Consider the following 57,671-nt stretch of genomic DNA (forward strand, 5'->3'; position numbering starts at 1 on the left):
CCGGTGAACCTTTCCGGTCACAGCACTAGGCCCGGTCGCCACCCCCGTCCCCGCGCCACCCCCGTCCCCATTCCCCATCCCCGTCCCACCCGCTCGAACCGCCTCGGCATGCGAAAGGAGAGATACACCGTGGCCGGCGAGATCCCGCAGGCTCAGCCGCCCCCCGAGGTCCCCTCACGCGTCCTGTGGTGGCGATTCAGACGCAACCCGCTGCGTCGCCCCACCGATCTGCTGCAGGGGTGGATCGGCCTTGGTCTGCTGCTGGCCACGGTGGTGGGCACGCCCACCGCCACGCTGCTGGCCGGCCACGCCGCGTACCGCAACCTGCAGCAGACCGCCGAGCACGACTCCCGGACCCGGCACCGCACGACCGCGGTCCTCGAACACGACGCCCCCCGCCATCCGGAACCGGGATCGGACGAGGCGAAGAACGCCGTGTACCCGGTCGCGGTCCGCTACACCGACCTGGACGGCCGCGCACGCGCCGCGAAGGCCGACGCCGAACCCGGACTGCCCGCGGGTAGCAGGATCCATGTCTGGGTCGACGGCGACGGCACGCTCACCGAACCACCCATGACGGCACATCAGATCCGTGACCGCGCCATCGGCTGGGCCCTCCTCACCGCCATGGCCACCGCTCTCACCGGCGGCGGAGCGTACGCCGCCCTCCGCCACAGGCTGGAACGGCGCAACCTCGCCGACTGGGACACGGCATGGGCCGAGACGGCCCCCCGCTGGACCACCTCCATGTGATCCCCGGCCGTGTCCTGGGCCGGTGCGTGGCGGGAACGTGGAGAGGGGGCGTTGCGGGCCGCTCGTGGAGGCCCGCAACGCCCCCTGGCCTCGTACCTGAGGCGTACTCAGGAGTTATGCAGGAGTCGGGGGTTGACTGAATCGTCGCCAGGTCCGAGAACGTGGCCGTCAGTCAGGTGGCTTGGCGCGTGTGAGCCCGAACATGAGTCTCCTCAAGGGTTGCCCGTGGGGGGGCGCTCGGGCGGGGCGATGCACGGGGTCCCGGGACAGACCCCATGTGCCCGGGCGGGCGGCACGTCCTCACGCTAGAAGCCGGAGCGGGTCCTTCCCAATGAGGGAACCCCCTAAGGGAGGTGGGCAGGGTTAACCCTCGATCCCCGCGCGTAAACCAGCCCTTGGGCGTCCGGGTGGAGATCAGCCGGAGCCGCGCCCGGCCGCCAGGCGCACGATGTCCACCCGCGAGCGGATCCCCAACTTGCGGTAGACGCGGGTCAGCGTCGCCTCCACCGTCTTGACGCTGATGAACAGGCGTGCGGCGATCTCACGGTTCATCGCACCCTCCATGACCAGCGCGACGACCTGCCGTTCCGTCGCGGCGAGGGAGTCGAGCGCGGCGGCGGCCAGTGGAGGCCGCGCCGGGCCCGTGACCACGGCCGTCTCCACCTGGCGCAGCCACGGCATCGCGCGGCAGCGGCGGAAGAGACGGGCCGCCTCGTCGTACGACGCCGGTCCCGGCCGCCGGGTGCGCAGATCCGCCAGCGCGTACGCCGCCCGTGCCTCCTCCAGGCCGTAGCCCAGCTTCGCCAGCCGGGCCTGAGCGGACGTCAACCGGCGTGCGGCCGCGTCCGGTTCCCCGCGGGCCGAGCGGACCAGCGCCTCCGCCCGGTCCAGCACCGCGAGCACGCTCTCCCGTCCGAGCCGCAGCGCACCGGTGCGCGTGGCGTCGATGACCTCCTGCGCCTCGGCCGGCTCTCCGATGCCCACCAGGGACTCGGCGAGGTCCCCGTGCCAGCGTCCGCGGGCCGGGTCGGTGATCCCGAGGCCTGCCTCCAACTCCCGTACCCTGCGCAGGGACCGCACCGCCCCCGCCGCGTCCCCGGCCACCAGCCGGGCGTGCCCCAGGGCGGCCAGCGCCCGGGACAGGTACAGCACATCACCGTCCTCCTCGGCGCGGGCCACAGCCTCCCGGGCCAGCGCCAGCGCCCGGTCCACCTCCCCGCCCGCGGCCTCGGCGAGCGAGGTGAGCACGGCGCTCGCGGCCTCCCCGATCCCGGTGTCCCGCGCCAGCCCGAGGCTTTCGTGTGCCAGGGCCAGCGCCCGCCCGCAGTGTCCGGCCCGCAGTTCGGTCTCGGCGAGCCCGCGCAGGAAGTGCATCTCGGCCTCGACGATCCCGCGCCGCCGCGCCTCGCGCAGCAGCGCACTGATCGTCTTGCGTGCCTCGGTCAGCTGATCGCTCATGATCAGCCAGCGGAACCGCGCGGCGCCCGCGCCGTTGTGGTCGCACGCCACCCGAGGGTCCTGCGGCTCGTCCAGGGCCCGTTCGATCGTCGCGGGCGCGTCCGGGTGCCCCATCAGCGTCTCGGTCTGGGCCTGGAAGGCCAGCGCCAGCAGTTCGCCGCGCCGCTCGCCCGCGCGTGCCGCCAGGTCGGCGGCGAGCGCGCCCTCTCTTCGGGCCTGCTCGAAGTCGCCCTGCACGATCAGCGCCCGCCAGGCGAGCCGGTAGTGCACCCGGGTGAGCAGCCGCGGATCGTCGCCCGCGTCCGCCAGCGCCTGTGGGAAGGCCGCGTCGACCCCGGCCATGGCGTGCCCGGCCGCGTCGATCACGACCATCCACGCCCGCACCCGGTCCGCCGGGTCCATCGCATGCGCCAGTACTTCGTGGGCGACATCCCGGGCGAGGTCGGTCTCCCCGGCGGTCAGCGCGTCCTCGGCGGCCTGCAGCCGCCGCTCGTGCGGACCCGGTACGGCGTTCACGGGAGTGTGCCGGGCCGCGAGCAGCCCGAGCCCCGCCGCCACCGACGGGGCGCCCCGGTCCCGGGCCACGGCCGCGGCCTCGCCGAGCTGCGCGGCCACCCGTGGGTCCGTTCCGGTCGACGCCAGCGCGAGATGCCGGGCCCGCTCGATCGGGTCCGAGGCCGCCGTCGACAGTGCGGCGTGCACGGCACGCCGCTCCTGTGCGCTCGCCTCGGCGTACAGCGCGGCCGATATCAGCGGGTGCGCGAACCGGATGCCGGGCGCGTCCGGCTTTGCCACCAGCAGCCCCAGCGCGGCGGCCTGCGCGGTCTCCGCCTCCGCGTTCTCCCGGCCCGCCGCGAGCAGCAGGGCCAGGGTGGGGCGTGCCCCGGCGCTCGCCACGAGCAGGGTGCGGCGCGCATCCTCGGACAGCGCCTCCAGTCGGCCACGGACCAGCGTGCGCAGCGAGGTCGGCACGGGCAGCGGCTCGCCGGGACTCGGCGGAGTCGGGCTCTCGGCGAGGGCACGGCCGAGCTCCAGCGCGAACAGCGGGTTGCCGCCGCTGGTGCGGTGGATGTCGCGGACGGTGGAGCGGGGCAGTCCGGTGTGGCCGCGATGGTCGAGGAGTTCGGCGACCTGTCCGCGCGAGAGCGGGTTGACGCTGACCGGCAGCGTGTCCGGCGGGGACGATCGCAGATAGCGATCGTGCTCCCGGGCCTGCGGCTCGGTGTGCGTGCGCACCGCGCACAGCATCTGCACGGGTGTGCCGCCGAGGCGCCGTGCGGCGAAGCCGAGGAGTTCGGTGCTGGCCGGATCCAGCCACTGGAGGTCGTCGGCGACGATCAGCACCGGGCCGCGGGCGGCGAGCGCACGGAGGGCCGACAGCACCGCGAGCCGCAGCGCGAGTCCGTCCCGCTGCAGCGTGGACTCCCCGCGGCCGGTGAGCGCGGACTCCAGGGCGGTGCGCTGCGGGGCGGGCAGCCGGTCGGCGACCTGGTCCACGACCAGACCGAGGAGGTCGGCCAGGGCCAGGAAGGGAAGATGGGATTCGGACTCGGTCGCCGAGCAGCGCAACACGGTGCGTACCGCTTTGCCGTATTCCGCGGTCAGTGCGCGCAGGACGGTCGACTTTCCTATTCCGGCCGGGCCGTGCACCAGCACACTGCCTCCGCCGGCGAGTTGCTCGCGCGCCCCCGCCAGCAGTTCCTCGCGGCCGATGACCAGGTCGGAGCGGAGCCGCACAGGCTCCTTGACGTCCCGTCGCACGGTCACCACGCCTTCCGAGTGTCGTGTCCTGCGCAATATTAGGCACCTGGTCTTCGGAATTCGGCCAGACCGTGTGGTGAAGGTAATAACACTCGGTCGTTACACGGGAATTCCCGGGAGCGCCGAGTGAATGGCAGGACAGGACGGCAATCCGGAGGAGTGCGGATAGGGGGTGTGTGGTGATCCGCCGGAAGCGGTGCGGGGGAGGGGTGGCAGAGAGACGAAAGACGGCCGGCCGACGAGGGGCCTACGGCAGGATCCCGGCCCGCCGCGCGGCGACCACCGCCTCCCATCTCGTGTGAGCGCCCAACTTCCGCATCGCCGACCGCAGATACGCCTTCACGGTCTCCGGGCGCAGCCCCAGCCGCTCCGCGGTCGCCGCGTTCGTCGCGCCCCCCGCCACACACGACAGGACGTCCACCTCCCGCGGCGCCAGCCCCACCGCCTGTGCCGGGGCCCCGGGGGCGGTCGCACCGGCCAAACGGCCGCACACCTGGAGGAGTTCGGCCCGCACCACCGGGTCCTCCACCCGTTGTGCCAGCGCCCTTAGCGTGCCATGGGCCTCGCGGACCTGCTCCCAGGCCGCACCGGACGGCCCCGCGGGCTCCCGCACTGCCGACAGCAGGGCCTGTGCCTCGTCCCGGACGACCAGCGACTGCTCCACGTCCCGCGCCGCATCCACGGCCGCGCTCAGCGTGCGGTCGCCCAGCGGCTGGGCCGTGCGCAGCGCGCCGTACAGCACGGCGCGGACCCGCCGGCGTACGACCACCGGCACCGCGAGCACGGACTTGATGCCCTCCGTCGCCACCGCCGCGTCGTACTCGTGGCTGATGCGCTGCGATGCCGAGTAGTCCGTCACCGCGCAGGGCCGGGCCAGTACGGCCGCCTTGCCGCCCAGCCCGTTGCCGGTGACGACGGCCAGCGCGCTGAACGCCGTCGTCGCGGTGCCGCTGAGTTCGCTGATCCGGATCTGCGGCCGCCCCGGCTCCACGAGGCCGCCGAAGGCGACCGGCAGCCCCGTCACGCGCCGCAGCCGCACCAGCGCGCCGCGCACCTCCACCGTCTCGGCTGCGTCAGCTGCCACGTGCTCGCCCCTTCATCGCGGCGCACCCCCGTTCGGGGGTGGTGAGATCTGCATCACGGATTACACGATGTGAGGCAGCTGTCCGGCAAGGAGGAGGACACATGACGGCGAACACCGATCCCGCGGCCGCGTTCCGGATCGCGCGGGACTTCCTGCTCGCGCACCGGGAGGACTACGCCACGGCGTACGCGGGCTTCCAGTGGCCGCGTCCGGAGCACTTCAACTGGGCGCTCGACTGGTTCGACGTCATCGCGGACGGCAACGACCGCACAGCGCTCCACATCGTCGAGGAGGACGGCCGCGAGACCCGTCTGTCCTTCGCGGAACTGTCCGCACGCTCGAACCGGGCCGCGAACTGGCTGCGCGAGCGCGGAGTACGCGCCGAGGACCGCATTCTCGTCATGCTCGGCAACCAGGCCGAGCTGTGGGTGACGGCGCTGGCCGCGATGAAGCTGCGCGCCGTGGTCATCCCGGCCACCCCGCTGCTCGGCCCCGCCGACCTGCGCGACCGGGTAGACCGCGGCCGGGTCCGGCATGTGATCGTGCGCGCCGAGGACATCGGCAAGTTCGACGAGGTGCCCGGTGACTACACCCGGATCGCGGTCGGCGGTGCGGGCGGCGACTGGCAGCCGTTCGAGGACATGGAGGCCGCCTCCGCGCTGTTCGCGCCCGACGGCCCCACACTGGCCGACGACCCGCTGATGCTGTACTTCACCTCCGGCACCACCGCACACCCCAAGCTGGTCGAGCACACCCATGTCTCCTACCCCGTCGGCCATCTGGCGACCATGTACTGGGTCGGCCTCAAGCCCGGGGACGTGCACCTCAACATCTCCTCGCCGGGCTGGGCCAAGCACGCCTGGTCGAACCTGTTCGCCCCGTGGAACGCCGAGGCGACCGTTTTCATCCACAACTACACGCGCTTCGACGCGAGTCGGCTGATGGCCGAGATGGACCGGGCCGGCGTGACCACCTTCTGCGCCCCGCCGACCGTGTGGCGCATGCTCATCCAGGCCGACCTCACCCAGCTGCGCACCCCGCCCCGTGAGGCCGTCGCGGCCGGTGAGCCGCTCAACCCCGAGGTGATCGAGCAGGTGCGGCGCGCCTGGGGCGTGACCATCCGGGACGGCTTCGGCCAGACCGAGACGGCCGTGCAGGTTTCCAACAGCCCAGGGCAGCCGCTGAAGACCGGCTCGATGGGCCGTCCCAGCCCGGGCTACCGTATCGAGCTGCTGGATCCGGTGACCGGCGCACCCGGCGTGGGCGAGGGCGAGATCGCCCTGGACCTCTCGGCCCGGCCCGTCGGCCTGATGACCGGCTACCACGGCGACGCCGACCGCACCGCCGCGGCCATGGCGGGCGGCTACTACCGCACGGGCGACATCGGTTCGCGGGACGAGGACGGATACATCACTTACGTCGGGCGGGCCGACGACGTCTTCAAGGCCTCCGACTACAAGATCTCGCCCTTCGAGCTGGAGAGCGTGCTGCTCGAACACGAGGCGGTGGCCGAGGCGGCCGTCGTGCCCGCGCCGGACGAGCTGCGGCTGGCCGTTCCGAAGGCGTACATCGTGCTTGCCGCGGGCTGGGAGCCCGGCCCTGACACCGCGAAGGTCCTCTTCGAGCACTCCCGGGAGACTCTCGCCCCCTACAAGCGCATCCGCCGACTGGAGTTCGGCGACCTGCCCAAGACCGTCTCCGGCAAGATCCGCCGGATCGCACTGCGCGAGGCCACGGCCGCCGGGTCCACGGCGGAGTACCGCGAGGAGGACTTCCGGTGACGGCACTGTCGTACGCCCACGGAACCAGCACCACACCGCTGCTGGGCGACACCATCGGCGCCAACCTCGACCGGGCGGTCGCCGCGTATCCGGACCGCGACGCCCTGGTGGACGTGGAGTCCGGACGCCGCTGGACGTACGCCGAGTTCGGCGCCGCCGTCGACGAGGTGGCGCGCGGACTGCTCGCCAAGGGCGTGTGCAAGGGCGACCGGGTGGGCATCTGGGCGGTCAACTGCCCCGAGTGGGTGCTGATCCAGTACGCCACCGCCCGCATCGGGGCGATCATGGTGAACATCAACCCCGCCTACCGTGCACACGAGTTGGCGTATGTGCTGAAGCAGGCCGGGGTCTCGCTGCTGGTCGCCTCCCTCAGCCATCGGACGAGCGACTACCGCGCTCTCGTCGACGAGGTGCGCGGCGGCTGCCCCGAGTTGCGCGAGACGGTCTACATAGGCGACCCGTCCTGGACCGCACTCACGGCGGGCGCGGTCTCGGTACCGCAGGATCAACTCATCGCCCTGGCCGCAGAGGTGAGCTGTGACGAGCCGATCAACATCCAGTACACCTCGGGCACCACGGGATTCCCGAAGGGCGCCACCCTCTCCCACCACAACATCCTCAACAACGGCTACTGGGTGGGCCGTACGGTCGGTTACACCGAGCAGGACCGGGTTTGTCTGCCGGTGCCGTTTTATCATTGCTTCGGCATGGTAATGGGCAATCTCGGTATCACTTCCCACGGGGCGTGCATCGTCATCCCGGCGCCGTCCTTCGATCCGGCGGCCACGCTGCGGGCGGTTCAGCAGGAGCGCTGTACGTCCCTGTACGGCGTACCGACGATGTTCATCGCCGAGTTGAGCCTCCCCGACTTCGCGACCTACGACCTGTCGTCGCTGCGGACCGGCATCATGGCGGGCTCGCCGTGCCCGGTCGAGGTGATGAAGCGCGTGGTCGCCGAGATGCACATGGAGGAGGTGTCCATCTGCTATGGCATGACGGAGACCTCGCCGGTGTCGCTGCAGACACGCAGGGACGACGACCTGGAGCACCGCACCGCCACGGTCGGCCGGGTCCTGCCGCACATCGAGGTCAAGATCGTCGACCCGGCAACCGGTGTCACCCTGCCACGCGGCTCGGCGGGTGAGCTGTGCACGCGCGGCTACAGCGTGACGCTCGGCTACTGGAACGAGCCCGAGAAGACCGCGGAGGCCGTCGATCCCGGCCGCTGGATGCACACCGGCGATCTGGCGATGATGCGCGAGGACGGCTACGTCGAGATCGTCGGCCGCATCAAGGACATGATCATTCGCGGGGGCGAGAACGTCTACCCGCGCGAGATCGAGGAGTTCCTGTACGCGCACCCGAAGATCGCCGACGTCCAGGTCGTCGGCGTTCCCCACGAGCGGTACGGCGAGGAGGTCCTCGCCTGTGTGATCCCGCGCGACCCGGCCGACGTGCCGACGCTGGAGGAACTGCGGGCCTTCTGCGCGGAGCGGCTCGCGCACTACAAGATCCCCAGCAGGGTTCAGATCCTCGGATCCTTCCCGATGACCGTGTCGGGAAAGGTGCGCAAGATCGAACTGCGGGAGAGGTACGCGGACCGGAGGCCGTCTCCCGTGGTGGGTCCTGACTCCAGGGAATAGCCTGGACCAGCGGGCGCTCCTCATGGGCCGTCCGCTGGTCTGTGCGGGCGTCAGGGGCGGCGGTAAGCCGCCCCGCGCCCCGGCCCGCGTGCCGGAGCGGCGAGGCTCGTGGGAGGCATGATGACCGGGCACACGACAGAGCAGGTCGGGAGCTGGCCGCGACTGCGGGTGGCGGACTGGGCCGAGACCCGCGACACCCTGCAGATGTGGACCCAGATCGTCGGCAAGATCCGGCTGGCCCACGCACCCATGGTCAACCACTGGTGGCAGGTGACCCTTTACGTCAGCCCACGGGGACTGAACACCTCCGCGATCCCGTACCGCACCGGCGCGTTCGATATCGAGTTCGACTTCATTGACCATCGGCTGCGCATACGCGTCAGCGACGGAAGCCTGCGTGAACTGGCGCTGGAGCCCAAATCGGTGTCCCGGTTCTACGCCGAGATCATGCTCGCACTGGCGGAGCTGGGCATCCAGACCCGCATACACGCCCGGCCGAACGAGGTGGCCCCGGCCATCCCGTTCGCGGAGGACTTCCGGCACGCCTCCTACGACCCGCGCTCGGCCCGGCTGTTCTGGGGCCAACTGTTGCAGGCAAACCGGGCGTTGGGGGAGTTCCGGTCCCAGTTCGTCGGCAAGATCAGCCCCGTGCACCTCTTCTGGGGGGCGATGGACCTGGCCTGCACCCGCTTCTCCGGGCGCCCCGCGCCGCCCCATCCCAGCGGCGGCATCCCCAACTGCCCGGACTGGGTGACAACGGAGGCGTACTCCCTCGAGTTGGCCAGTTGCGGATTCTGGCCCGGCGGTGGTGAGGAGGGCGCGTTCTACGCCTACGCCTATCCCGAACCCGCCGGCTTCGCCGACCGTCCGGTCCGCCCCGCCGCGGCGTCGTACCAGCGGGATCTCGGTGAGTTCGTACTGCCCTACGAGGCGGTTGCCGCCGCCGCCGACCCAGACCGGGTGCTGAGTGAATTCCTGCACGACACCTATGAGGCGGTCGCCGAGTTGGGCGGCTGGGACCGGGAGGCGTTGGAGGCGGCCCACATCGCCGACCACCGACACCTCGCCTAGTGCCCCGGCAGGCAACGTTCGCCCGTCAAGGAGCGGCGTCATGGGGACACCTCCCGCTCGAGCGAAGCCGAGAGTGGGGGAGCGTGCTCTGGGGGTCCCCCTGCTCGAAGAGCTTGGAGGAGCGTGCCGGGCGTCGCGACGGGGCGAAGGTTGCCTGCCGGGCCACCAGGTCTAATCCGTCCGGGCGGTGGCGAGGTGGGCGACCACGGATACGACACCGTCGAGGCCCTGGCAGAGGCCCACGACCACCCCGACGAGACGTGGTTGTGATACACGACCCCGCAGGGTGACGATCCCGTCCTGGACCTCGACTGTGACGGTGCCCTGCTCCAGGCCGAGGATGCGCCCGAGGACGTCCCGCTCGACGTCGCTGCGGATCTCGGCGTCGGAGCGGATGAAGGTGTTCAGCAGGTCGCCGCGGGTGACGATGCCGGTGAGGAGCCCTTTGTCGTCTACCACCGGCAGCTGCTTGACGTGTCGTGTGCGGAGTTCCCGTGCGGCCCGGGGGATCGTCCAGTGGGCGCGGGCGGTGAAGGCGGGGCTGCTCATGAGTGCGCCCGCGGTCCGGGCCCGGGCCTTGCCCCAGGCGCGCTCGTCGTCCCCTTCCTGCCCCTGCGGATCGGGCAGGCCGGTCTCGTGCCGCAGTACGTCGGACGCGGACACGACACCGATGGGGGCGCCGTCGTCATCGATGACCGGGGCCGCGGCGATGTCGTTCGTATCCAGCAGGGTGGCGACCTCGTGGATCGGGGTGTCGGGGCCGAGGGTGACGACCTCCTCGGTCATCACGTCACCGACCGTGCGGCGGTGCAGCATGGCATCGGCCTCCTCCGCTTCGCGGCGGGGCCCGCGCCGGCCTCCGCCGCCCTCTCTTCTCTCCATGACAGCACCGCGCCGCCTCGGCGACCAGTGACATTCGGCCTGGCGGGGAGGGCCGACGGTCCCACGTCCAGGGGGCTGCCGGGCCTGCGCTTACGACTCGGTATGGCGCGGGCGCGGCCCGTAGTGGCCGAGGAACATCTCGACCCCGCCGGTGATCAGGCGCTCGGTGAGGCCGTCGTCGATGGCCGTGCCATAGGCGCTGAACACCAGGTGCGGGAAGAGCAGGAGTGAGTACAGCTGGACGATGGCCGCCTCGATGTCGGGGATGTCGAGGCGCCCCTGGTCCACCAGCCGCTGCAGAGCCCCCGCGACGGCGGGGTGATGGCTCTCCGGTCCCGCGTGCTGCCAGACGGCGCCCAGCTCGGGGAAGCGGTGCAGTTCGCGGGCGACGACGGTGCGCAGGGCGAGAACGTCGGGGTTGGCGCGGAGGCCGTGGACCCAGGCGCGGGCGGCGGCGGTGAGCGTCTCCCGCAGGTCGTCGGAAGCTGAGAGCCGGTCGATCGCGGTGACCAGCGCGCCCTCGAGCGGGCCGTCGAGTGAGTCCTTGACGACCCCGATGAACAGGGCTTCCTTGCTGCCGAAGTGGTTGTAGACGGTCACCTTGGACACGCCCGCGACCGCGGCGATCGCGTCCACGCTCACGTCGAAGCCCTCGCGCAGGAACAGCTCCCTGGCTGCCTTGACGATGGCCTGTCGCTTGGCCTCGGCCCGGGGCCCGGCGGGCGCCCGCTTGCCCGCGGGCGTGGCGTTCATGGAGGGCATGGCGTCATCCTACCCGGCATCTGAACTGAACAGTTGAGTTCATATGAACTGATCCGTACAGTTCAGTTGATGGAAGAGCGGGGGAGCCGCACTTCCGCACCCCCTGCGGAGGAATCGCCATGAGCCACACCCATCCGACGGACCATGCCACCGGGCACGCGGCCGAGCCGCCCGGGGCGGCCGACCCCCGCCGCTGGCCGGTACTGGCGCTGCTCTGCGTCGCCCAGTTCATGCTGATCCTGGATGTCACCGTCGTGAACGTCGCCCTGCCCGACATGGCCGCCGAGCTCGGCCTCGGCCGTGAGGCGCTCACCTGGGTGGTCACCTCGTACACCCTGTGCTTCGGCGGACTGATGCTGCTCGGCGGCCGTCTCGCGGACCTGCTGGGCGCCCACCGCACGGTGCTCGCCGGGCTCGCCGTGTTCACCGCCGCCTCGCTCGTCACCGGCCTCGCCACGGGCGCGCCCATGCTGCTGACCGGCCGTGTCTTCCAGGGGCTGGGGGCCGCACTGCTGTCGCCGGCAGCCCTGTCGGTCGTCACGACCAGCTTCCACGGCACGGAACGCAACAAGGCCCTCGGTGTGTGGGCGGCGCTCGGCGGCACCGGATCGGCCGCCGGAGTCCTGGTCGGTGGCGCGCTGACCGACGGACCCGGCTGGCCGTGGGTGTTCTACGTCAACGTACCCATCGGTGTCATCGCTCTCGCGGTCCTGCCCTCGCTGCTCCCGCGCCGCACGCCGCAACCCACGCGGCTCGACCTGCCGGGCGCCCTGCTCGTCACCGCGGGTACCGGGTCGCTCATCTACGGCCTGGTGAAGGCGGGAGACGCGGGCTGGGGGAGCGCGACCGCGCTGCTGCCGCTGCTCGGTGCCTTCGTCCTGTATGCGGCCTTCGCCGCCGTGGAGCGGGCGAGCCGGGTCCCGCTGATGGACCTGCGGATGCTCACCCGGCGCCCGGTGGTCGCGGGCGCGTTTCTGATGCTGGGTGCCACTGCGCTGCTCATCGGTTTCTTCTTCCTGGGTTCGGTCTACCTTCAGCACGTCCGCGGCTTCAGCGCCCTGAAGACAGGTCTCTTCTTCCTGCCCGTGGCCGCGGTGACCGGTATCGGCGCGCACCTCGGCTCGCGTCTGGTCGGCCGGATCGGCAGCCGGGTGACCGCAGTCGGCGGCATGGCGCTCGCGGCAGCCGCCATGGTTCCCCTGGCCTGGCTGTCGGCGGACGGCAGCGTGTACGCGCGGCTGCTGCCCGGCATGGTCGTCGCCTCGCTCGGCGTCGGCGCGGTCTTCGTCACGGCCACCACCACCGCGCTCGCCCTGGTCGCCCCCGAGGAGGCCGGGCTGGCCTCCGGAGTCGTCAACACCTTCCACGAGGTGGGCGGTTCGGTCGGCGTCGCCGTGCTGTCGACCGTCGCCGCCTCCGGAATCGAGGCCGGAGCGGTCACAGGCTTCAGGGACGCCTTCGTTCTCGCTGCCATCGTGGCCGCGGCGAGCGCGCTGGTCTCGCTCGTCCTCGTACCGCACAGCAAGCCGCACAGCACCGGCGGCCCCCATGTGCACTGAGAGCGTGAGCAGTTCGCCACCGGGCGCCCTCGGCCGTCGGCAGCAACCCTCGACGTGACGTCCCCCGGAAGGGGCAGCCATCGTGCGCCCCCGCCGGGCCGATGCCAGGATTGCCCGTAGCCGGCAGCTTGCTGCATGGACCACCGGTGCTGTGCATTTCCCCACTGACCTGACCGAGATGTGGAGAAAACCATGATCAGTAGGCGGCGTGTCCTGCAAGCAGGTGTCGCAGGCGGAACGTCATTTTTACTCGTCTCCGGTCATTCGACTTCGACTCCGCGGGCCCTGCCCGTGGAAGCCGGGGTGCTCGATCCCGCGGCGATAGAGAAGTACGCCGCCGAACTCGTGATACCTGCGGTCATGCCGCCGGACCGCGGGGCGGACCCGGACTCCTACACGATCGCCGTCCGCCAGTTCCGTCAGCAGATGCTCCCCCCGGGCGGACCGGCCACGACGGTGTGGGGATACGGGTCGCCCGGACATCCGGAGACGTTCTACTCCCCCTCCTGCACCGTCGAGGCCACGTGCAACCAGGCAGTCCAGGTGAGGTGGGTCAACCAGCTGGTCGACGCCAACGGCAGGCATCTGCCGCATTTGCTGCCGGTCGATCCCACCCTGCACTGGGCGAACCCGCCGGGCGGAGTCTCGGGGAGGGACTCACAGCCCACGTTCACCTCGACGCCCGGGCCGTACACGGGGCCTGTGCCCATGGTGACCCACCTGCACGGAGGGGCGAACGGCGAAGCGAGCGACGGGTACGCCGAGGCGTGGTACCTGCCCGACGCGCGCGGTATCCCCCGCGACTACGCGCGCGTCGGATCCTTCTACGAAGAGTTCGCGAAGAAGTCCGAGAAGCGGCACGGTGTGCCGTGGGGGCCGGGGGAGGCCGTCTTCCACTACGCCAACCCCGGCCGGGCCACCACGCTGTGGTTCCATGACCACACCCTGGGCCTGACCCGGCTGAACGTGTACGCCGGCATGGCGGGCTTCTACCTGCTGCGCGGTGGGACGTCCGAGCTCGAGGACGGCGTGCTGCCCGGACCCGCGCCGCGGCTCGGGGACCCGCCGGGCAAGCGCTACTACGAGATCCCGATCGTCATCCAGGACCGTTCGTTCCGCGCCGACGGGAGCCTGTTCTACCCGTCGAGCCGGGCGCAGTTCGACGGGTTCAAGGGGCCCTATGTGCCCGGCAGCGACATCGCGCCGATCTGGAACCCGGAGTACTTCGGTACCACGATGGTCTCCAACGGCAGGACGTGGCCGGTGCTACGGGTGGAACCGCGCCGCTACCGGTTCCGGTTCCTCAACGGCTGCAACGCACGCTCCCTGATCCTGAAGACCGTCACCGACCCGGTGGCGCACAGGCCGGCACCGGCGGCGCTTGCCTGGTGGCAGTTGGGAAGCGAGGGAGGCTTCCTGCCCAAGGTCGTTCGACGCGAGGACGTGCTGCTCGCGCCGGCCGAACGCGCCGATGTCATCGTCGACTTCACCTCCTTCCCGGTCGGCACCGAGCTGTACCTGATCAACGAGGGGCCGGACGCCGTGTATACGGGGGGAACGCCCGGGAAGGACTTCGCCGCGGCGAACGCCAAGACCACCGGGCAGGTCATCAAGTTCGTGGTCGGGCCGCTCACCACGGCGGACACGTCGACGCCTCCCGCACAGCTCACACTGCCTCACTTCGAGCCGCTGGGACCGGCCTCCCGTACCCGCCGGGTCAGTCTCAACGAGGTGGCCTCCACCCGTCTGCCGCACGTGAGCGCCCGCCAGGTGCTGCTCGGCACCTTCGACGCACAGGGCAAGCCGAAGCCACTGGGGTGGGGCGACCCCGTCACGGAGAACCCCGCGCAGGGGGCGACGGAGATCTGGGAGATCGTCAACCTGACGAGTGACGCCCACCCCATTCACATCCACGAGATCCAGTTCCAGGTCGTCGACCGGCAAGCGGTCCCGGCGGGAACCCGCCGGCCGCCGGAAGCGTGGGAACGCGGTTTCAAGGACACGGTGTTCGCCTATCCGCACGAAATCACCCGCGTCAAAGTCCACTTCGGTCGGGCAGGCCGGTTCATGTGGCACTGCCACATGCTGGAACACGAGGACAACGAGATGATGCGGCCCTTGCTCGTCGGCCCCGCCTGACATCTGGCGGGCGCGTCTTCGGCCGAGTTCAGGCTCGGGCCCATGCCGTGGGACGAGGAGGGGGCCGCACACCAAGGATGTGCAGCCCCGCCCCGCGGCCTGTGGATCAGAGGCGTCCGCTGTAGTCGGGTGTGGACGCGGTTTGTTGCGGAACCCGTTCTGGCACAGCGTGAGGAAACAGGAAGCCATGGAATCCCACACGGAAACCGTGCCGCGTAGCGGCACGGCAACCCGTGGGACGGCCAGAATCCTCGGGCTTCAGCCCGAGGAGCATGTCAAACCCTGACCTCCTGGCTGCCGACGTCCGCCCTGCAACTGGCGATCGGCGGGCTGCTGCTGATCTTCGGCCTGGTGCGGTGTCACCACCGGGCGGGTTCCGGGCCGGTCCAGCCGGCGGTCCCGACACATGCTTCGTTGCCCTCAGGGTCGGCCAGCACCCAGTGCCCCGGAGCGTGGGCGTCGCTCACCAGGCGGCCACCGGCGGCAATGGCGGCCGCTATGCGCGCTTCCGCCTGGTCATACGGCACCCAGACATCGACGTGAACCCGGTTGCGCTGAGGGCGCGGTGCGTCCATCTCCTGGAAGTAGAACGGCGCCCCGCGACGCTGCGGGTCGATCAAGTCCTCGGGGCTGTTCGCGCGATCGGCATAGCCGAGCAGCGCACGCCAGAACCGCACCACTTCGGGACCGGCAAGAGCATCGACCGTGACCTGGACGGTCTGCACGGCGGACGGGTCCGCCGGGAGTCCGAGCGTGCTCGCCGCGGCCGAGATCTGCCGGGCCAGCTCGACGTCCCGCTCGCTCAGCCCGTAGAAGTCGCTGGTGAGGGTGATCAGACGCACGGTCACGCCGTCGTGTCGCACATCGATGTCCGGGTGGCCGGCATCGACACCGGGCAGCTCGCTGATCGCCTGTACCAGCTTCGCGCCGACGGTCAACGATCCCGTGCGGAAGTACGTGCACGCTCCCTCACCGAGGACTCGCCAGTCCTCCAGGCCGGCGGTCTCATGGAACTGCTGCGGCCTGACACGCTCGATCTTGCTCTCTGCGTAGGTCATGCGAGAAAACCTAGCGGGTGGTACTGACAACACAGTGCCGGCCCGAGGATGACGGTCCACCCCCCACGGACCGCCACCTTCGGGCCGAACCCCGCGGGGCCCGCCGCCCCCGTGCCGGCGGGCCCCGTACGCCGAGAATGTGCCCGCGTCCGGGGGGAGTTGAAGCCTCGCCGCTCGTGTTCAGAGGTTGATTTGAGGGTTGCGTAGACGGCATACGCACGCTGCCGTACACGTACCGCGGCCGAACCCATCGGCGTCGGGCCGCACGTCCTGCCGCCGACTATCCGTCAGGACTCCGATGATGCCAGGGATTTCATTCCTTGCGCAGGGCGCGGACCGCCGTTCGCGGGTGACCTCGTGGCCCGGGTGGAGAAGCCACGGCATGCCCACGCATCTGTGCTGATCGCCGGGGAGGAGTCCGTTAAGGTCGTCTCGGAGCGACCGGGGCACACCGATGCCGCGATGACCCTGAGCGGCCACAGCCCTTTCTTCTCCGAGTCGCAGGAACGGACCAGGGCGGCGGTGGGCCGGGCGTTCGGTGCACTGGCGAGGGGATGTGCCCCGGATGTGCCCTCTCAACCAGGGACTGAGTGAACGCGCAGGTCACAGACGATGCCATGGGGGCACAGTGCGATTGAGAGTGGAATTCACGACCGAGCCCTTCGACCTCGGCGAGGCGCCCGGACACGCGCTGGCGGCCCGCGAAGTCATCGAGACGGCGGACCTGGACGCGGTGGACGTCGGACCCTTCGGCAACACCGCGGAAGGAGGCGCCGACGCGGTCCTCACGGCCGTGGACACCCTGCTGCGCAAGAGCCTGGCAAGCGGCGCCACCCGGATCTCGCTGCAGGTCAACGTGATCGGAGAGGACAAGTGACCGGCGCGCGGAACGAGCCGTTCATCGCGGCTGTGAAGCCACTGGTCGACGCCATGGGCGGCTTGATGCTCCCGCCCGACGAGGCCGGCCCCGACGACGTCGTGCTGTCCTGGGAGGGCGCCGACGTGGTCGCCGTACGCCTGCCGCAACTGGCCGAATCCCTCGACCACATCCTGGCCGCCATGGAACGCAAGAAGGGCAAGCCGCTCGCCGACCTGGACCGCAAGTCCAAGCAGGAGGTCGTACGGACACTGGAGGCGCGGGGTGCCTTCTCCGTACGGCACGGCGTGGAGATTGTGGCGAGCGCGCTCGGGGTCAGCCGCTTCACCGTTTACAACTACCTCAATCGCGAGAAAGAGGCCTGATCAGGTCCTGGTCCCGAGTGACCCGCCGCCGCCCGCACCCGGGCGGCGGCTCTTGTCATCCGAATGGCATCCGAATGCCATCCGAATTTTCAACAGACTGTTGACGCCGTGTTTCCGGCAGCGTTAGCTATCCGCAACCCGCACAGCACGAAGGCCGCCGACCCTGCCACGGAGGCTCCCGTGACCTCGACTTCCACACCCCCGGGCCTGGCCCGGTTCAATGATCTGGACGAGCCGGAGGCCTTCGCCGCCCTCCACGAGACGTGCGCCTCCACGGCGTGGGTACGACGGTTGCTGGTTGCCCGCCCCTACGCCACCAGCACCGACCTCTACGCCGCGAGCGATGCCGCCATGGCCGAGCTGATCACGGCCGACCTGGAGGAGGCGATGGCCGGGCACCCGCCGATCGGCCGCCCCAAGCCCGGAGACCCGGCCTCGGCCCGCGAGCAGCGCGGCATGGCCGGTGCCTCCGCCGAGCTCAAGGCGGAGATGCTCGAACTCAACCTGGCGTACCAGGAGAAGTTCGGGCATGTCTTCCTGATCTGCGCGACCGGCGGGACCGGCGAACAGATGCGCGACGCGGTCAGGGAACGGATCGGCAACGCGCCGGAGCGGGAACGGGAGATCGTCCGCACCGAACTGGGCAAGATCAACCGCATCCGACTGGCCCGACTCGTCGAAGAGGACGCCCGAGCATGAGCACCAGCACCACCGCCTCCGTGTCCACCCACGTCCTGGACACCAGCGCCGGCCGCCCCGCCGGGGGTATCGCCGTCCGGCTCGCCGCCCGCAGCGGGCGTGACGCGGACTGGCAGGCACTCGGCGGCTCCACCACCGACGCCGACGGGCGGTGCAAGGACCTCCCGGCCCTGCCGGAAGGAACGACCCACGTACGGCTCGACTTCGCCGTGGAGCCGTACTTCGAGAAGAACCGAGCCGATGCGCAGCAGGACGCCCCCGCGAATCGGGACAGCGGTGCCCGAGGAGCGTTCTTCCCGGAGGTGGCGGTCACGTTCGCCGTGGCAGCGGGGGAGCACCACCACGTACCGCTGCTGCTCAACCCGTTCGGCTACTCCGTTTACCGAGGGAGCTAGCAGACACATGGCAGCCCATTCCCGCTCTGCCCGCCCTGTGATCCTGGGACAGAACCAGTACGGCAAGGCCGAGAACCGAGTCGTGAAGATCACGAGGGACGGCGCCACCCACCACATCAAGGACCTGAACGTATCGGTGTCGCTCTCCGGTGACATGGAGGAGGTCCACTACTCCGGCTCCAACGCCAACGTCCTGCCGACCGACACCACCAAGAACACGGTGTACGCGTTCGCCAAGGAGCACGGCATCGAGTCCGCCGAGCAGTTCGGCATCCACCTCGCCCGGCACTTCGTCACCTCGCAGGAGCCGATCCACAGGGCCCGCATCCGCATCGAGGAATACGCCTGGGCACGGATCGAGACCTCCGACGCCGATTCCAGGCCCATCGGCGCCGACGAGGCGAAGCACTCCTTCGTCCGCAAGGGCCAGGAGACCCGCCTGACCCAGATCACGTATGACGGATCGTCATGGGAGGTCATCTCCGGTCTCAAGGACCTCGTAGTGATGAACTCGACCAACTCCGAGTTCTGGGGGTACATCAAGGACAAGTACACGACACTCCCCGAGGCGCACGACCGCATCCTGGCCACCCAGGTCTCCGCCCGCTGGCGGTTCAACTGGGGTGACGACGACCAGGAGATGCCCCACTGGGACACGGCCTACGAGCAGACCAAGAAGCACATGCTCCAGGCGTTCGCGGAGACCTACTCCCTTTCGCTGCAGCAGACGCTGTACCAGATGGGCGCGCGCATCATCGACAACCGCACTGAGATCGACGAGGTCCGCTTCTCGCTCCCGAACAAGCACCACTTCCTGGTGGATCTGCAGCCGTTCGGGCTGAAGAACGCCACCGCCGACGGAGCTGTGTACTACGCCGCCGACCGCCCCTACGGTCTGATCGAGGCCACCATCCTCCGGGACGGCTGCGAGGCGAGGATCCCCGTCGACCTCACCAACCTGTAACGACCTGGGGAGCAATAGGGAGTGGGTGAAGGAGCGGCGTCCGGTGCGGTCGATCGCAAGGCGCCGGAAGGTCCTCGTAGCGGAGCTACCAGGACTTTTCGGCAACGCCGTGAGCGGCCGTGCCGGACGCCGCGACGCTGCTCCCTGTTGCTCCCCAGTTCGTAAGCGTCCGTGGGTGCCCCCGACCGTCGGGGGCACCCACCCCGTCGGCACCCGGGCGGGTCCCGGACCCGGCTTCCGGGCCGCGGCACTCGAACTCCCAGGGTCCTGCCGTGCCCTCTCCACAGAGCGAAAAGGACCAACCATGGCAGCAACCCGGCGCATCGTCATCGAGAACTGCTCGATCGCGACCGTGGACGTCGCGGACACCGAGTACGCATCGGGGTACCTCGTCGTCGCCGGCAACCGCATCGAGGCGGTCGGTGCGGGCAAGGCCCCCGAGGGCCTGGAGAACGTCGTGCGCCGCATCGACGCCTCCGACCACCTGGTGACCCCCGGCCTGGTCAACACCCACCATCACTTCTACCAGTGGATCACCCGGGGTCTGGCCACGGACCACAACCTCTTCGACTGGCTCGTCGCGCTGTACCCGACCTGGGCGCGCATCGACGAGGAGATGGTGTACGCGGCCGCGCAGGGTTCCCTGGCGATGATGGCCCGCGGCGGCGTCACCACCGCCATGGACCACCACTACGTCTACCCGAAGGGAACCGGCGACCTGTCCGGCGCCATCATCCGCGCCGCCCGCGAGACGGGAGTCCGCTTCACCCTCGCCCGCGGCTCCATGGACCGCGGCGCATCGGACGGCGGTCTGCCGCCGGACTTCGCCGTGGAGACCCTGCAGGGCGCACTGGCCGCCACCGAGGCCACCATCGACGAGCACCACGACGCCTCCTTCGACGCCATGACCCAGGTGGCCGTTGCCCCTTGCTCCCCGTTCTCCGTCTCGACCGAACTCCTCAAACAGGCCGCCGAGTTGGCGCGGGTAAAAGGCGTACGGCTGCACACCCACGGCTCGGAGACGGTGCAGGAGGAGAAGTTCTGCCGCGAGCTGTTCGGCATGGGCCCGACGGACTACTTCGCGTCCACCGGCTGGCTCGGCGAGGACGTGTGGATGGCGCACTGCGTCCACATGAACGACTCCGACATCGCCGCCTTCGCCCGTACCGGGACGGGCGTCGCCCACTGCCCGTCGTCCAACGCCCGCCTGGCGGCCGGTATCGCCCGCGTACCCGACATGCTCGCCGCCGGCGTCCCGGTCGGCCTCGGCGTCGACGGCACCGCGTCCAACGAGTCCGGCGAACTCCACACCGAACTGCGCAACGCCCTCCTCATCAACCGCCTGGGCGCCCATCGCGAGACTGCCCTGAACGCCCGTCAGGCGCTACGTCTCGGCACCCACGGCGGTGCCCAAGTCCTGGGCAGGGCAAACGAGATCGGCTCCCTGGAACCGGGCAAGCTGGCCGACCTGGTGCTGTGGAGGCTGGACACGCTGGCCCACGCCGCGATCGCCGATCCGGTGACCGCGCTGGTCTTCGGCGCGGCGGCCCCGGTCACGCTCTCGCTCGTAGGCGGTGAGCCGGTCGTGGAGAACGGCAGGCTGGTGCATGTCGACGAGGACGCGATCGCCCGCTCCACGCGGGCAGAGGCGCGACGCCTCGCGCGGATCGCCGCACGGGACCTGAGCAGATGAAGGACCCCGGCCGGGAGGGACAGCTCCCGGCCGGACGTGCCGCCTACCGGAGAACCGCCGTGCCGTTCGCAAACGGCGGCACCTTCCACGAGTACGGCTGCGGTCGGTGCCATGCGGCGGGCCTCACCGTGAGGTGACCATGCTGTCCTCAGGTCCGGTCGGCATGTCCCGTAGTTTGCCGACGGGGGACAGAATGATCGGGATCAGCATCACCGCGGAGATCAGGCCCGCGATCCACAGAGCACCATGGAGTCCCGCCACTGCCGCCAGCAGACCGCCGACAGGACCTCCCAGCGCGCCGCCGCCGTAGAGCAGCATGCGCATGGCAGCCGTCATCCGTCCCATCAGGTGCTGGGGAGTGATGGTCTGGCGCAGGCTCACGATGAGCACGTTCGAGACGCTGCTGCCGAAGTACTCCATGAAGAACGAGGCCACGAACAGGACCACGACCAGCCAGCGAGGACCGGCGGCAGCCGGAATCAGCAAGGGGCCGAGGAAGATGATCGAGACCGACACCCGATAGGTGGTTCCCACGCTCAACCGGCGCACCACCATGCCGGACACCAGTGCGCCGAGCAGGCCTCCCACGGCGGCCGCGCCCATGATGAAGCCGACCGCGGCGGCGGACAGCTCTCTGTCGCGGACGGCGTACAGCAGGAACAGCGACTGCACCATGGTGAGCAGGAAGTTGCAGGAGCAGCCGACGAGCCCGATGGCACGCAGCCACCGGTTGCCGAACACCCAGCGCAGGCCCTCGGCGAGTTCGGCGCGCAGGTGTCGTCTTGACCGGGGGGCCTTTGGGGTGGGCTCGGGTGTCCTGATGGCGATCAGGGACAGTACCGAGGCGGCGTACGTGAAGGCGTTGGCGGTCATGGCGAAGGGCGCCGAGAACGCGCTCACCAGTGTGCCGGCCACACCTGGACCGGCGATGTCCGCCGACGAGAGCGTGGCATTGAGCTTGGTGTTGGCCTCCAGCAGGCTGCGCCGGTCCTTCACCAGTACGGGAACGTACGACATCCAGCTGACGTCGAAGAGCACCGAAGCCACCCCCACGCCGAGGGCCAGCGCGTACAGCAGCGGGAGCGTCAGCAGGTCGAAGTGGTAGAGGACGGGTACCAGGCCGATCAGCACCATCCTGGCCAGGTTGGCACCCAACATCACCGGGCGCTTGCGTATCCGGTCCACCCAGACACCGAAGACGAGGGCGAGTCCGAGGAACGGCACCAGCTGGGCGAACCGCAGCAGGCCGAGTTGCTCGGCCCCCACTTCGAAGACCAGCACGGCGGTGAGCGGGAGCGCGAGATTGGTGACCTGGGTGCCGTAGAGGGAAAACGCCTCGCCCGCCCAGAACACCAGGAAGTCCCGGTTGCGCCAGAGCGAGGGTGGCGGGCCCTCCGGCTCGGCTCCGGCGACCGCTCCGGAGTGGGTGGTGTGCTCCGTCATGCCGAAGTCACCTCTCGTAGGGCCTGGTTGACGATATGGCCGATCGCGGTCAGCCCTTCGCCTTGCCATATGGAGTGGTGATCGCCGAGCACCGTGTACTCGGTCAACCGACTCAGATGAGGACTCCAGTCCAGCAGCCGGTCGTCCGACTCCGCGGCCTTGATGACGACCGCGGGCCCGTGGTGAACCCCCTCCAAGGGGTGCTGCCGCAAGGCTGAGACATGCGTGCGGAAGAGGGCGTAGCGCTCCAGCAGGAACTCCGCGTCGAACTCCTCGGGAACGACGCCTTCGCGCTCCACCGCGGTGAACAGCTCCAGCGGTTGTGCCCCTGGCGGCAGACCCGACGCAGCCTTGTCGACGCCGGGCGCCCGGTCGCTCGTGACGCCGAGGAAGTCGTACAGGAAGTAGCGCGCCAGGGTCTCCTCGGGCGGCAGCGGCGCCGACTGCGGTACCGCCGCGTCGACGATGACGAGCAGTGGCACCTCCTCCGCCGCGGCGGACAGCAGCCGGGCCATCTCGTAGGCGACGACTCCGCCGAGCGACCAGCCGAGCAACCGGTAGGGGCCGTGTGGGCGGGTTGCCCTGAGGGTGGCCGTGTGCAGTTCGGCCAGCTTCCGGATAGACCCGGCGGGCTCCAAGACGCCGTCGAAACCGGGCGCTTCGAAGCCGAACACCGGACGATCCGCGTCAAGTTCGCCGGTCAGACCTGCGTAGCAGTACGGCGATCCGGAGACCGGATGGACGCAGTGGAGAGGGGACAGGCTGCCCGTCGCCCGGAGAGGTACGAGACTGTCGGCGGAGGGCTCGATCACTGTGCCGACGCTCCTTTCGCGGTCGGTGCCGGCTGTGCGAGCCGCTGGTCGATGACGGAGGCGAGGGCGCTGACAGTGCGGTTGTCGTACAGCAGACGTACGGACAGTTTCGCCACTGACCTGAACGTATGTGCCTTGGCCGCGATCGTCGCGGGGCTCGGCGTGCCCTGCGACTGGGGGAAGACGGCTCGCCGCATCAGCCGGGCGAGGGGGGTGCGGCCGTCGGGGCCGAGCGCCGTGCACTTTCGGCCGACGACGATCAGGCCCCCGCGAGGCCCGTCCAGAAACCGGCCCCTCCGGCGCGACAGCGAAGCACGCGCCGCGCCGGAGGCGCACTGACGGGAGTCCCGGGACGGCAGTACCGCCCGCGAGGGGTCAAGCACGCGCAGCCCCCGCCTTCTTGGCCTCCGTCAGCGCGTCGATGGCCGTGGCGACCGTGGCGACCGTGGCGCCGTTGTACAGCAGACGGACGTTGACCTTGACGCCGAAGTGCTTGTTGAGCCGACTCACGACACGCATCGCCTGCAGCGAGTTGCCCCCTAGCTCGAAGAAGTTGCTGTCAGAGCCGACCTGCGGAATGGACAGCACAGCATCGAACACCTCGGCCACCTTCTTCTCGGTCGCGGTCACCGGGGCGACGAAGCTCGCTGCGCCGTCGGCCGCAGACACAGGAGCCGGGAGCGCGGCGCGGTTGATCTTGCGTGCCGGAGTCAGCGGGAACTCCGACAGCTCCACCCAAGCCGTCGGCACCATGTACTCGGGCATCGTGCGGCCCAGGTGCTCGCGGAGTTCGGCGACGGTCGGCGGGGTGTCGCCGAGCACGGTGTAGTAGGAGACGAGCTGCTTCTCTCCGCCGTCCTCGCGCAACAGGACCAGGGCCATGCGCACCTTCGGATGGTTCAGCAGCCCGGACTCGATCTCACCGAGTTCGATGCGGAGCCCCCGCAGCTTCACCTGGTTGTCCAGCCGGCCGATGAAGTCGATCTGCAAATCGCGCGTCCAGCGCACCAGGTCACCCGTGCGGTAGACCCGGCCCTCACCCAGGAAGGGGTCGGGGACGAACTTCTCCTCCGTCAACTCCGGCAGATTGAGATAGCCGCGCGCCAGGCCCTCGTCGCCGCCGATCAGCAATTCGCCCGGGACTCCTACCGGTACCAGGTTGAACTCCTTGTCGACCACGTAGTGCAGTCGGCCGAATTCGGGCCGGCCGATGGGAGGCGACGACTGCCACTCCTTGTGCTCGCACAGGTACTCGGTGGTCGCCACCGAAGCCTCCGTGGGGCCGTAGAGGTTCACGAACTTCCGGCCCGGCAGATTCCACTTGTTGACCAGCTCCGCAGGCAGCGCCTCCGCGCCACCCATTATGTACTTCAGATCCGGGTACGGCCCCGGTTCGACCACGGACAGGATCGCAGGCGACAGACCGGCGTACGTGACCCGCTGCCCACGCATCAGAGCGGCCAGGGACTCCGGCGAGGAGGCGTCCTCCGGCGCCACCAGCACCAGCGTCGAGCCACTGATCAGACCAGCGAAGATCTCACCCTGGGACATGTCGAAGGTCAGCGCCGGCAGCTGCAGGAGCCGATCCTCGTGATTCCACTCGCCGAAGCTGCGCCGGTAGGCCTCGATGAACATGCGCAGACCGCGCTGCTCGATCACCACGCCCTTGGGCCGCCCGGTCGACCCGGAGGTGTAGAGGACGTAGACCATGGAGGCCGGAGCCGCCCATTCCTCAAGCGGTTCGTCGTCCGGCTGCGCTTCGATGAGGTCCCAGTCGGCGTCGATCCGTACGCTTTCCCAACCGCATGAGTCCGGCAGGTCCCCCAGCGCGGCCTCCCGCGTGATGACCAGTGGTGTTTGGGTGTCCTGCAGCATGTGGTTCAGACGGGCGTTGGGGTGCGTGGGATCGATGATCGTGTAGGCCGCGCCGGACACCATGACGCCCAGGATCGCCACCAGCGCGTCCAGGTCGCGGTCCATCGCGATGGCCACGACATCCTCGTGCCGCACACCCCGGGAGCGGATGTACCGAGCGAGCTTGCCGGCGCGGCGCATCAGCTCGCCGTAGGTCATCTCCACCCCGCGGCAGACGGCCGCGACCAGGTCGGGGTGCTCCTCGGCGATCCGCGCGACGGTCGCGTGCACCGGCTCGGTCGGATAGGCGAAGTCGGGGCCTCGCCCCGCCGCCAGAAGCTCGCGGCGCTCCGCCTCGGGCAGCAGCGGCAGCGCGGAGACCGGGGTGTCCGGGGAGGCCGCGGCCGCGGCGAGCGCTGTCTGGAGGTGCCCGACGAGGGCTTCGATCCGCCAGCGGTCGTAGAGGTCCGTGGCGAACTCGACGATCAGCAGCAGCCGTTCGGCACCTTCCACGAAGCTGAACGACAGGTCGAACCGTGAGCGGGTGCCGGCCACCGCGATCGACTCGGTCGTCAGTCCCGTCAGCTCCAGCGAGTAGCCGGTGGTCGTATCGCCGAGCAGCTGGCAGGCGATCTGGAACAGCGGGTTGCGGCCCGCCTCCCGGGTCGGCTGAACCCGGTCCACGACATGGTCGAACGGCACGTCCTGGTTGTCGTGCATGTCGAGATTCGTGTCGGAGATGCGCTCCAGCAGCTCGGTGAACGTGACATCACCGGACAGGTCGGAACGCAGCACCGTCATGTTGATGAACAGACCGACGACGTCCTCGAGGTCGGGGTCGGTGCGGCCGAGCATGGGCACTCCGAGGGCGATGTCGTCCTGCCCGCTGTACCGGCTCAGTACGACGTTCAGCGTCGCGGCCAGCACCATATAGACGGACACGCCCGCCTCATTGGCCAAGCCGCGTGCCTTCGTGAGCAGTTCGGCGGGAAAGTCGACCTCGAAGGTCTCGCCGTTCTGCGTGGGCTGCGCCGGCCGGATCCGGTCGGCGGGCAGTTCCAGCGCCTCGAGACCGGCCAGCCGTTCCTCCCAGAACTTCAGCTCGTCCTCCCACACACCGTCGGCCCGCTGTGTGCGCTGCCGCTTGACGTGGTCGCCGTAGCCGACGGACAGCTCCGGGAGCGAGGGTGCCCGGCCCGCGGTGAAATCCCCATAGGCCTGGGAGATCTCCCGGCTGATCACACCGCCGGACCACCCGTCGGTGACGATGTGGTGGAAGCCCAGGCAGAGCACATGTTCGTCGGTGCCCATCCGGAACAGTTGGAACCGGGAGATCGGCCCCGCGGCCAGATCGAAGGGGGTGTCGGCTTCCGTCTCCAGCGCCTGGCGCAGGGCGCCTTCCCGCTCCTCGGGGGCCATAGCGCTGAAGTCCCGGATCGGCAGTGGCCGATCCTTGGCCGGTGACACCACCTGATAGGGGACACCGTCTGTCGCGTGGAAGGTCACCCGCAGCTGCTCATGGCGCGCCACCAGCAGGTTGAGTGCGCGTTCCAGGGCGGGCACGTCCAACGGACCGCGTAGGCGGTAGACCGAGACGACGTTGTAAGTGGTCTCTCCTGGACTCATCTGGTCCAGGAACCACAGCTGCTCCTGTCCGAAGGACAGGGGGAAGCGCGACTCGACGGCGTGCGGCGTGCTCATCGTCACAGAACTCCATTCGGCTGTTCGCGGAGCGGTTCCAGGAAGGCCGTGCACAGGAAGGTCGTACACGGGGGGATCGGGTCTCAGCGGACGGGAGGGGAGGCAACCGTGGGGGAGACAGGCCTGAGAACCTGTTCCACGCGGGTCAGCCCTTCGGCCACGGCCTTTGGGGGGCGCGCGAAGCAGATCCGGAAGCCGTCACTGGCGCCGAGCGTCTCGCCGGGCATCAGCAGTACGCCCATGTCCAGTGCCCTGCGGCACATGGCCAGCGGCTCCTCCCCGGTGGTGAGCCAGAGCCAGGCGAACGGGGTGTCCTGGGGCTCCACGAGGGTGACCGCGTCCGCGTTGCGCCGGGCGAAGTCCCTGACGAGAGCGAGCCCCTGCGTGGTGAGTTCCCGGTAGGACCCCAGATGGCGCTCGCGGTGGGCCAGTACGTCGCATGCCAGCGTCTCGCAGAGCACGGAGTTGGAGATGGTGGAGAGGAACTTGCGCTGGGCGCAGCCGTCCACCACGCTCGGCGGACCGTACAACCAGCCGACCCGCAGCCCCGGGAAGCCGTACACCTTGGACAAGCTGGACACGGAGATCACCCGGTCATCACCGAGCGCGGGTGAGCGCGAGAGATCGAGCGCGTACTCCTCGTCGAGCAACAGATAGGCACCCGTACGCGACGCCAGCGCCAGCAGGCCGCGGAGATCCGCCTCGGCGATGCGCCGACCGGTCGGATTGCACGGGCTGTTGGCCACGATCAGCCGCACGTCGGGCCCGGCCACCGCCTCGGCGGCCTCGACGTCGAAGCTGAGGTCAGGACGGAACCCGACGAGTTCGACTCGGCAACCCAGCGCGGCCGGTACGTCCCAGGACTGCTGCCAGCCGGGCCGGAAGGAGATCACCTGGGATCCCGGAGTCAGCAGCGTCGCGTATACGAGGTACAGCGCCTGCTGAGCGCCCTGGGTGATGAGGACCGACTCGGCCGTCCCGCCGTACAGCCCGGCGACCGCGTCGCGCAGCGCGCCGAGGCCGCGGTCGTGGCCGTAGTCCAGTTCCAGGCCGGCGGGCACCACGAGGTCGTCGAAGCGACCAGGGAGCATGTTGCTGTCACCGAGGTCGATGTCGAAGCGCCCGGCGGCGTCCTCGAACACCCACTTCTGGATCGGATAGTCGCGTGACTGGGCTGAGGAGACGGTCACCGAGCCGCCCTCGCTGTCGTCAACCGGTCGAGCCGCGTGCGCAGGGCGGGCGCGAAGCTCCCGACGGCGACCTGCTCGGCATCCCCGGTCATGGTGACCCAGCCGTCCGCTGAGATGGTGATCTCCATACTTCCCCCAGGCATTCTGACCTCGACCCTCCCGTCGCACAGCCCGAGTTCACGGGCCGCGGACGCCGCGGCACAGGCGCTGGCGCCGGACGCCGTCACGTACCCGGCACCGCGCTCGAAGACCTCCAGTTCCATCACGTCCCGGCCCCGCATGCGCATGAACTGCACATTGGTGGCCTCGGGGAACCGGACGTGCCGGGCGATCTTCGGCCCGAGCCGCCCGGCCAGATGCGGCGACGGCTGGTCTACCGGGACCACGGTATGGGGATTGCCGTTGTAGACGCAGGTGACGGTCAGCTGTTCGCCGTCCACCGTGAGCGGCACCCGCACCGCCCGGCCGGAATAGGGTGTCCCGTCCTCGGTGAGCAGGGGCACATCGGCGGCGTCGAAGCTGGGCCGGCCCATACCGACCTGCACGCGCCCCGCGGCCGCGTCGAGGATCCTCACCGGGCAGTCGCCCGCGGCCGTACGAAGGGTGAACTCCCGCCCGTCGACCCAGTCACCCGGCTCCTGCGCGGCGAGGTGGAGAGCGAACATCCGCAGACCGTTGCCGCTTCTGCCGCAGTCGGATCCGTCGGAGTTGTACAGGCTGAGCGCCACCGGAACACCGGCACGGGGCTGCTCCAGCGGCCCGTACAGGATGCCGTCCGCCCCGACCCCACGGCGCCTGTCGCAGACCAGCCGGATCGCTTCGGGGCTCACGGCGAAGTCGGTGTGGCGGGGGTCGATTACCAAGTAGTCGTTGCCTGCTGCCTGATACTTGAAGAAGTCGATCACAGTCGGTCTCCATGGGCTGCGGACGCGGCACGGCGCCGCCCTGGGGTGATGGAACGCCCCAGGGCGGCGCTGTGCCCGGGTTCTACTGCTCGGTGAGCGCGGCGGCGTCGTGCTCGTCGCCGTACCACTTCTCCGACCACCGGGAGAACGCGACGATCACGATGTCCCGGTGGCCCGGACCGCCGTCGGCGGAGAGCACATCGGTGACGTCGTGCGCGAGCCCCCGGTCGTCCAGCAGGACCGCCTGGCCCGGTTCGAGCGTACCGCTCCAGAAGGGCTCGTCGGCGCCGGGTTTCCAAAGACGGGTGGTGGCCCCCGCCACGTTCGCCTTGTTGAGGATTGCGATCATCACGAACTCGTGGCCGTCGTGGTGCACGCCCTCCGGGGTGAGGGGGCCCGGCTTGTCGCTGTCGGCACGGGTCCTGTTCTGGTGGACGTTGATCTGCCAGTCCTCGGACCGGTCAAGGCCGAGCTCACGGATGCCGACCTCGATGAACGGGGTGAAGTCCACCTTGATCGGCTCATAGACGCGGCGCATGCCGCCACCGACCGGGTTGAACTTCTTGAACGTTGTGTAGTCGCGGTGGGGGAGCCGTGCGAACGACCACCCGTCGTCGCCCTGTGGGCTGAGGCGGTACTGCGAGAACCGTTTGAAGCGAGTGCCGTTGCCCATGTACTCGTCGACCGGGCAGTCGTCATAGCTTGCCAGGATGTCGGGCGGGACATCCGGCAGGTCGATGATGGTGAACCCTTCGCTGCCGAGCGGCATGGTCTCTCCTCCGTAATGGGTGGGACGGGCGGATGTCAGGCGGCGGCGGACGGCATGCGCTCGTCCAGGTATGCGGCGGAGGAGTTGAGCCGCCACAGGATGCCGCGAGCGATGGCTCGGCGCATGTACGCGGATTCGGCGGCGGGCAGCACCACGTTGTGGAACCAGCCCTGGGCGTGCTGCGAGTCGATGGTGATGTGCAGCCGGTGGTAAGTGATCCCGACTTCCGGCAGGCCGAGGCGCTCCCAGGCGTGTACGACCTGGACGAACCTGTCCGGCGCCATCCACTCGGTCATGCCCAGGAAGCCCACGGCCTCCGTGTACAGGGTGCGGTAGCGGCACAGCATGACTGCGAGGTTGCCGTTGAGCAGCGCGGTGGCGGTGAGTGAGCGCTCCAACTCGTCTTCCGAGATCTCGAATACCTCGAAGATCTTGTTGAAGAGGGTGGTGTGGACCTGGGCGTGGTCGCCGTTGCCCATCTCGTCCCAGAAGTTGGAGGCGATCTCCATCTTGGCATCGCCCGCGGTGCCCACCTGCATCAGCGCGAGCAGGTCGTCGAAGCGGCCGTCCACCACGGACTCCTGCATCACGTAGTTGCGTAAGTCGCTCTCGGTCGCCGTGTTGCGGATGAACTCGTGGTAGTAGGGGTGCTTGTAGACCCGGTGCTCACGGGCGATCTTCTTGAGCCAGGTCAGGTACTTCCGCGGCTCGGTGGGCGCCTCGTCAAGCAGCTCCGGATCGATCAGCCGGTCCTGGGCCTCCGCTGTGGCCGTCTCCAGTAGTCGGACTATCTCGTATACGAGGACCGACCCCTCGGCGTTCACCCCTTGCGGGATCTTGGTGTACAGCTGGTAGATACGGTCGAGCAGATACTGCTGGGCGTACAGGGCGTCGACGTCGCCCGCGGCCGCAGCTCTGTTGATGTCGGACACATCCTCGAGGACACGGTCGCGCTCGCTGCTCGACAGGGCGGAGTCGACCTTCTCAGGCGCGGTCCCGAGCCAATTGGTGATCTTGTCCACGGTCGACAGGGCCGATGCAGCAGATGCGGCCTGGTCCTTGGAGATGCTGACTTCCAGCATGTGTTTTCCCCTTGGGTCACTGGATGAATCAGACTTCCGTCACGACGTGATGCACCGTCCTCCGGAAGACGGTGAAGAACAGGTTTCGTGCTCGGCGGCATACGGCGGGTGCGCATGCGCTTCCATGGCGCGGGTCTGACACCCATCTCCAGTAGCCGGGTATGCCGTGAACGAAACACTGGTCTGCCGTCACTGCTCGCAAAGAAATTACGGAAGGGGGCGGAACGGAACGAATGCGGAGCGGCTTCACCGTCCTTTCGTCCTTCTCCTCCTTGTCAGGGGGGGCTCAACTTCCGTGCGGGTGACGGCCGGTAGCTATTCTGCTGAGCCTTACTGGACGATGTATGGATCTTGTCTGTATGACCGTCGGCCGTCACCACCGAAGCCGGGGTGGGAGAGGCGGTGGCTGATCCTGTCCCGCGAAGTGGTGCAGCCGGCCGTGGTCTGGGAAGACGCGGCTGCCAACCGCTGCAGAATCACGACCACCGATGCGAACCTCCCTGACGCATTCCTTGAGATCCCCCCACGGACAGAGATATGCGAGCCGGCCCTCCGCCACTGTGTGCCGCTGCCGGGAAGCCGCGGCGCCAGACCTCTGGGGGCGTGTCCGCAGTTCTGGTCCAGCCTCGGTCATCGAGGCGTCGGCGTGCTCAGAGCGCGATGGCCCAGGGCATCCTGCCAGGCGCCGTTCGCCGCCGAGGACCGTGCGTTCGCAGTGCCTGACTCCAGTTGGGTCAGTCGGTCGAGAGCCTCCTTGCGGCGGGCTGGCGGCTCGCGCTCCGCGCACTCGGCGGCATAGACGGCGATGAGACTGTTGAAGCGGTACTGCTGGTCCGGTCCCTCCTCCAACAGGTGGTGGGCCGACAGGAGCGCAAGCAGGCTTTCGGTGCTCTCATGGTCCGCCTCCGTGAGCGTCGCCGCTATATGAACCGTGAACGGACCACCGTGCAGCCCCAGATGACGGAACATCCGTGCCGCGTCCGCGGGCAGTGCCTGGTACGACGCCTCGAAGACATTACGCATGCTGGCTGCTGCGTCGTCCTTCACCGTCAGCCGGTCGAGCCGGCCATGCTCGGCTTCGTACTGCTCGACCAACGTGGTCAGCGGTACATCGGGGTTGGCCGCCAGCCCGTCGGCGACGATACGCAGCGCCAGCGGCAGTCCTCCGCACACTGCCACCAGGCGTGCGCCGACCTCGTCCTCTCCCTCGAGCCGTCCCTCGCTGAGCCCGGTGAGTAGTTGCGCCGACTCCTCGTCGGCCAGCGGCCCGATCGTGACCAGATGAGCACCGTCGCGAGCTGCCAGCCCACTGAAGCGCTGCCGACTGGTCGCCAGGACGCAGGACGCCCCCCGAGGAATGAGTGGCCGCAGCTGATCGGCAGCGGCTACATCGTCCAGCACCACCAGCATCCGCTGGCCATGCAGCAGGCTCCGGTAGAGGGTGGTCCTGGCGGCCAGGCCCGGGGGTATCTGCGAACTGTCGACTCCCAGGCCGACCAGGAGCTGCCCCAGGGCATCGGCGGAGCTCACGGGTCGGCCCTGCAGTCCCGTGCCGCGTAGGTCCACGTACAGCTGGCCGTCGGGGAAACAAGCGAGGAGCCGGTTCGCGAGCTCCAGCACGAACGCCGACTTGCCGACCCCGGCCAGACCATCGACCACCGCCACCGGGGTCGTCGCGCCGTGCCGCGTGCTCTCTTCGGTCAACACCGTTTCCAGGTCAGTCAGTTCTGTGTCCCGACCTAAGAACCCACGGGCTAATGGAGGTAGTTGAGCTGGCTTGAGGGGAAGGTGGAACGCGGTATCGCGGCCCGCGAGCGGCAGCGGCGAGGTGTCGCCGGGAGGGCGCAGCTCCGGATGCCCGGAAAGGATCTGATGGTAGAGATTGCGCAGGTCGGTGCCGGGCTCGACGCCCAGCTCACGGCTCAGCAGCTGCCGGATCTCCTCGTACATCCGCAGCGCGTCGGCCTGCCGTCCGCTGCGGTACAGCGCCTGGATCAGCAGCCAGCGGAGCTTCTCCCGCAGCGGCTCCTCGGACACCGCGCCCGTCAGCTCGGCGATGACATCGGCGTGCCGTCCGACCGCCAGCATCTCAGCGGCCCACTCCTCCACGGCGGTCAGCCGCAGGTCCCGCAGCCGGGTGCGCTCCATCGCGGCGAAAGGCCCCGGAATCCCGGAGTACGCCTCGCTGCGCCAGAGTGATATGGCCTGCTCGTACAGCCGCAGCGTCGAATCGACGGTGCCCACACCCCGTGACCTGCGGGCCTCGCCGAGGCTTTGGGTGAAGACCGTGGCGTCCACGTTCGCGGGGTCCAGTCGCAGGCAGTACCCGCTGGATTCGGAGGTGAGTACCGCTCCGGCCACCCTCCTGCCGCGTCCGGGCTCCAACGCCCGGCGCAGGCCGGCCACGTAGGTGTGTACGCCGTTGGCGGCCGTCTGCGGTACGGCACTGCCCCACAGGGCGTCCACGACGGTCTCGACGCCCACGACATCGTTGGCGCGGCTGGCGAGCAGGCCGAGCACGGCCCGCTGCTTGGGCGGGCCCAGTGCCACCTCCGCTTCCTTCCGCCAGGCACGCACGGGCCCTAACAGCTGTATGCGCAGTGGTGCTCCCGTGGTGGCCACGGATCATTCGCCTCCTGACGTGTTGGTCGTTCCGTTCCCGTACGCCCCCCGCATCAGCACAGCGAGCGGTCGTCGGCCGGTTCCGGAACGCTGTCCGCGCCGGACTCCAGCGGCCGGACGGGAACATCACTCCTCACGGGTATCTCCTCCAGCCCGCGCTCGGCGGAGGGCTGCTCGACTACCCTGCCCCCTTTCCAGCGGTCCCTGCCGTACTTGGAGTAGATGCCGCGCAGCACCGCAGCCGCGGTCATGAGGCCGTCCTGGGTGGCCTTCGCCACGACGCCGCACCGGGGCGGCAGGACCGACCCCTGTAGCAGCGCGTCTTTGGCGGGCCTGGCGAGTTCGTGTGTCACGGCCCGTGCCGAGCTGGGGTGCCCGTGCACCTACCCGTCGTCAACGAGCGGGTTCGCGCGTGGCTCGCGGTCCCCTTCGGTGTCGCTGGTCAGCGTGCACGACCATGCCGCCGACGAGACCGACGTACGCGTTCCAGCTCCTCGGTGCGGCTTCCGTCTCTGGGGGCGCGAATACGCCGGGAGGTAAGTGCAACTCCAGCTAATTGGCCGGATAACGATTGCCTGCCGCTCTTCCCGTACCGTGAATCCGTGATAAACTCTGCGTTATCGAGAGGTTCACGTCGCGATTCTATGGCGATCGCGCGGCAACGCTTTTCCATCTCTCCCCTTCGAGCCGTACTCGAACCACATCAAGGAATCTGCCCTGTAAAACGCGTACAGCGTGAACGGCACAGGAATGAGTACGACGGGAACCTGCTCGAGGAATGTAATGGCAGAGCGTCACGCCGTCAGGATGCCAAGCCGCCGAAGCCGGTATCGCCGAAGGTCGGGACCTAGGGCGGTCGTACTGACGGAAACAGGCACTACTCACTCGTGCGAGCCACGGTCAGGCTACTCAAGCACGTTCACTCGATCAACACCTGATTGAGTTGTGACCGGGTTCTCGCGGCGCCCCGCGAAGATATCGAGCGTGGCTTCTTCCGTGATGCGTCCACAGATCGGCGCAGGCACACCAAAAACATCGGTTAAAGCGCAAGATAACGGCTGACCGAGCATGTTTCCCCGTCTCGCTGCCCAAGGCTTGTGAGTAGGCACACAGTAACGGTGGCGTGTTTGATTGTCACCCCCATGTCCTGCGACGCCCCCGAGGGCTGACGAAGAAGATCCGGAGCCGTGCTGTCCCCCCAAGAACCGGTGTGTTGTGCACTTGGCCGACGCCGACGGGCGGGGGTCTGACCTCACGGAATCTCGTCGGTGAGGCGGGCTGTCCGGACACGGTGTGGATCGCTGCCGGACTCGGTGTGGATCATTGGGCGGCCGGCATGGCACGGAGATGGCCTGACGGGCGGTGAGTGGCCGGGACGCGCCGGGTGCCAGGAAGTGCTCCTGGCACCCGACCGCCGCCGACCATCACCCTCGTTATACGACCGCGCCGAGCGCGATCATGTGGTGCTCAGGACGTGGCACCCGGGCTGCTCGGGTAACGTGCAGCCGGGACATCACGCCTCCCGCTCGGTCACGGCGGCGGACGTGGTGACGGCGGTCAACTCGCCGTTCTCATAGCGCCGCTTGCACGCCCGGCGCTGCACCTTGCCGCTGGAGGTCTTCGGCAGTGCCCCGCGCCGCACGACGATCACTTCGTCCGGGGTGATTCGCTGCTCTTCCCCGACGGCGTCGTATACACGCTGACGTATGGACGTGGCCCCCACGGAGTTGAGGAGCCGGCCGTCGGACTCGACGACCACCACGAGCCGCTCGCGCTCACCGTCGTCGCTGGAGAAGGCGGCTGCACAGTTCGGGTGCAGACCCGGCACGGCCCGTTCGGCGGACAGCTCGATGTCCTGGGGGTAGTAGTTGCGGCCCTTACGGATGATGACGTCCTTCAGGCGTCCGGTGACGTACAGCTCGCCGTCGTGCAGGAAACCGAGGTCACCGGTGCGCAGGTGAGTGCTGTCGTCGGCGTTCGCGCCCACGACACGCGCTTCATCCACGGTGGCAAAGCTCGGAGCGCGCAGCCGAATTGACGCGTTACGGATTGCCCGAGATTCGCAGTGGATCTGAGCATCGTGTATCCGGCCGGCCGGTGACCGCAGCGCCTGGACCGCATCGCCGAGTTCTCGGGCCTCTTGCTCGAGCTCGGGTCCCGCAGGCGGTCAGGGGATGCTGTGCTCATCGTGGACGACAGCCGGAGATCACTGGTACTTCACGGGCCACCAGGTCGTCATCGCCATTGGCGACTTGGTGGCGCCAAGCCGACGGCTTCGAGGCAGGTGTCTATCCTGCCGACACACCACGTGCGAGCTGCTGTTGGCGCCGCAACCCCGCCACGTCCACGGGCGCCGTCTGTACCACGTGCGTGATCATGAAGTGCACGATCGGCTCCTCGCCGGTGAGGTGATGCCGGGTGGTTCCGGTGAGGTGCAGCGTTGCGCCGCTCCGGCCGTCGATGAACAGAATTCCCGCGCGAGGGTTGACAGCAAGATTCCCGAGCGTCGTGAACATCGAGTTTCCGGAGCGTTCCGCCCACACCAGTTGGGTCGGCGACACCACCTTGACGGACCCGGGCTCCCCACCCCGATGGCTGGCGTCTGCGGTCCCCGTGTCGGAAGTCGTCGCGATAAAGAACGTATCCGCATCCGTGATCCATTTTTGCTGGACCGGGCTGAGCATCTCACCCGAGACAGCCTGTTTCGCAGCGACCGCATGCTGCCCCGGTCCGCTCCAGTGGCGCAGTCGCCCAGGGCAGTTGGTGAAGACCTGGGCTGTGTCGACAGCGAGCCCTCGCTTGGTGGGTCGAGCGATGCCGTTGACCCTGAGCCTCAGCCCTGTGCGTCTGTCGGGAAAGAGCAGACCGGTCTCGAACGGCCTGTCGGCCAAAAGCCCTGAGGGTGAAGCGAGTTGCGTCCGGTCCAGGACCAAGGAGAGTGAATGAGGACCGGTGGTCCGGGCGAATCCGGGTGGGCCGGTCAAGGTCGAGGCCCAGATCCGGCCGCCGGAATCGGCCCATCCGATCACCACGAGACGCTGCATGCCGACAAAGGCGGCATGGACCTCGCTGAAGCCGTTCCGGATCACTCTGGACGATCGGTCGGCCTCCGCCGACCGACCCAGGATTTCCTGTACTTTCCGCTCACCTCGGTGATAACTCATGTTGACCGCACCCCTCGAGCCATGACGACATGTTGCTCGCGTTCCTGAGTCCTCGGCGACTAAGGGCTGTCCCGTAATCCCTGGCGGGCGCGCGACGACGGCTACGGCCCCTCGCCGCGTTGTCGGAACGCCCGAATACATCCAGTATTCGCGCGTCCCTCCGCCTTGCGATGCACCGCACCCGACGCCGCGCGGTGACTCACCAGGGATTACGGGACAGCCCTTAGGGAAAGATAACAGACCATCATCGCACCAGGGCTGCCCGAAAGGACCCTGGTGGGTGCGGGCAATGCGGGTGAAGGCCTCCTGACCCGTTCCGTCAGCGGGCTGCGCTGATGAGCCACATGAGTCCCTGGGCTCCGGCCTGCGGAGTGAACAGGTCGGGGATCTCCCGTCCGCTGCGGCGGGCGAGCTCCGTGGGGTTGGTCAGGGCGAACGTCCAGCCGTGCGGGGTGAACCACCGGTCGGGAATCTCCAAGGTGGAGCGCCAGGCAGCACTCACCGTGTACAGGTCCTCGGTCAGTCGGGAGAAGCGCGCCGAGCGCTGCAGGGCTCTGTCGAAGTGGTCCATCACCAGTCGGCTGCCCGGTGCGGACATCGCCGTGATGTCCCTCAGTAACTGGTTGTTCTCAGTGTGACTCAGGTAGGGCAGCAACTCTTCGACCCCCCACGCCGTCGACCGCCAGGGATTGAAGCCCGCAGCCCGCAGCGCCCCGGGCCAGTCCCCTCTCAGGTCTGCACCCACCTCCGCACGTCTGCAGCGGGGCTCCTGGCCGATCATGGACAGGATGCCGTGCCTGAAGCGCAGGACGTCGGTCCGGTCCACTTCGTAGACCTCGGTGCCCGGTGCCCAGTCGAGGCGGAAGGACCTGGAGTCCAACCCCGAGCCAAGCAGCACCACTTGACGGCATCGCTGTGACGCGGCGCGCAGCTCCTCGTCGAAGAACCGGGTGCGCAGGGCGACGAAGTCCCGCATGAATGCCCGGCTTCTGGCGGAACACCCGTCCGGCAGTCCGGTCGGGCGTGGCAATTCGTCGATGACTTCGGTGAGCACCCGTGCGGTGCGGTCCTCGAAGAGCCGGTCCGGACGGCGGTTCTCCGCCTCCCGTTCCCTGGCTGTGCAGAGTGCTGTGAGCCCTACACCCGTCGGCAGGCTCGGCAGGGGGACCTTCCGACCATTCTGCGAGAGCGCTGTCTCCACAAGCGTGTCCCTTCGCGCGTCGCGGCGGATGGCGGAGGGCCACCACGCCCACGGTGGTGCCATGTGCCCTGCGATCGTCGACAGTTGTGCCGGAAGGTGCCACTCATCCTGTCCCTCGTGCCGGATGGCGACTTCAACTAGCCTGCTGCAGACGGAAATCCATCATCTGGATGATCTGGATTGCGCGCCTCGGCATGCTCTCCGCTCTGGAGATGGCCGCCTGCCGCCTCATGGCCACGTCCGAGCATTCGGCGGTGCTGCTGACCTCGGGCGACAACTTCTCCACCCCACTCGTGGACCGCTGGCGGGCCTCGAAGCTCTTTCTGCTGGGCGACGCCGGAGCGGCGGCCGTGGTGTCCCGCCGGGGCGGCTTCGCCCGGGTGCTGTCCGTGGGTTCGGTGTCAACCCCTTCGATGGAAGCACTGCACCGCGGCGGGGAGCCCATGTTCCCGCCCGGTCCCACCGTGGGTCGCACCCTCAACCTGGAGGAGCGCAGGGAGTTCTGGCGTCGTGAGTGGGCCCGAGGGGTCCCGCCGCCCATGGGCAACTTCGGCGACACGGTCGTCGCCGCCGCCCGCAAGTCGCTGGCGGAGGCCGGCCTGGACATGGCGGACATCTCCCGGGTCTGTCACATCGGCTTCTCCCGACTGCCTTTGCAGGCGTCCTTCCTGGACCCGCTGGACATCGACGAGAAGCGGGGTATCTGGGAGTTCACGCGGAGGACGGGCCACCTGGGCGCGGCCGACACGGTCGCCGGTCCTTCTCGCTGGTCTCGCACCGGGCGCAGGAGATCCGCCATCTGTGTCGGCTCTCGGAAGCCGTCGCCTACGTGGTGCCGGGCACCTACCAGGGCTTTGACCACACTCAATTGGCACTCGACATGGTGGGCGAGCACGAGACCCTGCGGAAGGTCTTCGTGCTTGACCCGGTGGCGCCGGTAGCAGCCGATGCCGCCACCAGGTGGCTCGTCCCGCTGGACGAGGTCGACGACGAGCCCGTGCCGCTGCCCCCGCCCGACCCGTCCGATGTCGCGTTGTTCCTGCTGTCCGGTGGCACGACGGCGCTGCCGAAACTGATCCCCAGGACCCACGACGACTACGCGTACCAGACCCGGGCCTCTGCTGAGCTGCTCGAACTGGGCCCCGACGACGTTTACTTGGCGGTACTCCCGGCAGAGTTCAACTTCACCTGGGGGTGCCCCGGCGTGGTGGGGACGCTGCGTTCCGGCGGCACCGTGGTCCTCGTGGACGCGCCCATCGCCGACGAGTGCTTCGAGACCATCGCGCGCGAACGTGTCACGTTCACCTCATTGGTGCCGACACTGGTCCAGTTGTGGCTCGAGGCCGCCGAGTGGAGCACGGCCGACCTGTCCAGCCTGAAGCTCCTGCAGGTCGGCGGGGCCCGATTGCCCCGCTCCGTCGCGGAGCGCGTCAGCCCCGTCCTCGGGTGCCGGCTGCAACAGGTCTTCGGGATGGCGGAGGGTCTGCTCACCCTCACCCGTGCCACCGACACCGAGGAGACCGTCCTGACCACCCAGGGCAGGCCGCTCTCACCCGACGACGAGGTGGGGATCGTCGGCCCCGACGCAGCGGAGCTGCCGCCGGGCAGCACCGGAGAGCTGCTCACTTATGGCCCCTACACCCTGCAGGGCTACTACAGGGCGCCGGAACACAACGCGCGGGCCTTCACCGAGGACGGCTTCTACCGCACCGGCGACCTTGTGCGACTGACCGAGGACGGCGCTCTCGTCATCGAGGGCCGCATCAAGGACATGATCAACCGGGGCGGGGACAAAGTCTCCGCAGGTGAGGTGGAGGAACACCTCCTGGCCCATCCGTCGGTGGCCGAGGTCGCCGTTGTACCTGTGCCCGATCCGTTCCTGGGCGAGCGCGTCGGAGCCTTTGTGGTCCCGGACGGTCCGCCTCCCGTTCTTGGGGAGTTGAAGGAGGCGCTGCACGGGGACGGGCTGGCTGACTACAAGCTCCCCGAGTGGCTGGCCATCGTCGACAAGCTCCCGCTGACCGGGCTCGGCAAGGTCGACAAGAAGGCTCTCGCGGCCGGCGCGGCAGCCCGGATCCAGGCGGCAGACGCCGCCGCCTCCGAATCGGCGGTCGGCCGATGACGGCGTACGCCGCCCCGGGACCGGCCGAGGGCGCCGGTCCCGCCCACCCTCATCCCGCTGAAGTCGAAGAACTGGGGACACTGATGGACACCACAGCGGACGGCAGGGGACAGAACCTCACGGAGATCTCCGCCGCACTGCGCGATGCCGTCGCGGCGATGATCGGTACCGAACCCGATGCCATCGCGCCGGACGCCAACCTGATTCACGTGGGGCTCGGCTCCCTGGAGATGATGCGACTGGTCAACCAGTGGCGCCGCAACGGCTTGCCGGTCTCGTTCCGCGAACTGGCCGCAGAGCCCACACTCGAGGCCTGGCAACGGCACTTCAACGCCGTCGCGGCCGGATCCGCGGAGGCCACGACATGAGTGGATTCCCGCTGCTGGACGACGAGGGGCTCCCCGCCCGCCCGGCCGCGCTTCTGATCCAGGGCGGACACCTGTGCACGGCGGATGCCGCAGCCCGAGTGCACCCCACGGGGTCCGTCCTCGTCATCGGCGATCGGATCGCCGCCGTAGGTTCGGTCGAGGAAGTGGCGCAGGCTGTCGCAGACCTCACTCCGGAGCAGCAGGCGGGGCTGCGGAGAATCGACGCCGGGTCCATGCTCGTGATGCCGGGTTTCGTCAACAACCACTGGCACGACCTGTTCGCCGTGCGTCTTCCCTTCAAAGGCGCCCTGCGCTCCCCGCAGGACCGGGCCGACGAGCCCGGTTTCATGGCACTGGGGGGTGAAATCACCAAGGTATCCGCCGGGTTCGAGGGATTCCGCCGCTTGGTGGACGCCCTGCAGCCCGACGAGGCGCGCGCCGTCGCCCGGTATGCGACCTGGACGCAACTGCGCTCGGGCACCACCACGCTTGGCGACGTCGGATCGGTCAACCGCCCCGAGGCGCTGGCTGATGCGGCACTTGAGCTGGGCATCCGCTGTTCGGTGAGCGCCTGGGTGGCGGACACACAGTGCGGAACGGGCGTCGCCGCGCCCGCGCGGACCCGCGACGCCGACGCCGAACTGGCATGGATCCAGCAGGTGTTGGACCGCTGCGCGGCGGACCGGACCGCTCGGCTCCGTGCCTGGCCCACGGCCCCGTACCTCACCAACATGAGCCACGAGCTCGGGCGCGGCCTGGCCCGTCTCTCCGCCGAGTACGACGTCCCGTTCGCCACGCATGTCGGCGCTCTGCGCAACGAGGCGGAGGCGATACGTACGTACTTCGGTACCACCCCCATCCGCAGGCTGGACCGGCTGGGGCTCCTGAACCACCGGCTCGTTGCGGTGCACTGCGCGTTCGCCGATCCCGACGAGCGGCGGATGCTGGTCGAAGCCGAGGCTCACATCAGCCACTCCCCGGCGAAGTACGGCCCCACCGGTGAGTCCACCCTGACCGAGACCGGTCTCATCCCCGGACTCCGGCGCAGCGGCCTCGACGTCTCCCTGTCGACGGACGGCGGCGTGTTTCCCGTCATGGGCATGGCGGAGGAGATGCGGGCTGCCTGGCAGATGTACAACGAGCTTGCGGCGGACCACACCGCCTTGCTCGCCAGTGAGGCACTGGCCATGGCTACGCGGATCGCGGCGCGCGGTCTCGCATGGGATCGAGAGGTCGGCAGCCTGGAGGTGGGCAAGCAGGCCGACCTGGTGCTCGTCCCCATCGACGACTGGCGCTACCTGCTCAACCCGCGCCCACTGGAGGCCTACCTGACCCTGGGCGGCACGCAGGACGTGCACACCGTGTTGGTAGCGGGCCGGATCCTGTTGGAGAACGGCCGCACCACCCATGTCGACGAAGCCGCTCTGCAAGACGAGTACCTGCAGGCCCTGCGGTACGTCGCGACCAAGCCGGCCGGTTGCTGCTCACCTCCACACACTGGCCGTGGATCGGCGAGCGCACCCGGCATATCGACGGGGCGCACGCGCGCCTGCTCGCCCGCGTCGACAACCCCCTCTCCTGCAAGGTCGGACCGTCGGCCACACCCGACGACGTGGTACGCCTGTGCGGGCTGCTGGATCCCGACCGGACGCCCGGCAGGCTCACCCTGATCGCTCGGATGGGTGCCGACGCCGTGACCGAGCGACTGCCCGCACTGGTGTCCGCCGTGCGGGCCGCGGGCCATCCGGTCAGCTGGCTGTCCGACCCGATGCACGGCAACACCGTGATCGCACCGGGAGGGGTCAAGACGCGGCTCGTGGACACGGTCGTGCGGGAGGTCGTCCGCTTCCAGGACGCCGTCGCGGCGGCGGGCGGTATCGGGAGCGCGGTGGCCGAGGCGCTCGCCGTGAGCGGTGCCTCGGTGGCACTGCTGGACCGCGACGCCGACCAGCTGGCAGTTGTGGCCAAGGAGCTGACGGAGGCCGGCCGTCGCGCCACGGCCTTCCCGGTCGACGTCACCTCCAGCGAGGAGGTAGACGCGGTGGTCGAGGAGGTCGAGGACCTGCTCGGCCCGGTCGACCGGCTCGTGAACGCCGCCGGAGTGCTGCGCACCGGCCGGATCGACCGCTTCACGGACGAGGACTGGCAGACGACGTTCGCCGTCAACACGAGCGGGGTGTTCCACGTGTCGCGCGCCGTCGTGCGCCGGATGATGCCGCGCCGGCGCGGCGCCCTGGTCACGATCGCTTCCAACGCCGCGGGCACCGCGCGCATGGAGATGGCCGCGTACGCGGCGTCGAAGGCCGCGGTGTCCACGTTCACCAAGTGCCTCGGCCTGGAGAGCGCCGAGTACGGCATCCGCTGCAACGTGGTCGCTCCCGGCTCGACCAGTACCCCCATGCTGACCTCGCTGTGGAGTGAGGAGGCCGCGGCCCGCGCCTCGATCGAGGGTGTTCCGGAAGCCTTCCGGGTCGGCATCCCGCTGGGCAGGGTGGCTCGTCCTCGGGACGTCGCGAACGCCGTGCTCTTCCTGCTGTCCGACGAGGCCGCGCACATCACCATGCAGCATCTCACCGTCGACGGCGGCGCCGCGCTCGGCGCGTGACCCTGCCCTGGAAAGGAGGGGGTTGTGGCCATCCCCCTGATCGAGCCCTACCCGATGCCCACACAGAGCGATCTGGCTGCCAACACCGCCTCGTGGTCGGTGAGTCCGTCCCGTGCCGTCCTGTTGGTGCACGACATGCAGAACTACTTCCTGCGACCGTTCCCCGCCGGTCGGTCACCCGTCGACGAGCTGGTCCGCAACGCGGTCCGGCTCAGACAGGCCTGCACCCGTCTGGGTATCCCCGTCGCCTACACCGCTCAGCCGGGCGACATGACCGAACAGCAGCGAGGCCTGCTCAAGGACTTCTGGGGTCCAGGCATGACCGCCGGGCCGAAGGACCGCGCCGTCGTCGAGGAACTGGCGCCGACAGAAACCGACACGGTGCTCACCAAGTGGCGGCCGAGCGCCTTCTTCCGTACGAGCCTGCTGGACCAGCTCCGATCCACGGGACGGGACCAGCTGATCGTGTGCGGCGTGCACGCCCACGTCGGGATCCTTATGACCGCCGGTGAGGCGTACGCCCACGACATCCAGACGTTCGTGGTGGCCGACGCCGTCGCCGACTTCACCCTGGACGACCATCGCATGACGCTCCGGTATGTCGCGACGAGGTGCGGCATGGCGCTGTCCACCGATGCCGTGCTGCAGAAGCTCGAGGAGGCGAGCCGCTCATGAACCAGGGTGCCGACACAGTGCGTTCCGATGTACCGAACCCGTTGCTGCGGCGAATCCTCGGCGGCGAACCGCCGCCGTTCGCGCTGCTGCACCGCGCGCAGGCCACGGGAGCGGACCGACTGGAGCTGATGGTGGGAAGGGTCTCCCGGCTCGCCTCGCTCACCGAACTCCCTCTGCCGCCGCGGGGCTCCGGTGGGCTGAACATCTACCCCAGTGAGATCGAGCAGGTGATCTGGAGCCATCCGGCCGTGCAGGACTGCGCCGTGATCGGCGCACCGCACGACGACTGGGGCGAGGCGGCCGTCGCGGTCGTCGAGCTCAACGCCGGCGCCCGTGTCGACGGCGGTGAGCTGATCTCGCTGTGCAAGGACCGGCTGGGCGGTGTTCGCGCCCCCAAGCAGGTCGAGTTCGTCGACTCGCTGCCCCGCAGTGCCAACGGAAAGGTGCTCAAGCGGGCCATCCGGGAACGGTACTGGGCCGGCCGGTCCCGGCAGATCTGATCACCCGCACTGACAGGAGGACGCATGACCGTGGGCTTCGACCTCAAGGGCAAGGTGGCGATTGTCACGGGTGCCGGTTCCCGCGCATCCGGTATCGGTAACGGCAGGGCCGCCGCAGTGCTGCTCGCCGATGCCGGGGCACATGTGGTCGTCGTCGATTCGGCGCCCGAGCACATGGAGGAGACGCAGAAGCTCATCGCCGAGCGCGGCGGAGAGTCCCTGGCGGTGACCGCGGACGTCACCGACCCCGACGCCTGCGCGGCTGTGGTCGAGCAGGCGATGGATGCCTGGGGGCAACTCGACGTCCTGGTCAACAACGTCGGGGTGGCCGGCCCGTCCGGCACAGTGCTCGACGTGGACCTCCTCGCCTGGGACCAGTGCCTGCGCGTCAATCTGACCTCCATGGTGCTGATGTCCCGGGTCGCCATACCGCGTATGCGGACCAGCGGCGGTGGCTCGATCATCAACATGTCCTCCGTGGCCGGCCTCGTCGGTGGACACCAGGGCATCGCCTACCCCACCACCAAGGCCGCGATCGTCGGCCTCACCAGGACCATGGCCGCCCACCACGGGCGCGAGGGGATCCGGGTCAACGCGCTCGCACCCGGCGCCGTACACACTCCGATGGTGTATTCCCAGGGAATCGACGAAGCCGCCCGCGAACAGCGGCGGCTCGCAGCTCCGTTGGGTACCGAGGGCACAGGGTGGGACGTCGGCGATGCCGTCTTGTTCCTCGCCAGCCCCCGTTCGCGCTGGATCACCGGTACCGTCCTGCCCGTCGACGCCGGACTCACCGCGACGCTCGGCACGTACACTCCGTCGGTCACAGCGGCCCCTCCCGCCCAGGCGGACACGGGGCCGCAGCGATGACCGGTGTCGCGCGAGCCTCACTGAGGAGGGGATCCGGGACGAACGGGACGGTGGCCGCAGTCAGCAGCAGCGGCGAGCACTCGTTCAGCAAGCCGAACAGGGAGAGCATCACGCTGCTCGCCGGGTTCGGTGTGGAGGGCGACGTACACGCCGGCGTGACGGCCTGGAGCGCATCCAGGCCACCCTCGACCCCTTCCACGGACGCTTCGTCATCCATGGTCCACCGGCCGAGGTGGTCGAGGGTGACTGGCCCGGCAGTGTGGTGCTGATCGAGTTCCCGGACCTGGCCGAGACCGGTGCCTGGTACGCGTCCCCCGCATACCAGGACATCCTGAGACTGCGGACCGACCACATCGAGGGCGACGTGCTGCTGATCGAGGGCGTCGGTCCGGGGTACGACCCGCGCGAGCGGGCAGCGAAGCTTCGGGCGGAGAGGGAACGGCCGGGCGGCGACACCGGCGCGTGACGCCCTGACGCCCTTGGAGGCCCCTCAGGCCCGTCGAGGTGACGCCAGCAGATAACGGGCACCCGTCCGAAGTTCGGTGTGCTCGCTCACCTGCCAGCCCGCCTCCTCCAGCGTGGCCGCGCAGGCGCGCAACGCCGTGAGGTCCGGCTCATGCACGGCGACCGCCTCCGGCTGCGGGGTGACGCGCACCCGGTAGCCGTCGCCGTCACCGATCGCGGGCCGGTGCCCCGCCGCCTCCAGCGCGAGCGCGGCGGCCCGCACCAGATGCGTGCGCTCCCAGCCGCACGGCCGGTCCGTGGCACCGCCCGGACTGGTCATCCGACGCAACTCCAGCAGTCCCTGCCAGGCGCTGCGCACCTCCCGCAGCCGCGCGGGCCCGCTGTCGGCGGCCTCCTCGCCGCCGACCCGCGCGGCGAACACGTCCGAATCACCTGCGACCGGGGCGGTGACCCGGACGGCCTCCTCGGCGGGCGCTTCCCGTATGCGATGCCCCGCCGGGGTCAGGAAGTGGTCGTGCGGCGGGCGTGGATGCCGGAAGGCCAGCCCCCGCCTCACCAGCGCGGCAAGCTGGGTCTCGCTCCCCCTCAGCCGCCCGGTCACGGGATCGGCGGCGTCGATGACGCGCCGCTGCGCGGCGGTCGGCGGTCGGGTCACGGCGTACTCCTTCCCCCCGGAGGGCCGGCGCGCGTGAGCGCCGGTCACTCCACGTCGGGCCCCGCTTCCCCTTCTGAGAGGGACCCATGGGAACAGTACGCGTCGGGTCTGACATTCCAGCCTGCCACCACATGGCGCCGGTGCTCCGTGCTCAGCCGGCTCATCGTCCCCGTGGAGAGCTGGAACAGGGCCCCGGCCGACGCGGGCAGCCCGAGCCGCCGAGCGGCCAGTACCCGCAGGAAGTGCCCGTGCGAGACGACGACCACGCTGCCCTCCTCCTCGGCGAGCGCAGCGTCGATCTTGGCGAGCATGCGCTCGGCGCGCTCTCCCACTTCCTGCGGGCTCTCCCCGGGATGCTCGGGCGGACCGGGCGCGACACCGTCGGTGAACAGGAACCAGTCGGGCTGGGTCCGGTGGATCTCGACGGTCGTGACCCCCTCGTACCCGCCGTAGTCCCACTCGGACAGGTCCGCGTCGACGCGCGCCCCACCGACCCCGGCCAGCCGCGCCGTCTCCCGGGCCCGCTGCCTCGGGCTGACGAACGCCGCCGCGATGCTGTGCCGGGCGATCAGTGGGGCCAGCCGGCGCGCCTGCTCCCGGCCGTTCTCGGTCAGCGGGATGTCGGTCCATCCCGTGTGCCGCCCGGACAACGACCACTCGGTCTCACCGTGCCGCACGAGGAGCAGGTCACCCATCGCCGTTCCCTTTCTCTCCCCTACGTACGGTGACACCTTCGGACGGCGCCTGCATGATCGGCTGCGCCCTCGCAGCCTGGAGTGACCACTTGGCCACAACCTGGATGCCTACGGTCCACCTTGACTGGACCGCCCAGACTAACGGGCCGGTCAGGTCCGCTGGACTGGTGTATCGACGGCCACTCGGTGATCTCGGTGTTGAGGCTGTGCGGCGAGTTCGGTGGACAGGACGGTTTCGCCTGTTTCTAGGGCCTGTTCGATCGGGTGCCCGGCATCGGCTCCGCGAGTGCCGTCCGCCATTCAGGCGCACCGAAGGCGTCCGCGAAGTACTGCGTCTCGTGTACCACGTGCCCGTGGGCGAATTCCATGATGCTCACTGAGTAGGCGGGCACCCCGTCGTACGTGATGACGCACTCGCTCACCCACAGATCTCCGCTGCCGACGATTCGGTCGACGGTGAAGTGCCGACTGGCAGGATGCCCGCCACGTTGCGCCGAAATCGTCGCGCGGCCCCGGAATCGTTCACCTGACTGGGGGTAGTCGAGGACAGCGTCCGCAGCGTAGATGGCGTGCTCGGCTTCGGTATCCCCACGTTCCGATGCGCGCCAGTGTTCCTCGAGTGCGGCCCTGGTCCGGATATCAGGATCCATCGCATTGTCCCTTCTGCATGTGGCCAGAGCGAGCCGGGGACCTGGGACTGCGGTCGTCCCCCGTGTGGCATCCTCGCCGGCACCAGGAGGGTGGCATGGTCGAATCCTACGCCGACGGCTTCGACGCCGCGTAGGCGACGGCAACCGCGTACGAGAGGAAGGCCGACCGTGGCCCGCACCGAGTACTACGACGACCCGCATGCCCCCGAGCCGAACAGCATGGTCGTCGCGGCCTCCGCCGCCATCACCGACGACCAGGGGCGCATCCTTCTTCAGCGCCGCCGCGACAACGACCTGTGGGCGCTGCCCGGCGGCGGCATGGACCTCACGGACTCCCTGCCCGGCACGGCCGTCCGCGAAGTCAAGGAAGAGACCGGTCTCGACGTCGAGATCACCGGCCTGGTCGGTACCTACACCGACCCGAAACACATCATCGCCTACACCGACGGCGAGGTCCGGCGACAGTTCAACGTCTGCTTCACCGCCCGCATCACCGGAGGCCGACTGGAGATCTCCGACGAGTCCACCGAACTCCGGTTCGTACCGCCCGAAGAGATCGAGCAGTTGCCGATGCACCACACCCAACGGCTCAGGGTCCAGCACTTCCTGGAGCAGCGCGAGAAGCCGTACCTGGGCTGAACCGGCCGACGGTGCGCTCCGATTGCAAGCGGGCCAGGCCGCTCCCCGACGGCGTCGTCGCGGTACGGGTCGGCGCCCTCACGGCCTCTGGCGCGGGGAGTCGAGCCCGTTGCTGGGGGAGCGGCGGCTACTGCCGACACCCGCTCAGGAGCCGCCCGATCCTGCTGATCGCGTGTCCAGGGCTGCAGGGGGACGCGTAGAGGTGTCGGGGGACGGCGCGCTCGCCAAGTCGCTGCGCGGGGAGTGACCCCTGCCGCGACACGGGAAGAGGCCCGCCGCGCCGGATGGGGCGCGGCGGGCCTCCGCCAGTTTCATCCCGGGCTTCCCCGGGCCCTTTCGGGCTTCTTTCCGGGGCTCAGACGCCCGGCGGCACCCGTGACGGCCGGCCCGAGCCGCGCGTCAGCACGTACCCGCCGATGCCCGCGATCGCGGCGAGCACGCCGCCGATCGCGGTCCACACCCAGCGGTCCGACCACCAACCGGACGTCCAGCCGCCGTCAGGCTTCAGCGAGGACAGCGTGGCCTTGTCCTTCTCGGACTCGGAGGACTTCTGCGAGGTGAGCGCGATGCCGGGCACCAGCGGCTGGGACAGCGAACCGTCCACTGCCGCGGCGCCGCCGATCTCCTTGGAGTTCACCTGGACCTCGGCGTTCACCGGCTGCCCGAGGTCGGCCGTGCCCAGGTTCACGACGGTGAGCCGGATGTAGTACGTGCCCGGCAGCGGGTCGTTGGCCCACGGCTCCGACCAGGCGCGGACCGTGCGCAGCGTGCAGGCCAGGTCCACGGTGGCCGCGTCCTGGGCGGCCGTCCGCGTCTGCGCCCCGTACTGGCACGCCTGGCGGCGCCGCAGTCCGTCGTACACGTCGAGCTGCCAGGTCTGCGCCGCGCTGCGGGACGAGGAAGGCAGCTTCACCGTGGCCTTCACGGTGGGCCGCTGCCCGGCATCCGCGGGGAACGACCAGTAAAGGTAGTCGCCCGTCGAAGCGTTCGCCGTGGCCTGCTGCCCCTGCTCGATCTCCGTCGCGGTACGGAACGACGTACCCGCCGAGGTGGGCGCGGAGCTGTCGTCGGTCGGGCTCGCGGACGGCGAGGAGTCGGCGACAGCCGGGGACACGGCGACACCCAGCAGCAGCAAGGTGGTCGTCAACACTTTTCTGATACGCATCAGTTGGTCCTCCAGACCGCGAACCGCCAGCGCGACAGCCATCCCCACACCAGGCCCCCGAGGAAGCCGGTCAGCACGAGGGCGCCGAGCAGCCACCAGCCGCGCCCGAGGCCGAAGGCGGCAACGTCGCTCGCCTGGCTGGGGCCGTCGACGACGTCGACCGTCAGCTCCAGCGGCAGTCCGGGCGTGGTCTTCACGCCGGCCGCCGGGGAGAAGGAGTTGGCGACCTGGAGGCACACCGTCTCGGCGGGTGCGTTCTCGTCGTCGCTCTCGGCCTTCGGGTAGCGCAGACCCGTCGACATCATGTCCGTGCGGCCCGTGCCCGTGGCCTCACCGCGGACGATCTCGCGTCCGTGGATGGTGAACGCCCGCAGCGACACACCGTAGTCGGGGTTGACCGGCCTGTCGTCGGAGACGCTCACCGACGCGCGCAGTTCCTGACCGGGCTTCACATCGACGCGGTAGAAGCGGTGTTGACCGAACACCTCGCGGTCCGTGTACAGACCGGACTTCAGCGTGGGCGCCGCGTCACACCGGTCGGTGCCGTCCACGGCGACCGGCGTCACCACCTTGTCCGTCGTACGGTCCACCAACTGGTTGACCTTGCCGGAGAGTTCCTCCTTGTGCCGGACCGACGTGTACGTTCCGCCGGTCGCCTCGGCGATGCAGCTCAGCTGCCTGTTCAGCTTGGCGTTCGGGACGAGCCCCAGCGTGTCGATGGTCAGCCCGACCCCCTTGGCCGCGATCTCCCGGGCCACCTCGCAGGGGTCCAGCGGGCCGCAGGTGTCCTCGCCGTCGCTGATGAGGACGATGCGGCGCGTACCGTTGCCGCCGTCGAGATCGTCCGCCGCCTTCAGCAGGGCGGGGCCGATCGGCGTCCAGCCAGTGGGCTGCAGGGTCGCCACGGCCGTCTTGGCCTGCTCCCGGTTCAGCGGCCCGACCGGGTACAGCTGTGCGGTGTCCTTGCAGCCCGTCCTGCGGTCGTTGCCCGGGTAGTTGGCGCCCAGCGTGCGGATGCCGAGCTGCACCTCCTCCGGGGTCGCGTCCACCACCTCGTTGAAGGCCTGCTTCGCCGCGTCCATGCGCGAGCCGCCGTCGATGTCCCGCGTCCGCATCGAACCGCTGACATCGAGGACGAGATCGACCTTGGGTGCGTCCTGGGGTGTCGGCTCACCGGCGACTGCGCCGGCCGGGACGGCTATCCCGGCCGCCAGGGCGGCGAGCAGAGCACAGGCTCCCGCCGCCAGCCGTTTACTTGTGATCATCGCCGGATCCTATTGATCAAAGGGGGTGGTCTTCAAAACGATCACGGATTACAGGAGGCGGTCGGCGCGGTGAACGGGTTCGGCAGCCGCGTCCACAGGTCTCCGGTCCGCCGCGGGGACAGGCGCATCAGTGTCAATGCCTTCGTGGGCAGCGGGTCTTCACGCAAGGCGGGCAGATCGGGCGTGGGCGGCAGATCCCGGACGGCGGTCCGCAGCGCCGTCCGCAGGGCGGGCGCCGATCCCGCCGCCGACGCCAGTGCGCCCGCCACCAGCGAGCCGAACAGCTTGCGACGCAGGGTGGTTTCGTCGTCCGTGACGATCCGGCCGGACAGCTCCGGGGCCTTGATACCGTGGCGGGCCAGCCGGGCCGGGCTCACCCGGATGTCGGCGAGGTCGCGGTAGACCAGCCGCAGGGGGTCACCCGTGGGCGAGAGCACCACCAGGAGGTTCTGGCCGTGCGCCTCCAGGGCGACGCCCAACTCCAGCAGCCGCAGGCCGACGGTGAGTGCCAGACGCGTGAATCCGGCGAGCCAGGCGGGAGACGTGGTCAGGCCGGTGAGCGGCAGAGCGGCCACCGGGACTACCCGTTCGCCGGCCGCCGTGTCCGCGTACGCCTCGGGTGATTCCCGTATCACCGCCGCGAGATCCGGGGAGTGGGCGCTGATCGCCCCCACGGTGCGCGTGACACACAGGAGGCCGTCCATGCGCGCGGCGATCGACTCCGCGAATTCGGACACCGTCGCCGACGTCTCGACCGAGTAGACCGAGATGTCCCGTACGGAGGACGTCAGTCGCGCGCTGATCGCGGTCTTCACATGAGGGCCGCCCTCGGGCAGTGCCAGCGTCCGCAGGGACATCAGCGGATGGGTCAACGGGCCGTCCTGCGCCGGTACGTCGAGCACGTGCGCCATCTGCCAGGGATGGACCGGGATCAGCAAGCGCCCGTCCTGCCGCAGCCACGCCGGCCATGTGCCGCGCAGGAGCGCGTCGTCCACGGGAACCAGGCCGAGGCGCACCAGTGGCCGGTGCTCGGGCCCGTACGCGAGCTGCTCGGCAACCGAGAAGCCCGGCCGCGAGCGACAGTTGGGGTGGTACGGGTGCCCGTCGATCACCCGCTGCTCCCACGCCCAGCTCGACACCGGCTGAGGTGCGTCCCGCTGCTGAGCGGCGCGCGACAGTGCCAACGAGGCTGTACTCTCGTCGAGTTCGGCGGCCAACGCGTCACCGTGCAGAACATCAAGGGCCATGACCAGAGCGGCCGGACGGTCGTACCTCCGCCCCTCGAGCCGCACCTCGGTCACATATGCGTCGGTCGCATACGGGTCCGCGGGCGGACCGTGCAGACGACGACCGTCAGCCAGGTGGAGCGTGAGCCCGTCGCGCGTAGGCTCCCGGCGCACGATCCACGGCAGCGGCTCATGGGCCAGCGCACGCCACAGTCGTGTGAGCACGGCGGCGCGGGCGCCGGGCAGGCCGGCCGCGTACGACGCCGACAGATCGGGCCGTACGGCGTGCAGTTCGCCGGCCAGTTCGGCCTCGGCACAAAGAGAGAGGTGATGCACAGTCCAGCTCCTCGGGGGACGGGGTGCTGCATCGTGGGGACGAGCCAGGGCAGACATACTGATCGCCAGTGCACCATACGGACGAATGGATCATGTGGACCCCATGCAGCCCAGGGACGACGCCCCCGACCGTGCCGACGCCTACGCGGCTGTGCCGCTGCTCAACTGTCTGCTCCGGGAGGCCGCGGAACCCGCCGGCGAGGCGGGTGTCCACCGTCTGCGGGTCGGCGGTCGGCTGCTGCGTGTGCGTGGCGGGCGCCGTCCCCACGACCCCGAGCTGTACGCCGGCGGTACCTGGCAGCCGCTCACCCACCCCGAACTGGTCAAACTCACGACCGAGGAACTGCGGAGCGTCACCGGCCTGTCCAACCCCGAACTGCCCGGCGAGATGATCGACAGCCGGGACGCGGTGGCCGCGATCCTGGCCGCTCGCGCCCGCGCGACGGCACCGGACGATCCGTATGTGCGCTCCGAGCAGTCCCTGATCACCGGGCACCCCCACCACCCCGCACCCAAGGCGCGCGGAGGCGGACCCGTCGCGAGCTGGCTGCCCTACGCACCGGAGGCGTACGCCCGTTTCCCGCTCGCCCTGCTGGGTGTGCGTGAGGACGCAGTCGTCGAGGAGGGCGACACGACGGCGCTCGACGCGCTCGGCGCGGCGCCGCGCGGGTACCGGCTGCTGCCCGCGCACCCCTGGCAACTCGACCTGGTCGCCGCCCAGCCGGAGATCCGCGCGGCGTTCGAGGACGGTCGGCTCGTGCGGCTCGGCGCCACCCCGCGGCCCGTATGGCCGACGGCCTCGATCCGCACCGCGTACGTCCCCGACGCCGACCTCTTCGTCAAGTTCAGCCTGGACGTGCGGATCACCAACGACATCCGCCGGCTGTGGCGCCACGACCTGCTCAAGCTGCGCCGCACCGACGCGGCGGTGGTGTCCGCGTTCGCGGCGCTCGAGGGCCCGGCGGCCTGGCTGAGCGACCGCGGCTACCGCACGGCCGGCTTCGCCTTCGAGGAACTGGCTGTCCTGGTCCGTGACGGGCTGCGCCCACACGTGCTGCCCGGCGCCACCCCGCTGCTGGCCGCGGCCCTGGCGGAGGGCTTCGAGGGCAGCCCGCTCGACTCGCTCACCGACCCGGCCGAGTGGTGGACGGCGTACCTGCGTCAGGTCGTCCCCCCGGTCCTGGAGGCGTTCCAGCGGCACGGCGTCGTCCTGGAGGCACACCTGCAGAACACGCTGGTCGCGGTGGACACCGCCGGCTTGCCCGTCCAGGCCCTGTTCCGGGACGCGGAAGGCGTCAAGCTCCTGACCGACGTGTCCCGGGAGGCGGGCTGGGAGCGGCTCGTCTACTGCCTGATCGTCAACAACCTCGCCGAAGTGGCCGCACTGCTGTCGGAACGCCACCCCGGCTGGAACCCCTGGCCCGCCGCCCGCATGGAACTGGCCCGACACCTCGTCCCGGAGATCCCCGCCCTGCTCACCTCGCCCACCCTCCCCGGCAAGACGAACCTCCTGCTGCGCTGGACGGGTGCGGACGGCGCGGACGCCCGTTATCTGCCGCTGCCGAATCCCCTGGCCGGCCGCTGAACGCCGGTCACTTCGGCGCGGGTCGGGCCGGTGGCGCTCTGCTCTTTGTTGAGGCCGGCGCGAGGGCAGGGGACGACCCTTCAGGCGGAGCTCTCGCTTCCGTTGCGGATCAACGACATCAGCCGTCCGTGGGTTTCGCTGTCGGCTGCCACGACGAGTCCGCGGCCTGTCTGTCCGATCGGGCCGCCGTCGATTCCGGTGACCACACAGCCGGCGGCCCGGCACAGAGCGATACCGGCCGCGAAATGCACGCTCCCGGACAGGTCGCCGCCATCGGTGACATACGCGGCCCGCTTACCGGCGGCGACCCAGGCCAACGCCAGCGTCGTGGAGACGACCCGGGGCCGGAACCGTTCGACGAACCCGGGCTGGGCCAGCAGGTCCACAGCACGGATGCCGGGCGCGTTGGGGAACGGCGGGTCCAGGTTGACATCCACGAGCTGGGTGGCGGACGTGGGCGCCAGCCGGGCATCGGCACCATCGTGCCGCACCCAGGCGATCTCACCATCGGTGTAGAAGACCTCGCCGCTGAACGGGTCGGCCACCGCCGCCGGACCGCCGCGCAGCGCCACGTTGACGGCCACCAGCATGTTGCCGACGGCGTAGTTCAGCGTGCCGCACAGCGGATCCACCAACCACTCGCGCGAGGCCTCGGCGGCACCCTGCCGTCCGCCCTCTTCGCCGAGCACCGCGTCATCAGGCCGGGCGGCATGGATGACGCCGAGGATCGCCTTTTCGGCGTCCACGTCCGCAGCGGTGGCGAAGTCGCCGGCACCCTTGTCGATGCGGGTGAGTCGCTGTCCGTACATGGCACGCACGACGTCCGCCCCGGCACGTGCCGCGGCTATCGCGACCCCGGAATCGTCCAAGCCCGTATGTGAGTTGGTCATGGATGCAGGGTAGCGGCGGCATGTTGCACGGCTCACCGACTGGCAGCTCCGCCCCCCTGCGCATCCACAGCACTGTCGGAGGCGGCTGGTAGCGTCCCGACGATTTCACAGACTGGGAAGGTGGAGACGAGCCGTGCACGAGCCGTTCTTCGGGCCTGCCTGAACAGCCGATGACGGAGAGGAGGGAACTTACTTTGATGGACGACGTGTGGAAGCCGCCGTCGTACGAGCCCCAGCAACCAGCATCCGCACCGTACGGATGGCCGCAGCCGCCGACGGCGGGCCGTGCGGGCAGCCGCGTACCCATGGTGGTGGCGTTGGGTGTCGCGGTGGTCGGCATGGTGCTCACGGTGGTCGGCATCCTGGTCACCGGCGGTGAGACGGCGGGCTACCGGACGTGGCACCTGCCGAACCGGGCGATGGAACCGACGTATCCCGAGGGAAGTGACGTCACGGTGAAGCCCGTTGACGGTTCGGGCGTCCGGCGCGGTGATGTGGTCCTGTTCTCTGCCCGCGACTGGGGCGCCGACAGCGTCTTCATGATGCGGGTGATAGCTGTCGGCGGCGATCACGTCGTCATCGACGAGCCCGGGAGGGTGAAGGTCAACGGCAAGACCTTGCGGGAGCCGTACCTCTTCGAGAGCGGCTTCTCTTACAGCCCTCCTGTGGAGGTCACCGTTCCCGCGGGCCGGCTCTTCCTCCTCGGCGACCACCGGGTGGTTGCGGCGGACTCACGTGCCCATATCTATGAGCAGCACAGCGGAACCATCGCCCGCACTGCCATTGTCGGTATGGCCGTGGACCCCGCGAGTGTCCCCTCCCCCGATCGTCTGTGGCTGTGGGTGGGCGCGGCGACGACCGCCGCGGGCCTGGTAGCGGCAGCCGTCGCCGCGACCGTCAGGCGCCGCCGCACCGGCCTCGGCGCGCACCGAGAGCAGGTCAACTTTTGAGTCTCCAGCGGCTCGAGGAAGCGCTGCCGACGCTGCTCGGCATCAAAGCGGAGGTGCCACGGCGGATCGACTGGAGGTTCATCACCGAAGAGACGGGATTGGTGCTTCCCCCGGACTTCGTCGACCTCGCCGAGGCCTACCCTCCCTTCACCCTGGACGACTTCCTGGGCCTCCATATCCCGAGGCCCGGTGAGGAGGGGTACTTCGTCTCCGGGGTGAGGGGCTTGTTGACCAACCTCGGGGATCTGCGTGATTCCGGAATGTCGCACGGGTACGTCCCCTTTCCGGAATCCGGCGGTCTGGTGCCCTGGGGCGACTCCATCGACGGCGACGTCTTCTACTGGCGTACGAACGGCGGCGATCCCCAGGGCTGGACCGTGCTCGTCAGTGGGCACAACGACGACTGGTGCGAGTTCGAGATGGGTGTGACGGAGTACTTGGCCGGCCTTGTGTCGGGAACGGTGCCGCCCGACGGCTTGCCCCCGGATTTTCCCGGGGCGACCCCAGTCGTGGAAGCCGACTGATGCGTCAGGCGGCCGCCGCCGGACAACCTTCGGCGGCGGCGCTGGTCGGATGGGACCGGGCGTGGATGGTAACGGACGGAAGTCGGATAGCCTGGGAAAATGCTGAGCCAGGTCACCGCAACCCGCTACATCGAACCCCTGCGGTCCGGCGGCTCCGTGCCCGGTGTCGTCGAGGCCGATGACCTGGGCACGTACGTCGTGAAGTTCACCGGCTCCGCGCAGGGCCGCAAGGCGCTGGTCGCCGAGGTGATCGTCGGGGAGCTGGCCCGCAGGCTCGGGTTGCGTGTGCCCGAGCTGGTCCTCGCCCACTTCGACCCGGAGATCGCCGCGCACGAACCGCACCAGGAGGTGCGCGACCTGCTGAACGCGAGCCCCGGTCTCAACCTCGGCATGGACTACCTCCCTGGCGCGCGGGACTTCACCCCCGAAGTCGCCCAGGCCTGCACCGTCGATCCGGTGGAGGCGGGCAGGATCATCTGGCTGGACGCCCTGACCGTGAACGTCGACCGCACGGTCCACAGCTCCAACCTCATGGTCTGGCCCACCTTCGGCACCGCACCCCCGCGGCTGTGGCTGATCGACCACGGCGCCGCCCTCGTCTTCCACCACCGCTGGGACGCCTCCGCGCCGGAGAAGACGTACGACTTCCGGCACCACGCCCTCGGCCACTTCACCCCGGACATGCGGGCCGCCGAGGCCGAGCTGGCGCCCCGGGTGACCGAGGAGCTGCTGCGGGAGGTCGCCGAGGAGGTACCGGACGCGTGGCTGACCGGCGAGCCGGGCTTCGCGACGCCCGGCGAACTCCGGGACGCGTACGTGGAGTACCTCTCGGCCCGGGTGAAAGCCTCCGAGGCCTGGCTGCCCACCGACTTCCCCACCCGGGAGGAACTCGCCGCCGAGGAGGCGCTCCGCGCGGCGAAGACCCGGCAGGGCAGGCCGAACTGGCTCAAGCGGGTCCCCGACCTGCACGGCAAACCGGCCGCGGAACAGGACTGGTCCGTGCACCTGGGGTGACGACGGACAGGCACCGTGCGCGGATTGATTACGCACCCGGTGCCGTCGGCCTGCCCGCGCGGCTCGCAGACGGCCGAGTGGCCCCGGGGAAGCCCCTGGGCCACTCGGACAGGACGTGGGAGAGGGTGGTCGAGAGACTCAGCCGGCCAGCTGCTCGTACGCGGGAAGGGTGAGGAAGTCCGCGTAGTCCTCGTCCAGGGCGACCTTCAGCAGCAGATCGTGCGCCTGCTGCCAGTGGCCCGCGGCGAAGGTCTCCGCGCCGATCTCGACTCTGATGTTCTCCAACTCCTCGGCGGCGACCCTGCGGGCCAGTTCCGGGGTGGCCTTCTCGCCGTTCTCGAACTCGACGCCCGCGTTGATCCACTGCCAGATCTGGGAGCGCGAGATCTCCGCGGTGGCCGCGTCCTCCATGAGGTTGAAGATGGCGACCGCGCCCAGGCCCCGCAGCCAGGCCTCGATGTAGCGGATGCCGACCTGGACGGCGTTGACCAGGCCCGCGTACGTCGGCCTGGCCTGCAGGGAGTCGACGGCGATCAGGTCGGCGGCCTGGACGTCGACGTCCTCGCGCAGCCGGTCCTTCTGGTTCGGACGGTCGCCGAGAACCTTGTCGAAGGACTCCATGGCGATCGGGACCAGATCCGGGTGGGCGACCCAGGAGCCGTCGAAGCCGTCGTTCGCCTCGCGGTCTTTGTCCGCCTTGACCTTCTCGAAGGCGACGCTGTTGACCTCCTCGTCACGCCGGGAGGGGATGAACGCCGCCATGCCGCCGATCGCGTGCGCGCCGC

The 57,671-nt window shown here is 69.6% G+C and carries 51 protein-coding genes and 2 pseudogenes (1 of these 53 running past the window's edge); 27 read left to right on the forward strand and 26 right to left on the reverse strand.

The window, feature by feature from the left end; translation table 11 throughout:
* Positions 1–129 precede the first annotated feature (129 nt).
* Positions 130–753 carry an Rv1733c family protein gene (locus tag BIV24_RS25820; RefSeq protein ID WP_071368847.1) on the forward strand — a complete coding sequence of 208 codons (624 nt, stop codon included), beginning with the start codon at positions 130–132 and terminating at the stop codon, positions 751–753.
* A gap of 414 nt (positions 754–1,167) precedes the next feature.
* On the opposite strand, the gene BIV24_RS25825 is transcribed toward BIV24_RS25820, so the two are convergent.
* Together BIV24_RS25825 and BIV24_RS25830 are read right to left on the reverse strand one after the other, a co-directional pair.
* Entirely contained in the window at positions 1,168–3,978 is a 2,811-nt protein-coding gene (locus BIV24_RS25825; RefSeq protein WP_071368895.1) for a helix-turn-helix transcriptional regulator, read from the reverse strand.
* Positions 3,979–4,219: 241 nt separating this feature from the next.
* Entirely contained in the window at positions 4,220–5,056 is an 837-nt protein-coding gene (locus tag BIV24_RS25830; RefSeq protein ID WP_071368848.1) for a helix-turn-helix transcriptional regulator, read from the reverse strand.
* Between the two features lie 101 nt (positions 5,057–5,157).
* On the opposite strand from BIV24_RS25830, the gene BIV24_RS25835 reads away from it, so the two are divergent.
* The 3 genes from BIV24_RS25835 (at position 5,158) to BIV24_RS25845 (ending at position 9,551) form a co-directional block, all read left to right on the forward strand.
* Positions 5,158–6,837 carry an AMP-binding protein gene (locus tag BIV24_RS25835; RefSeq protein ID WP_071368849.1) on the forward strand — a complete coding sequence of 560 codons (1,680 nt, stop codon included), beginning with the start codon at positions 5,158–5,160 and terminating at the stop codon, positions 6,835–6,837.
* A complete protein-coding gene (locus tag BIV24_RS25840) occupies positions 6,834–8,480 on the forward strand; it encodes an AMP-binding protein (RefSeq protein ID WP_071368850.1) in 1,647 nt (548 codons plus the stop codon). The genes BIV24_RS25835 and BIV24_RS25840 overlap by 4 nt, the downstream gene beginning before the upstream one ends.
* A 120-nt stretch (positions 8,481–8,600) precedes the next feature.
* Positions 8,601–9,551, forward strand: a complete 951-nt coding sequence (locus BIV24_RS25845; RefSeq protein WP_071368896.1) for a DUF5996 family protein — start codon at positions 8,601–8,603, stop codon at positions 9,549–9,551.
* Between the two features lie 171 nt (positions 9,552–9,722).
* On the opposite strand, the gene BIV24_RS25850 is transcribed toward BIV24_RS25845, so the two are convergent.
* Both BIV24_RS25850 and BIV24_RS25855 read right to left on the reverse strand, forming a co-directional pair.
* Positions 9,723–10,367, reverse strand: a complete 645-nt coding sequence (locus BIV24_RS25850) for a CBS domain-containing protein (protein WP_071368851.1) — start codon at positions 10,365–10,367, stop codon at positions 9,723–9,725.
* Positions 10,368–10,523: 156 nt separating this feature from the next.
* Positions 10,524–11,195, reverse strand: a complete 672-nt coding sequence (locus BIV24_RS25855; protein WP_342745277.1) for a TetR/AcrR family transcriptional regulator — start codon at positions 11,193–11,195, stop codon at positions 10,524–10,526.
* A gap of 119 nt (positions 11,196–11,314) precedes the next feature.
* On the opposite strand from BIV24_RS25855, the gene BIV24_RS25860 reads away from it, so the two are divergent.
* Together BIV24_RS25860 and BIV24_RS25865 are read left to right on the forward strand one after the other, a co-directional pair.
* Positions 11,315–12,754 carry an MFS transporter gene (locus BIV24_RS25860; protein WP_071368852.1) on the forward strand — a complete coding sequence of 480 codons (1,440 nt, stop codon included), beginning with the start codon at positions 11,315–11,317 and terminating at the stop codon, positions 12,752–12,754.
* 303 nt (positions 12,755–13,057) lie between these two features.
* On the forward strand, positions 13,058–14,893 hold the full coding sequence (locus BIV24_RS25865) for a multicopper oxidase family protein (protein ID WP_218149338.1): 1,836 nt from the start codon (positions 13,058–13,060) through the stop codon (positions 14,891–14,893).
* 359 nt (positions 14,894–15,252) lie between these two features.
* Here BIV24_RS25865 and BIV24_RS25870 read toward each other — a convergent pair whose 3' ends face one another.
* Positions 15,253–15,951: a VOC family protein gene (locus tag BIV24_RS25870; RefSeq protein ID WP_071368853.1), complete on the reverse strand. Its 699-nt coding sequence runs from the start codon at positions 15,949–15,951 to the stop codon at positions 15,253–15,255.
* Positions 15,952–16,579: 628 nt separating this feature from the next.
* On the opposite strand from BIV24_RS25870, the gene BIV24_RS25875 reads away from it, so the two are divergent.
* From BIV24_RS25875 to BIV24_RS25900, 6 genes are all read left to right on the forward strand, one after another.
* Positions 16,580–16,828 (forward strand): hypothetical protein, encoded by a 249-nt coding sequence (locus BIV24_RS25875; protein WP_071368854.1) that lies wholly within the window; start codon positions 16,580–16,582, stop codon positions 16,826–16,828.
* Entirely contained in the window at positions 16,825–17,193 is a 369-nt protein-coding gene (locus tag BIV24_RS25880; protein ID WP_071368855.1) for a helix-turn-helix domain-containing protein, read from the forward strand. Before BIV24_RS25875 ends, BIV24_RS25880 begins: the two co-directional genes overlap by 4 nt.
* Before the next feature lie 180 nt (positions 17,194–17,373).
* Positions 17,374–17,892: a 2-oxo-4-hydroxy-4-carboxy-5-ureidoimidazoline decarboxylase gene (uraD, locus tag BIV24_RS25885; protein WP_071368856.1), complete on the forward strand. Its 519-nt coding sequence runs from the start codon at positions 17,374–17,376 to the stop codon at positions 17,890–17,892.
* The gene (gene uraH, locus BIV24_RS25890) at positions 17,889–18,287 is read left to right on the forward strand and encodes a hydroxyisourate hydrolase (RefSeq protein WP_071368857.1); all 399 of its coding nucleotides are present in this window, start codon (positions 17,889–17,891) and stop codon (positions 18,285–18,287) included. Before uraD ends, uraH begins: the two co-directional genes overlap by 4 nt.
* 7 nt (positions 18,288–18,294) lie before the next feature.
* Entirely contained in the window at positions 18,295–19,251 is a 957-nt protein-coding gene (pucL, locus tag BIV24_RS25895) for a factor-independent urate hydroxylase (RefSeq protein ID WP_071368858.1), read from the forward strand.
* A gap of 304 nt (positions 19,252–19,555) precedes the next feature.
* Positions 19,556–20,944: an 8-oxoguanine deaminase gene (locus BIV24_RS25900; RefSeq protein WP_071368859.1), complete on the forward strand. Its 1,389-nt coding sequence runs from the start codon at positions 19,556–19,558 to the stop codon at positions 20,942–20,944.
* 123 nt (positions 20,945–21,067) lie between these two features.
* Here the strand turns inward: BIV24_RS25900 and BIV24_RS25905 are convergent, their stop codons facing one another.
* The 13 genes from BIV24_RS25905 to BIV24_RS25965 all read right to left on the reverse strand — a co-directional run bounded on the left by BIV24_RS25905 (position 21,068) and on the right by BIV24_RS25965 (position 37,750).
* Positions 21,068–22,387 carry an MFS transporter gene (locus BIV24_RS25905; protein WP_071368860.1) on the reverse strand — a complete coding sequence of 440 codons (1,320 nt, stop codon included), beginning with the start codon at positions 22,385–22,387 and terminating at the stop codon, positions 21,068–21,070.
* Positions 22,384–23,199, reverse strand: a complete 816-nt coding sequence (locus tag BIV24_RS25910) for a thioesterase domain-containing protein (protein ID WP_071368861.1) — start codon at positions 23,197–23,199, stop codon at positions 22,384–22,386. The genes BIV24_RS25905 and BIV24_RS25910 overlap by 4 nt, the downstream gene beginning before the upstream one ends.
* Positions 23,196–23,582 (reverse strand): hypothetical protein, encoded by a 387-nt coding sequence (locus BIV24_RS25915; RefSeq protein WP_071368862.1) that lies wholly within the window; start codon positions 23,580–23,582, stop codon positions 23,196–23,198. The genes BIV24_RS25910 and BIV24_RS25915 overlap by 4 nt, the downstream gene beginning before the upstream one ends.
* Entirely contained in the window at positions 23,575–26,754 is a 3,180-nt protein-coding gene (locus BIV24_RS25920) for a non-ribosomal peptide synthetase (RefSeq protein ID WP_071368863.1), read from the reverse strand. The genes BIV24_RS25915 and BIV24_RS25920 overlap by 8 nt, the downstream gene beginning before the upstream one ends.
* An 83-nt stretch (positions 26,755–26,837) precedes the next feature.
* On the reverse strand, positions 26,838–27,944 hold the full coding sequence (locus BIV24_RS25925) for a pyridoxal phosphate-dependent aminotransferase (protein ID WP_079168530.1): 1,107 nt from the start codon (positions 27,942–27,944) through the stop codon (positions 26,838–26,840).
* Positions 27,941–28,849 carry a diaminopimelate epimerase gene (dapF, locus tag BIV24_RS25930; RefSeq protein WP_071368864.1) on the reverse strand — a complete coding sequence of 303 codons (909 nt, stop codon included), beginning with the start codon at positions 28,847–28,849 and terminating at the stop codon, positions 27,941–27,943. Before dapF ends, BIV24_RS25925 begins: the two co-directional genes overlap by 4 nt.
* Positions 28,850–28,931: 82 nt before the next feature.
* On the reverse strand, positions 28,932–29,618 hold the full coding sequence (locus BIV24_RS25935) for a 2OG-Fe dioxygenase family protein (protein ID WP_071368865.1): 687 nt from the start codon (positions 29,616–29,618) through the stop codon (positions 28,932–28,934).
* Positions 29,619–29,653: 35 nt separating this feature from the next.
* Entirely contained in the window at positions 29,654–30,700 is a 1,047-nt protein-coding gene (locus tag BIV24_RS25940; RefSeq protein ID WP_071368866.1) for an iron-containing redox enzyme family protein, read from the reverse strand.
* Between the two features lie 630 nt (positions 30,701–31,330).
* Entirely contained in the window at positions 31,331–33,250 is a 1,920-nt protein-coding gene (locus BIV24_RS25945) for an AfsR/SARP family transcriptional regulator (RefSeq protein ID WP_071368867.1), read from the reverse strand.
* A 125-nt stretch (positions 33,251–33,375) separates the two neighbouring features.
* Complete coding sequence (locus tag BIV24_RS25950) at positions 33,376–33,675, reverse strand: hypothetical protein (RefSeq protein ID WP_143064664.1); 300 nt, start codon at positions 33,673–33,675, stop codon at positions 33,376–33,378.
* 1,160 nt (positions 33,676–34,835) lie between these two features.
* Positions 34,836–35,327, reverse strand: a complete 492-nt coding sequence (locus tag BIV24_RS25955) for an acyl-CoA synthetase family protein (RefSeq protein ID WP_177198818.1) — start codon at positions 35,325–35,327, stop codon at positions 34,836–34,838.
* A gap of 283 nt (positions 35,328–35,610) precedes the next feature.
* Complete coding sequence (locus tag BIV24_RS25960; RefSeq protein WP_177198819.1) at positions 35,611–36,486, reverse strand: pyridoxamine 5'-phosphate oxidase family protein; 876 nt, start codon at positions 36,484–36,486, stop codon at positions 35,611–35,613.
* A 319-nt stretch (positions 36,487–36,805) separates the two neighbouring features.
* Entirely contained in the window at positions 36,806–37,750 is a 945-nt protein-coding gene (locus BIV24_RS25965; protein WP_079168533.1) for an SAM-dependent methyltransferase, read from the reverse strand.
* 107 nt (positions 37,751–37,857) lie between these two features.
* On the opposite strand from BIV24_RS25965, the gene BIV24_RS35700 reads away from it, so the two are divergent.
* The 10 genes and pseudogenes from BIV24_RS35700 to BIV24_RS26010 all read left to right on the forward strand — a co-directional run bounded on the left by BIV24_RS35700 (position 37,858) and on the right by BIV24_RS26010 (position 45,293).
* Entirely contained in the window at positions 37,858–38,628 is a 771-nt protein-coding gene (locus BIV24_RS35700; RefSeq protein WP_071368871.1) for a beta-ketoacyl-[acyl-carrier-protein] synthase family protein, read from the forward strand.
* On the forward strand, positions 38,520–39,809 hold the full coding sequence (locus tag BIV24_RS25975) for a (2,3-dihydroxybenzoyl)adenylate synthase (protein ID WP_245766946.1): 1,290 nt from the start codon (positions 38,520–38,522) through the stop codon (positions 39,807–39,809). Before BIV24_RS35700 ends, BIV24_RS25975 begins: the two co-directional genes overlap by 109 nt.
* 83 nt (positions 39,810–39,892) lie before the next feature.
* Entirely contained in the window at positions 39,893–40,177 is a 285-nt protein-coding gene (locus BIV24_RS25980) for a phosphopantetheine-binding protein (RefSeq protein ID WP_071368901.1), read from the forward strand.
* A 242-nt stretch (positions 40,178–40,419) separates the two neighbouring features.
* Positions 40,420–41,547: pseudogene (locus tag BIV24_RS25985) on the forward strand (amidohydrolase family protein); the annotation flags it as partial.
* Positions 41,548–41,654: 107 nt separating this feature from the next.
* Complete coding sequence (locus BIV24_RS35705; RefSeq protein WP_281247771.1) at positions 41,655–42,782, forward strand: 2,3-dihydro-2,3-dihydroxybenzoate dehydrogenase; 1,128 nt, start codon at positions 41,655–41,657, stop codon at positions 42,780–42,782.
* Positions 42,783–42,806: 24 nt separating this feature from the next.
* Positions 42,807–43,457 carry an isochorismatase family protein gene (locus tag BIV24_RS25995; protein WP_071368874.1) on the forward strand — a complete coding sequence of 217 codons (651 nt, stop codon included), beginning with the start codon at positions 42,807–42,809 and terminating at the stop codon, positions 43,455–43,457.
* Positions 43,454–43,957, forward strand: coding sequence for an AMP-binding enzyme (locus BIV24_RS26000; protein WP_071368875.1), 504 nt, complete (start codon positions 43,454–43,456; stop codon positions 43,955–43,957). The genes BIV24_RS25995 and BIV24_RS26000 overlap by 4 nt, the downstream gene beginning before the upstream one ends.
* Before the next feature lie 24 nt (positions 43,958–43,981).
* Positions 43,982–44,827, forward strand: a complete 846-nt coding sequence (locus tag BIV24_RS26005; protein WP_071368876.1) for an SDR family NAD(P)-dependent oxidoreductase — start codon at positions 43,982–43,984, stop codon at positions 44,825–44,827.
* A pseudogene (locus BIV24_RS35710) lies at positions 44,824–45,024 on the forward strand (MOSC domain-containing protein); the annotation flags it as partial. The gene BIV24_RS26005 and the pseudogene BIV24_RS35710, both read left to right, overlap by 4 nt.
* Positions 45,025–45,038: 14 nt before the next feature.
* Complete coding sequence (locus tag BIV24_RS26010; RefSeq protein WP_425442594.1) at positions 45,039–45,293, forward strand: DUF1330 domain-containing protein; 255 nt, start codon at positions 45,039–45,041, stop codon at positions 45,291–45,293.
* Positions 45,294–45,317: 24 nt separating this feature from the next.
* Here BIV24_RS26010 and BIV24_RS26015 read toward each other — a convergent pair whose 3' ends face one another.
* The 3 genes from BIV24_RS26015 to BIV24_RS26025 form a co-directional block, all read right to left on the reverse strand.
* On the reverse strand, positions 45,318–45,947 hold the full coding sequence (locus BIV24_RS26015) for a hypothetical protein (RefSeq protein WP_071368877.1): 630 nt from the start codon (positions 45,945–45,947) through the stop codon (positions 45,318–45,320).
* A gap of 44 nt (positions 45,948–45,991) precedes the next feature.
* Entirely contained in the window at positions 45,992–46,642 is a 651-nt protein-coding gene (locus BIV24_RS26020) for a histidine phosphatase family protein (protein ID WP_071368878.1), read from the reverse strand.
* 245 nt (positions 46,643–46,887) lie between these two features.
* Positions 46,888–47,493, reverse strand: a complete 606-nt coding sequence (locus tag BIV24_RS26025) for a nuclear transport factor 2 family protein (RefSeq protein WP_342745279.1) — start codon at positions 47,491–47,493, stop codon at positions 46,888–46,890.
* Here BIV24_RS26025 and BIV24_RS26030 point away from each other — a divergent pair.
* Entirely contained in the window at positions 47,461–47,931 is a 471-nt protein-coding gene (locus tag BIV24_RS26030; RefSeq protein ID WP_071368880.1) for an NUDIX domain-containing protein, read from the forward strand. The genes BIV24_RS26025 and BIV24_RS26030 overlap by 33 nt on opposite strands.
* Before the next feature lie 355 nt (positions 47,932–48,286).
* On the opposite strand, the gene BIV24_RS26035 is transcribed toward BIV24_RS26030, so the two are convergent.
* The 3 genes from BIV24_RS26035 to BIV24_RS26045 are packed head-to-tail and all read right to left on the reverse strand — an operon-like array spanning position 48,287 to position 51,923.
* Entirely contained in the window at positions 48,287–49,096 is an 810-nt protein-coding gene (locus BIV24_RS26035) for a hypothetical protein (RefSeq protein ID WP_071368904.1), read from the reverse strand.
* Positions 49,096–50,361: a VWA domain-containing protein gene (locus BIV24_RS26040; protein ID WP_071368881.1), complete on the reverse strand. Its 1,266-nt coding sequence runs from the start codon at positions 50,359–50,361 to the stop codon at positions 49,096–49,098. The genes BIV24_RS26035 and BIV24_RS26040 overlap by 1 nt, the downstream gene beginning before the upstream one ends.
* A gap of 41 nt (positions 50,362–50,402) precedes the next feature.
* The gene (locus BIV24_RS26045) at positions 50,403–51,923 is read right to left on the reverse strand and encodes an IucA/IucC family protein (RefSeq protein WP_071368882.1); all 1,521 of its coding nucleotides are present in this window, start codon (positions 51,921–51,923) and stop codon (positions 50,403–50,405) included.
* 85 nt (positions 51,924–52,008) lie between these two features.
* On the opposite strand from BIV24_RS26045, the gene BIV24_RS26050 reads away from it, so the two are divergent.
* Positions 52,009–53,508 (forward strand): IucA/IucC family protein, encoded by a 1,500-nt coding sequence (locus tag BIV24_RS26050; RefSeq protein WP_071368883.1) that lies wholly within the window; start codon positions 52,009–52,011, stop codon positions 53,506–53,508.
* An 80-nt stretch (positions 53,509–53,588) separates the two neighbouring features.
* Here the strand turns inward: BIV24_RS26050 and BIV24_RS26055 are convergent, their stop codons facing one another.
* A complete protein-coding gene (locus BIV24_RS26055) occupies positions 53,589–54,398 on the reverse strand; it encodes an inositol monophosphatase family protein (RefSeq protein ID WP_071368884.1) in 810 nt (269 codons plus the stop codon).
* Between the two features lie 197 nt (positions 54,399–54,595).
* Between BIV24_RS26055 and lepB the strand changes: the two genes are divergently transcribed.
* From lepB to BIV24_RS26070, 3 genes are all read left to right on the forward strand, one after another.
* The gene (gene lepB, locus BIV24_RS26060) at positions 54,596–55,348 is read left to right on the forward strand and encodes a signal peptidase I (RefSeq protein ID WP_177198820.1); all 753 of its coding nucleotides are present in this window, start codon (positions 54,596–54,598) and stop codon (positions 55,346–55,348) included.
* A complete protein-coding gene (locus tag BIV24_RS32530) occupies positions 55,345–55,872 on the forward strand; it encodes a hypothetical protein (RefSeq protein ID WP_079168537.1) in 528 nt (175 codons plus the stop codon). Before lepB ends, BIV24_RS32530 begins: the two co-directional genes overlap by 4 nt.
* Positions 55,873–55,971: 99 nt before the next feature.
* Positions 55,972–56,886, forward strand: a complete 915-nt coding sequence (locus BIV24_RS26070; RefSeq protein WP_071368885.1) for a HipA family kinase — start codon at positions 55,972–55,974, stop codon at positions 56,884–56,886.
* Positions 56,887–57,024: 138 nt separating this feature from the next.
* On the opposite strand, the gene aceB is transcribed toward BIV24_RS26070, so the two are convergent.
* Positions 57,025–57,671, reverse strand: the 3' portion of a protein-coding gene (gene aceB / locus BIV24_RS26075; RefSeq protein WP_071368886.1) for a malate synthase A. Its footprint extends 970 nt past the window's final position; only the last 647 of its 1,617 coding nucleotides appear in the window; its start codon lies off the right edge, out of view; it ends in the stop codon at positions 57,025–57,027.

This window comes from Streptomyces colonosanans, from assembly GCF_001866645.1.
GTDB lineage: Bacteria > Actinomycetota > Actinomycetes > Streptomycetales > Streptomycetaceae > Streptomyces > Streptomyces colonosanans.

Bases quoted from the DNA above. Each gene is read 5' to 3' on its own strand.
- BIV24_RS25835 (WP_071368849.1), top strand. From the start codon at position 5,158: ATGACGGCGAACACCGATCCCGCGGCCGCGTTCCGGATCGCGCGGGAC.
- BIV24_RS25845 (WP_071368896.1), top strand. From the start codon at position 8,601: ATGACCGGGCACACGACAGAGCAGGTCGGGAGCTGGCCGCGACTGCGG.
- BIV24_RS25850 (WP_071368851.1), bottom strand. From the start codon at position 10,367: ATGCTGCACCGCCGCACGGTCGGTGACGTGATGACCGAGGAGGTCGTC.
- BIV24_RS25855 (WP_342745277.1), bottom strand. From the start codon at position 11,195: ATGCCCTCCATGAACGCCACGCCCGCGGGCAAGCGGGCGCCCGCCGGG.
- BIV24_RS25860 (WP_071368852.1), top strand. From the start codon at position 11,315: ATGAGCCACACCCATCCGACGGACCATGCCACCGGGCACGCGGCCGAG.
- BIV24_RS25870 (WP_071368853.1), bottom strand. From the start codon at position 15,951: ATGACCTACGCAGAGAGCAAGATCGAGCGTGTCAGGCCGCAGCAGTTC.
- uraH (WP_071368857.1), top strand. From the start codon at position 17,889: ATGAGCACCAGCACCACCGCCTCCGTGTCCACCCACGTCCTGGACACC.
- pucL (WP_071368858.1), top strand. From the start codon at position 18,295: ATGGCAGCCCATTCCCGCTCTGCCCGCCCTGTGATCCTGGGACAGAAC.
- BIV24_RS25900 (WP_071368859.1), top strand. From the start codon at position 19,556: ATGGCAGCAACCCGGCGCATCGTCATCGAGAACTGCTCGATCGCGACC.
- BIV24_RS25905 (WP_071368860.1), bottom strand. From the start codon at position 22,387: ATGACGGAGCACACCACCCACTCCGGAGCGGTCGCCGGAGCCGAGCCG.
- BIV24_RS25920 (WP_071368863.1), bottom strand. From the start codon at position 26,754: ATGAGCACGCCGCACGCCGTCGAGTCGCGCTTCCCCCTGTCCTTCGGA.
- BIV24_RS25935 (WP_071368865.1), bottom strand. From the start codon at position 29,618: ATGCCGCTCGGCAGCGAAGGGTTCACCATCATCGACCTGCCGGATGTC.
- BIV24_RS25940 (WP_071368866.1), bottom strand. From the start codon at position 30,700: ATGCTGGAAGTCAGCATCTCCAAGGACCAGGCCGCATCTGCTGCATCG.
- BIV24_RS25960 (WP_177198819.1), bottom strand. From the start codon at position 36,486: ATGAGTTATCACCGAGGTGAGCGGAAAGTACAGGAAATCCTGGGTCGG.
- BIV24_RS25965 (WP_079168533.1), bottom strand. From the start codon at position 37,750: ATGGCACCACCGTGGGCGTGGTGGCCCTCCGCCATCCGCCGCGACGCG.
- BIV24_RS35700 (WP_071368871.1), top strand. From the start codon at position 37,858: ATGATCTGGATTGCGCGCCTCGGCATGCTCTCCGCTCTGGAGATGGCC.
- BIV24_RS25980 (WP_071368901.1), top strand. From the start codon at position 39,893: ATGGACACCACAGCGGACGGCAGGGGACAGAACCTCACGGAGATCTCC.
- BIV24_RS26000 (WP_071368875.1), top strand. From the start codon at position 43,454: ATGAACCAGGGTGCCGACACAGTGCGTTCCGATGTACCGAACCCGTTG.
- BIV24_RS26005 (WP_071368876.1), top strand. From the start codon at position 43,982: ATGACCGTGGGCTTCGACCTCAAGGGCAAGGTGGCGATTGTCACGGGT.
- BIV24_RS26020 (WP_071368878.1), bottom strand. From the start codon at position 46,642: ATGGGTGACCTGCTCCTCGTGCGGCACGGTGAGACCGAGTGGTCGTTG.
- BIV24_RS26025 (WP_342745279.1), bottom strand. From the start codon at position 47,493: ATGCGGGTCGTCGTAGTACTCGGTGCGGGCCACGGTCGGCCTTCCTCT.
- BIV24_RS26035 (WP_071368904.1), bottom strand. From the start codon at position 49,096: ATGCGTATCAGAAAAGTGTTGACGACCACCTTGCTGCTGCTGGGTGTC.
- BIV24_RS26040 (WP_071368881.1), bottom strand. From the start codon at position 50,361: ATGATCACAAGTAAACGGCTGGCGGCGGGAGCCTGTGCTCTGCTCGCC.
- BIV24_RS26050 (WP_071368883.1), top strand. From the start codon at position 52,009: ATGGATCATGTGGACCCCATGCAGCCCAGGGACGACGCCCCCGACCGT.
- BIV24_RS26055 (WP_071368884.1), bottom strand. From the start codon at position 54,398: ATGACCAACTCACATACGGGCTTGGACGATTCCGGGGTCGCGATAGCC.
- lepB (WP_177198820.1), top strand. From the start codon at position 54,596: ATGGACGACGTGTGGAAGCCGCCGTCGTACGAGCCCCAGCAACCAGCA.
- BIV24_RS26070 (WP_071368885.1), top strand. From the start codon at position 55,972: ATGCTGAGCCAGGTCACCGCAACCCGCTACATCGAACCCCTGCGGTCC.